General features: G+C 51.8%; 49 protein-coding genes, 1 tRNA gene and 2 pseudogenes (1 of these 52 running past the window's edge). 24 read left to right on the top strand and 28 right to left on the bottom strand.

Annotated elements, in window-relative coordinates:
- The 8 genes and pseudogenes from IPH59_00385 to IPH59_00350 form a co-directional block, all read left to right on the top strand.
- A protein-coding gene (locus IPH59_00385) for a family 1 glycosylhydrolase (protein MBK7090175.1) crosses the window boundary here: on the top strand, window positions 1–285 show its final stretch. Its footprint begins 1005 nt before the window's first position; 285 of the gene's 1290 nt are visible here — the last part of the coding sequence; the start codon falls outside the window, past its left edge; it ends in the stop codon at window positions 283–285.
- A 95-nt stretch (window positions 286–380) separates the two neighbouring features.
- Window positions 381–695, top strand: coding sequence for a hypothetical protein (locus IPH59_00380; GenBank protein ID MBK7090174.1), 315 nt, complete (start codon window positions 381–383; stop codon window positions 693–695).
- 88 nt (window positions 696–783) lie between these two features.
- Window positions 784–1542 (top strand): hypothetical protein, encoded by a 759-nt coding sequence (locus tag IPH59_00375; protein ID MBK7090173.1) that lies wholly within the window; start codon window positions 784–786, stop codon window positions 1540–1542.
- A gap of 195 nt (window positions 1543–1737) precedes the next feature.
- Window positions 1738–2853 carry a branched-chain amino acid ABC transporter substrate-binding protein gene (locus IPH59_00370; GenBank protein ID MBK7090172.1) on the top strand — a complete coding sequence of 372 codons (1116 nt, stop codon included), beginning with the start codon at window positions 1738–1740 and terminating at the stop codon, window positions 2851–2853.
- 25 nt (window positions 2854–2878) lie between these two features.
- The gene (locus IPH59_00365) at window positions 2879–3781 is read left to right on the top strand and encodes a branched-chain amino acid ABC transporter permease (GenBank protein MBK7090171.1); all 903 of its coding nucleotides are present in this window, start codon (window positions 2879–2881) and stop codon (window positions 3779–3781) included.
- A complete protein-coding gene (locus IPH59_00360; protein MBK7090170.1) occupies window positions 3778–4761 on the top strand; it encodes an ABC transporter ATP-binding protein in 984 nt (327 codons plus the stop codon). Before IPH59_00365 ends, IPH59_00360 begins: the two co-directional genes overlap by 4 nt.
- A gap of 1 nt (window position 4762) precedes the next feature.
- Window positions 4763–5515: pseudogene (locus tag IPH59_00355) on the top strand (ABC transporter ATP-binding protein).
- Window positions 5516–5524: 9 nt separating this feature from the next.
- Complete coding sequence (locus tag IPH59_00350) at window positions 5525–6229, top strand: ABC transporter ATP-binding protein (GenBank protein MBK7090169.1); 705 nt, start codon at window positions 5525–5527, stop codon at window positions 6227–6229.
- A gap of 15 nt (window positions 6230–6244) precedes the next feature.
- On the opposite strand, the gene IPH59_00345 is transcribed toward IPH59_00350, so the two are convergent.
- The 9 genes from IPH59_00345 to tadA all read right to left on the bottom strand — a co-directional run bounded on the left by IPH59_00345 (window position 6245) and on the right by tadA (window position 15230).
- Complete coding sequence (locus tag IPH59_00345; protein MBK7090168.1) at window positions 6245–7516, bottom strand: type II and III secretion system protein; 1272 nt, start codon at window positions 7514–7516, stop codon at window positions 6245–6247.
- Between the two features lie 14 nt (window positions 7517–7530).
- A complete protein-coding gene (locus IPH59_00340) occupies window positions 7531–7968 on the bottom strand; it encodes a hypothetical protein (protein MBK7090167.1) in 438 nt (145 codons plus the stop codon).
- Window positions 7958–8536, bottom strand: coding sequence for a hypothetical protein (locus IPH59_00335; protein ID MBK7090166.1), 579 nt, complete (start codon window positions 8534–8536; stop codon window positions 7958–7960). The genes IPH59_00340 and IPH59_00335 overlap by 11 nt, the downstream gene beginning before the upstream one ends.
- Window positions 8533–10161 carry a hypothetical protein gene (locus IPH59_00330; GenBank protein MBK7090165.1) on the bottom strand — a complete coding sequence of 543 codons (1629 nt, stop codon included), beginning with the start codon at window positions 10159–10161 and terminating at the stop codon, window positions 8533–8535. Before IPH59_00330 ends, IPH59_00335 begins: the two co-directional genes overlap by 4 nt.
- A gap of 13 nt (window positions 10162–10174) precedes the next feature.
- Complete coding sequence (locus tag IPH59_00325; protein ID MBK7090164.1) at window positions 10175–11323, bottom strand: prepilin-type N-terminal cleavage/methylation domain-containing protein; 1149 nt, start codon at window positions 11321–11323, stop codon at window positions 10175–10177.
- A 4-nt stretch (window positions 11324–11327) separates the two neighbouring features.
- On the bottom strand, window positions 11328–11777 hold the full coding sequence (locus IPH59_00320; GenBank protein MBK7090163.1) for a prepilin-type N-terminal cleavage/methylation domain-containing protein: 450 nt from the start codon (window positions 11775–11777) through the stop codon (window positions 11328–11330).
- Window positions 11778–11782: 5 nt separating this feature from the next.
- Complete coding sequence (locus tag IPH59_00315) at window positions 11783–12199, bottom strand: prepilin-type N-terminal cleavage/methylation domain-containing protein (GenBank protein MBK7090162.1); 417 nt, start codon at window positions 12197–12199, stop codon at window positions 11783–11785.
- Window positions 12200–12298: 99 nt separating this feature from the next.
- Window positions 12299–13519, bottom strand: a complete 1221-nt coding sequence (locus IPH59_00310; protein MBK7090161.1) for a type II secretion system F family protein — start codon at window positions 13517–13519, stop codon at window positions 12299–12301.
- Entirely contained in the window at window positions 13509–15230 is a 1722-nt protein-coding gene (tadA, locus tag IPH59_00305) for a Flp pilus assembly complex ATPase component TadA (GenBank protein MBK7090160.1), read from the bottom strand. The genes IPH59_00310 and tadA overlap by 11 nt, the downstream gene beginning before the upstream one ends.
- A 222-nt stretch (window positions 15231–15452) precedes the next feature.
- Between tadA and IPH59_00300 the strand changes: the two genes are divergently transcribed.
- Complete coding sequence (locus tag IPH59_00300; protein ID MBK7090159.1) at window positions 15453–15884, top strand: hemerythrin family protein; 432 nt, start codon at window positions 15453–15455, stop codon at window positions 15882–15884.
- 114 nt (window positions 15885–15998) lie between these two features.
- Here the strand turns inward: IPH59_00300 and IPH59_00295 are convergent, their stop codons facing one another.
- From IPH59_00295 to IPH59_00250, 10 genes are all read right to left on the bottom strand, one after another.
- A complete protein-coding gene (locus tag IPH59_00295; protein MBK7090158.1) occupies window positions 15999–16280 on the bottom strand; it encodes a sulfite exporter TauE/SafE family protein in 282 nt (93 codons plus the stop codon).
- Entirely contained in the window at window positions 16259–16726 is a 468-nt protein-coding gene (locus IPH59_00290) for a sulfite exporter TauE/SafE family protein (GenBank protein ID MBK7090157.1), read from the bottom strand. Before IPH59_00290 ends, IPH59_00295 begins: the two co-directional genes overlap by 22 nt.
- Before the next feature lie 12 nt (window positions 16727–16738).
- Window positions 16739–17197 carry a FixH family protein gene (locus IPH59_00285; protein MBK7090156.1) on the bottom strand — a complete coding sequence of 153 codons (459 nt, stop codon included), beginning with the start codon at window positions 17195–17197 and terminating at the stop codon, window positions 16739–16741.
- Window positions 17190–18560 (bottom strand): cytochrome c oxidase accessory protein CcoG, encoded by a 1371-nt coding sequence (gene ccoG / locus IPH59_00280; protein MBK7090155.1) that lies wholly within the window; start codon window positions 18558–18560, stop codon window positions 17190–17192. Before ccoG ends, IPH59_00285 begins: the two co-directional genes overlap by 8 nt.
- Window positions 18561–18856: 296 nt before the next feature.
- Window positions 18857–19438 carry a c-type cytochrome gene (locus IPH59_00275; protein ID MBK7090154.1) on the bottom strand — a complete coding sequence of 194 codons (582 nt, stop codon included), beginning with the start codon at window positions 19436–19438 and terminating at the stop codon, window positions 18857–18859.
- Between the two features lie 79 nt (window positions 19439–19517).
- A complete protein-coding gene (locus IPH59_00270) occupies window positions 19518–19715 on the bottom strand; it encodes a cbb3-type cytochrome c oxidase subunit 3 (protein ID MBK7090153.1) in 198 nt (65 codons plus the stop codon).
- Window positions 19712–21847, bottom strand: a complete 2136-nt coding sequence (gene ccoN / locus IPH59_00265; protein MBK7090152.1) for a cytochrome-c oxidase, cbb3-type subunit I — start codon at window positions 21845–21847, stop codon at window positions 19712–19714. Before ccoN ends, IPH59_00270 begins: the two co-directional genes overlap by 4 nt.
- A 14-nt stretch (window positions 21848–21861) precedes the next feature.
- Complete coding sequence (ccoS, locus tag IPH59_00260; GenBank protein MBK7090151.1) at window positions 21862–22044, bottom strand: cbb3-type cytochrome oxidase assembly protein CcoS; 183 nt, start codon at window positions 22042–22044, stop codon at window positions 21862–21864.
- Window positions 22044–24446: a heavy metal translocating P-type ATPase metal-binding domain-containing protein gene (locus tag IPH59_00255; protein ID MBK7090150.1), complete on the bottom strand. Its 2403-nt coding sequence runs from the start codon at window positions 24444–24446 to the stop codon at window positions 22044–22046. The genes ccoS and IPH59_00255 overlap by 1 nt, the downstream gene beginning before the upstream one ends.
- A 404-nt stretch (window positions 24447–24850) precedes the next feature.
- Window positions 24851–25285: an ATP-binding protein gene (locus IPH59_00250; GenBank protein MBK7090149.1), complete on the bottom strand. Its 435-nt coding sequence runs from the start codon at window positions 25283–25285 to the stop codon at window positions 24851–24853.
- A 314-nt stretch (window positions 25286–25599) separates the two neighbouring features.
- On the opposite strand from IPH59_00250, the gene IPH59_00245 reads away from it, so the two are divergent.
- Window positions 25600–27495 (top strand): hypothetical protein, encoded by a 1896-nt coding sequence (locus IPH59_00245; GenBank protein ID MBK7090148.1) that lies wholly within the window; start codon window positions 25600–25602, stop codon window positions 27493–27495.
- A gap of 16 nt (window positions 27496–27511) precedes the next feature.
- Here the strand turns inward: IPH59_00245 and IPH59_00240 are convergent, their stop codons facing one another.
- Window positions 27512–27778, bottom strand: coding sequence for a GIY-YIG nuclease family protein (locus IPH59_00240; GenBank protein MBK7090147.1), 267 nt, complete (start codon window positions 27776–27778; stop codon window positions 27512–27514).
- A 400-nt stretch (window positions 27779–28178) separates the two neighbouring features.
- Between IPH59_00240 and IPH59_00235 the strand changes: the two genes are divergently transcribed.
- The 5 genes from IPH59_00235 to IPH59_00215 are packed head-to-tail and all read left to right on the top strand — an operon-like array spanning window position 28179 to window position 32892.
- Window positions 28179–29123 carry a MotA/TolQ/ExbB proton channel family protein gene (locus tag IPH59_00235; GenBank protein MBK7090146.1) on the top strand — a complete coding sequence of 315 codons (945 nt, stop codon included), beginning with the start codon at window positions 28179–28181 and terminating at the stop codon, window positions 29121–29123.
- A complete protein-coding gene (locus IPH59_00230; GenBank protein MBK7090145.1) occupies window positions 29110–29598 on the top strand; it encodes a hypothetical protein in 489 nt (162 codons plus the stop codon). Before IPH59_00235 ends, IPH59_00230 begins: the two co-directional genes overlap by 14 nt.
- 26 nt (window positions 29599–29624) lie before the next feature.
- Window positions 29625–30596: a hypothetical protein gene (locus IPH59_00225; protein ID MBK7090144.1), complete on the top strand. Its 972-nt coding sequence runs from the start codon at window positions 29625–29627 to the stop codon at window positions 30594–30596.
- A gap of 23 nt (window positions 30597–30619) precedes the next feature.
- The gene (locus IPH59_00220; protein MBK7090143.1) at window positions 30620–31774 is read left to right on the top strand and encodes a hypothetical protein; all 1155 of its coding nucleotides are present in this window, start codon (window positions 30620–30622) and stop codon (window positions 31772–31774) included.
- A gap of 14 nt (window positions 31775–31788) precedes the next feature.
- Window positions 31789–32892, top strand: a complete 1104-nt coding sequence (locus IPH59_00215; protein MBK7090142.1) for a hypothetical protein — start codon at window positions 31789–31791, stop codon at window positions 32890–32892.
- A gap of 224 nt (window positions 32893–33116) precedes the next feature.
- Here the strand turns inward: IPH59_00215 and IPH59_00210 are convergent.
- A tRNA-Leu gene (locus IPH59_00210) sits at window positions 33117–33201 on the bottom strand.
- A 393-nt stretch (window positions 33202–33594) separates the two neighbouring features.
- Here IPH59_00210 and IPH59_00205 point away from each other — a divergent pair.
- On the top strand, window positions 33595–34278 hold the full coding sequence (locus tag IPH59_00205) for a response regulator transcription factor (protein MBK7090141.1): 684 nt from the start codon (window positions 33595–33597) through the stop codon (window positions 34276–34278).
- 167 nt (window positions 34279–34445) lie between these two features.
- Complete coding sequence (locus IPH59_00200) at window positions 34446–35162, top strand: response regulator transcription factor (GenBank protein MBK7090140.1); 717 nt, start codon at window positions 34446–34448, stop codon at window positions 35160–35162.
- Between the two features lie 19 nt (window positions 35163–35181).
- Here the strand turns inward: IPH59_00200 and IPH59_00195 are convergent, their stop codons facing one another.
- Window positions 35182–36789, bottom strand: a complete 1608-nt coding sequence (locus IPH59_00195) for a hypothetical protein (protein ID MBK7090139.1) — start codon at window positions 36787–36789, stop codon at window positions 35182–35184.
- Window positions 36790–36830: 41 nt separating this feature from the next.
- Window positions 36831–37355, bottom strand: a complete 525-nt coding sequence (locus IPH59_00190; GenBank protein MBK7090138.1) for an NfeD family protein — start codon at window positions 37353–37355, stop codon at window positions 36831–36833.
- A gap of 182 nt (window positions 37356–37537) precedes the next feature.
- Here IPH59_00190 and IPH59_00185 point away from each other — a divergent pair, with 182 nt between their 5' ends.
- Window positions 37538–38032: a dCMP deaminase family protein gene (locus IPH59_00185; GenBank protein ID MBK7090137.1), complete on the top strand. Its 495-nt coding sequence runs from the start codon at window positions 37538–37540 to the stop codon at window positions 38030–38032.
- 241 nt (window positions 38033–38273) lie between these two features.
- Here IPH59_00185 and IPH59_00180 read toward each other — a convergent pair.
- Both IPH59_00180 and IPH59_00175 read right to left on the bottom strand, forming a co-directional pair.
- Window positions 38274–40068, bottom strand: a pseudogene (locus tag IPH59_00180) (thrombospondin type 3 repeat-containing protein).
- A gap of 112 nt (window positions 40069–40180) precedes the next feature.
- Window positions 40181–42238 carry a dockerin type I repeat-containing protein gene (locus IPH59_00175; protein MBK7090136.1) on the bottom strand — a complete coding sequence of 686 codons (2058 nt, stop codon included), beginning with the start codon at window positions 42236–42238 and terminating at the stop codon, window positions 40181–40183.
- Window positions 42239–42469: 231 nt separating this feature from the next.
- Here IPH59_00175 and IPH59_00170 point away from each other — a divergent pair, with 231 nt between their 5' ends.
- The 4 genes from IPH59_00170 to IPH59_00155 all read left to right on the top strand — a co-directional run bounded on the left by IPH59_00170 (window position 42470) and on the right by IPH59_00155 (window position 48471).
- Entirely contained in the window at window positions 42470–42751 is a 282-nt protein-coding gene (locus IPH59_00170) for a Smr/MutS family protein (GenBank protein ID MBK7090135.1), read from the top strand.
- 137 nt (window positions 42752–42888) lie between these two features.
- Entirely contained in the window at window positions 42889–44865 is a 1977-nt protein-coding gene (locus IPH59_00165; GenBank protein ID MBK7090134.1) for a DUF3857 and transglutaminase domain-containing protein, read from the top strand.
- Between the two features lie 21 nt (window positions 44866–44886).
- Complete coding sequence (locus IPH59_00160; GenBank protein ID MBK7090133.1) at window positions 44887–46851, top strand: DUF3857 and transglutaminase domain-containing protein; 1965 nt, start codon at window positions 44887–44889, stop codon at window positions 46849–46851.
- Window positions 46852–47583: 732 nt separating this feature from the next.
- A complete protein-coding gene (locus IPH59_00155) occupies window positions 47584–48471 on the top strand; it encodes a hypothetical protein (GenBank protein MBK7090132.1) in 888 nt (295 codons plus the stop codon).
- 64 nt (window positions 48472–48535) lie between these two features.
- Here the strand turns inward: IPH59_00155 and IPH59_00150 are convergent, their stop codons facing one another.
- The 3 genes from IPH59_00150 to IPH59_00140 form a co-directional block, all read right to left on the bottom strand.
- The gene (locus tag IPH59_00150) at window positions 48536–49915 is read right to left on the bottom strand and encodes a sigma-54-dependent Fis family transcriptional regulator (protein ID MBK7090131.1); all 1380 of its coding nucleotides are present in this window, start codon (window positions 49913–49915) and stop codon (window positions 48536–48538) included.
- Between the two features lie 116 nt (window positions 49916–50031).
- A complete protein-coding gene (locus IPH59_00145) occupies window positions 50032–50703 on the bottom strand; it encodes a thermonuclease family protein (protein MBK7090130.1) in 672 nt (223 codons plus the stop codon).
- Entirely contained in the window at window positions 50700–52019 is a 1320-nt protein-coding gene (locus IPH59_00140) for a tetratricopeptide repeat protein (GenBank protein ID MBK7090129.1), read from the bottom strand. Before IPH59_00140 ends, IPH59_00145 begins: the two co-directional genes overlap by 4 nt.
- A 1729-nt stretch (window positions 52020–53748) precedes the next feature.
- On the opposite strand from IPH59_00140, the gene IPH59_00135 reads away from it, so the two are divergent.
- Window positions 53749–54114, top strand: a complete 366-nt coding sequence (locus IPH59_00135; GenBank protein ID MBK7090128.1) for a hypothetical protein — start codon at window positions 53749–53751, stop codon at window positions 54112–54114.
- A 170-nt stretch (window positions 54115–54284) separates the two neighbouring features.
- The coding region (locus IPH59_00130) for a PQQ-like beta-propeller repeat protein (GenBank protein MBK7090127.1) at window positions 54285–57671 on the top strand (3387 nt) is incomplete at its 3' end.

Below are 57671 nucleotides of genomic sequence, written 5' to 3'. Positions count from 1 at the left end.
TATGTCACCGAAAACGGAATTGCCACTCAGGATGATACCCGGCGGTTGGAATACATGACACAACACCTGTCGATCCTGGAAGATTCGATCCGCCGCAATCCGCAGGTACGCGGCTACTACTATTGGTCTCTCATCGACAATTACGAATGGCTTGTTGGCTACAAGGCGCGATTCGGCCTTTACGAAGTCGATTACGAAAATGGACTCAAGCGAACACTCCGGCCCAGCGGCAGATTCTTCGGCGACTACATTCGCAACCTAAACACCGGCCACTCAGAGACTTAAATAGTCGATATTATTCACACAAATCGAACACAATCATAAGCCGGGCTGAACGGTTCAAGTCGTTAATCATACTGGATGATTAGAGGAACTGAAGTATGATCAACTCGATTATCGAAATCACACTGCTGTCGGCAGTTATATTCAGCGGCGCCTATGCCGTCGTTTCGACCCTTATTCTCGCCTATGAGCTTTATTTCAACTCGCGCCGCAAACGCCAGCCGAGACTCCTTCCTGCAATCTCAATTCTCAAACCACTGAAAGGACTCGACGACCAACTCGAGGAAAATCTTCGCAGCTTCTTTAAACTCGACTATCCCAATTACGAGATCATCTTCGGCGTTGCCGATTCCGACGATCCGGCCGTTTCCGTCGTGCGTCGCCTGCAGGCTGAGTTTCCCCCGAATCAATAGCACGCTGATCATTGATGGCCGCTGCCGCTCGCTCAATCCCAAAATCAATAATTTGCGTAACATGGTTCCGTCTGCTCGATATGATTACTTGCTTATATCCGACAGCAACATCCGCGTTGGCGGAGACTACCTCATCGACCTAATGCGTCACATGGAGCGCACTAATGTCGGTCTGGTTACCTCGACCATTCGCGGCATCTCTGCGGCAACGACTGCCGGCGTGATGGAGAACCTACACCTCAATACCTTTGTCGCATCCAGCGTCTTCGCTGTTCGTCGTTTGTTCAAAGTCCCGGTCGTTATTGGCAAGTCGATGCTCTTCACCCGCACGACTCTCAACCGTCTCGGCGGCTTCGAATCGTTCGGTGACTTCCTTGCTGAAGACCAACTGATTGGCTTAGCCGTTCGTGAAATGGGATACAACATTCGCACCTCAACCTATTTCGTCGACAATGTTAATGAGAGTTGGAACTGGGAAAAGTTCCTCAATCGCCATGTCCGTTGGGCGAAGATGCGTCGCAATCTCGATCTGCCCAATTATCTCTCCGAGATTCTCGGTCATCCGCTTGCGCTGACACTCGCGTATGCGGCATACCGAAATGACTCCAGTGGAGTGTTTGTCTTGTCAGTAGTACTCGCCGCTAAATATCTTTCGGATATAGTCGCACTTTATCTGATGCGCTCCGACTTGAGAATTTGGCATTGCCTGCTTCTTCCTATAAAGGACGCCATTATCTTCGGAGTCTGGTTTGTTCCATTCTTCTCTCGCAGTATTTCTTGGCGAGGAAACCTCTATCGCATCGAGAAAAACACCCAGCTATCTCGTCAACCTGCTATCGCTGATTGACTGGGCTAATCGACCTTCCATTCTCCAATTAAATCATTGACACCGCCACCTCAATTGGACATTTTGCACCGATAGCTGATTCGCATTGCTAATTGCCGTTGTCGTCTGCCCTTTGCATTCGATGGCGTAAATCTGTCGGTTGTCCGCAACGTCGCGGAACAGCCCACAAATATGACATAACGAGGAGATTTCGGGATGATTCGTAAACTGCTGCTGCTTCTGACTCTCATGACATTTGCCATTGCAGGCTGCGGACAATCCGGGCCGCAGGTCGTCAAAGTTGCCCTCGTCGCACCCCTTACCGGTGACATTTCTGCTCACGGTCAAGGTATGAAACGCGCGGCGCAAATGGCAGTTGATGAAGCCAACGCCGCCGGTCTCTTCCCGCAGTATCAGCTCCAATTCGCCGCTTTCGATGACCGCGGCGACCCCAAGGAAGCAGTCACAGTTGCAAATCAGATCATCTCTGACCCGACCATCATTGGTATCGTTGGACATCTCAATAGCGGTTGCTCCATTCCGGCCAGTCAAGTTTATGCCAAAAAGAAAGTCTTGATGATTACTCCCGCATCTACGAATCCCAAACTCACCCAGCAGGGTCTTAAAAACGTTTTCCGTCTCTGCACTACTGACGACGTTCAAGGACCTTTCGCTGCGGATTTCGTTGTTGATTCGCTTGGATTCAAAAAGGTCGCAGTGATTCACGACAAGACCGCCTACGGTCTTGGGCTCGCCGAGCAGTTTCGCACCAAGTTTGAAGCGCGTGTTGAACCCGTGCTGAGTTTCGATGGAATTGACGTCGGTGAAAAGGACTACAAAGCTCTTATCACCAAGATCAAATCCACTGGACCAGAGATCATTTACTTCGGCGGCATGCACCCCGAATGCGGCTTGATTACTAAGCAGGCCAAAGAACTTGGCCTCGCAATTCCGGTGTTTTCCGGCGACGGCGTTCTGACTCCCGAGTACATCACCATCGGCGGTCCTGCCACCGAAGGCGACCTTTCTTCAATGACCGGACTTCCGCCGGAGAAACTTCCCGCAGCGCAAAAGTTCATCGATGACTACGCGCGACTTTATCCCAACGACGATATGCAGCCGTACGATCCCTACACTTATGAAGCGGTCAAGATTATTCTCTCGGCTCTTGCAAAAGTCGGAACTGATCGCGACCTGTTGATCAAGACGGTTGCCGAAATCAATTTCACCGGCATCCTGGGCGAGTCGAGCTTTGATGAGATCGGTGATACTCGCAACAAGACGATCACCATCTATCGAGTGACCAACGGCAAATTCGTCTATGTTGATTAAGCGCGGTAGCTGAGCGGTCGGGTAGATGTTCTTTCAACAGCTAATCAACGGTATCACGCTCGGCAGTATCTACGCGCTCTTTGCGCTTGGGTACACCATGGTCTACGGCATCCTGCTCATGATCAACTTCGCCCACAGCGAAATCTTCATGGTCGGCGCCTACATCGGCTTTTTTGCTCTTACCTTCCTGCCGCTTGCGATTCAGGACATCGTGCCGCTGCACCTCTCGCTTGTATTCGTCTCGTCAATCGTCGGCGCAGGAATTCTGGCAGTCTGCGTTGAACGCATAGCATATCGCAAGCTCTATGGCGCATCGCGGCTGACTCCGCTGATTTCCGCAATTGGTGTGTCGATTTTTCTGCAAAATATCATGCAGGTCGGCGTAAGCGCACAGTCACAACCATACCCCTACCCCCAGTCGTCTGACATTGCACACTTCGATTTCTTTGGAGTTCAGATCAACTCCTTGCAGATTTCCATCTTCCTTCTGGCGATCATTGCCATGGTCGCCCTACAGTTGTTTGTCAATCGCACCAAACTCGGCAAGGCGATGCGCGCAACTGCGCAGAACCACACCGTCTCGCAGTTGATGGGCATCAACGTCAATTTGATTATCACGATGACCTTCCTGATTGGCGGCGCACTCGGCGGACTTGCAGGCGTCCTTAACGGGATGTATTACGGCAGTATCAAATTCAATATGGGCTTCTTCCCCGGCCTCAAGGCATTCACTGCCGCTGTGGTCGGTGGAATCGGAAACATCAAAGGCGCAATGATCGGCGGCTTCCTTCTCGGGATCATCGAAGCAATGTCGGTCGGTTACATTTCATCCGCATACAAAGATGTAATCCTTTTCGCAGTGTTGATCCTCGTGTTGATCTTTAGGCCAACTGGTATTATGGGCGAAGCGGTAACTGAGAAGATATGAAGATCACCCGCAAATCAGTCATCTACGCGCTCGGCATTGTTGGCCTTTTGGTCCTGCCGATTATAATGAACCAGGCGGGCAACTTCTACGCCGTCCGAGTCGCGGGACTCGTCGGCATTTACTGCATACTCGGCGTTGGCCTGAACATCACAATCGGCTATACCGGACTACTTGATCTTGGCTACATCGCCTTCTATGCCATCGGCGCATACACAGCTGCCCTCGTTAGCATTGCCGGAATCCCATTTTGGTTCGGACTGCCTATTGTGGTATTGGTCGGCGGTCTGATTCGACTGGGACTTGGCGCACCACTCCTCCGATTGCGGGGTGACTATCTTGCCATTGTCACCCTCGGATTCGGCGAAATCGTGCGGCTGGTCTTGGTCAATCTCGAACCGATCACCAACGGCCCCAAAGGTCTCCCGCGCGTCGAAGAAAAACTGCTCGACATCAATCTCTTTGGATTCAAGTTTACAGAGAACATTCACTACTACTACCTGATTCTCGCATTCCTGGCTGTTGCCATCATCATCAGCTATCGCCTCGAGCACTCGCGCATTGGTCGCGCTCTCGTCGCTATCCGCGAAGATGAACTCGCTGCTACTCTAACTGGCGTCAATGTGGCACGCGTCAAAGCCGTCGCCTTTACAATCTCCGGAATCATCGGCGCCGTTGCCGGTGCAATCTACACCCATTGGAATGGTTTCGTTTCGCCAGAGCAGTTCACATTCTGGGAGTCGATACTTATCGTCGCAATGCTCGTCATCGGCGGCATGGGAAATATCTCCGGCGTCATACTCGGCGTGGTACTACTTGTCGCCGTACCTGAAATTCTTCGCGCTTCGCTCGGAACAGCATTTGTCGATTACCGTATGTTGCTGTTTGGTGTCATAATGGTAGTCGCCATTATCTACCGCCCCGAGGGTCTCCTGCCTTCGAAACGTCGCGCGCTCGAACTCAAACCTGTCGAGGCTGAGTAGCATGTTGCTCGAAGTCCGCAACGTTTCAAAGAGCTTCGGCGGTCTCAAGGCGCTATGTGACCTTAGCGTCACTGTCGAAGAGAACCAGGTCATCGGCTTGATCGGTCCCAACGGCGCCGGCAAATCGACGTTCTTCAATGTCGTCACCGGTGTCTACCAGCCCGATCACGGACAGATATTCTTCAAACAGCGGCCCATCGCCGGACTCATGTCGCACCAAATCGTCAAACTCGGCATCGCCCGGACTTTTCAGAACATTCGTTTGTTTTCCGACATGACATCACTCGAAAATGTCATGGTCGGTCGCCATTGCCGCACAGGTTCGGAACTCGTTGCCGCACTTCTGCGGACGCCGACCTTCAAGCGTGAAGAAAAAGAAATCGAGGACTCAGCCTGTAAGTGGCTCGAATTCGTAGGACTTCTCAAACACTGCAACGACATCGTCCGCAACCTTCTGTATGGCGCACAGCGTTGACTGGAAATTGCGCGCGCACTTGCCACCGATCCGTTGCTGATTCTCCTCGACGAATCAATCGCCGGAATGAATCCCAGCGAATGCAACGATCTCGTCGAATTAGTTCGAAAGATCAGAGCAAGCGGTATCGCTGTCGTCATAATTGAACATCGCATGAATGTCGTGATGTCCCTATCCGACAATGTCGTCGTTCTCGACTACGGCGTGAAACTCGCCGAAGGTCTCCCCTCTGAAGTCACCGCTAACCCCAAAGTCATTGAAGCCTATCTCGGATCGTGATGTAGCATGCTGCTTGAAATTGACAACATACAGGTGTTTTACGGCCAGATAGCGGCGCTCAAAGGCATCTCGCTATACTTGGACAAAGGCGAGATTCTTGCGATAATCGGCGCGAACGGCGCCGGCAAGACTACTCTCATCAATACGATCTCCGGTGTACTGCATCCGCGCGAGGGTCAAATCCGATTTGCCGGCGAGCGCATTGACAAGCTTCCGGCATGGAAAATTGCGCGTAAGAAAATCCTGCAAATACCCGAAGGCCGCAAAGTATTCGCCAAGCAGTCCGTTCTTGAAAATCTCGAATTGGGAGCCTACGCCGAGAGCGACAATAATCTGATCAAAGACCGCGTTGCCGAAATGTATCGCCTCTTCCCGATTCTCGGCGAACGACGCACGCAATTGGCCGGAACGTTATCCGGCGGTGAACAGCAAATGCTTGCCATTGCACGCGGGTTAATGGCTGGTCCCGAGTTACTGCTCTTCGATGAACCGTCAATGGGGCTCGCACCGGTTGTCGTCGAAAAAGTCTTTCAGACGATCACTGAAATCAACCGTCGCGGAATTACTGTCTTGTTGGTGGAACAGAATGCCCGCAAGTCGCTGCAAATAGCTAAACGCGCGTATGTGTTGGAAACAGGCAAGATTGTGATGAGCGACACAGCGGCAAGCCTGCTCGAAAACGAACAGGTCAAACGCGCCTATCTCGGCGGATAGCCGCCAATCCCTTTTTTATTTCTCGACAATAATCGTCGGCGTAATCAGAATACTCAAATCCGTCTTCTCATCCGTCGTTGTCTGGTGTTGAAAAATCCTGCCGATTATCGGTATCGAACCCAACAACGGAAACTTCTTGGTAGTCTCGAATTTCGAATTCTTGATCAATCCACCAATTACCAGCGTTTCGCCATCCTTGACGCGGACGTTAGTATTCACCGAGCGGTTCGATGTAATCGGCCGTAAGTTGTCAGTCGGTCCGGTATAACCGGTAATTTCTTCGATCACCGGATTTACGTCCAACGAAATGTATCCGTCTTCGGTGACGTGACCTATTACTCTGAGAGTGATACCAACATCCAAATCCTGAAACGAGACGATATCTTGAATCACAGCACCCTCGGTGAATCGATTGAGAGTCTGAATTGGAATTGTCGTGGTAATCGCGATTTCTGCAGGACGATTTGATTCAGTCGTAAGATTCGGGTCCGACAGCAACTTCGATTGTCCCGACGTCAACATCAGATCAAGCGCCGCTGTCACACTGGAAGCCGCAAATGTCCCCCATGTCCATCGTCCGCCGTCGAGCGGATGCGACGCCAATGGCGCTGCGCCTTCGCCTTCTGCATCGGGAAGTCCACCAAACACCATCGGATATGAGTCAGGCCAGTTGAGTCCGACCTTGTCGTCTTTCGACAAGTTGGTCTCTACTAACTTCACCGATATATTCAGCATCGGCTGCGGCTTATCAAGATCGGCTACTACTGCCTGTATCTGGCCGACAATATCGCCGCGGTCGGAAACGCTCAGCACCGACGCTCTCGCTCGGCGTGCCGACATCTCTGCGCCCTCAGTCAATATCTCGATTTTGCCGCCGCTTGACAACAGGTGTCCAGCCGCGAGCTTCGCCTCTTCGCAAGTCACGTGCTTAAGCCTAATCAAGATTGTCACACGCTCATCGGTCGCAAGAAATCCCGAAGGCTTAACCACCATCAGGTTCTCTTTCATATACCACGAAAGATTGTTGGATAGGAGAATCGCATCCAGAGCTTCATGCAGCGGGACGTCGTTAAGAATCATAGACGCTTCTCCGCTCACCTCGCCGGCTATCGCGACATTGAATCCATTTTGTTTGGCCAGCATGCGTACCACAGCTTCGACATCTGTTCTTTCGAGCGTCAACGATACTCGGTTGTTCAAGAATGCATGCGTCACGTTTTGCGCAGTCGCTTGTACACTGAATGCAACAAGTGCGACAATCAGTACAGCGATTGAAATCCTTTTCATATTCAGTCCTTCCCTCAATTACCCATTTCCAGCAGGACTTCCTTGCCGTCCAGCTCCAGGGCTGCGGTGGTCCTGGTCAAGCGAACAACAGTCCAGCCTTCGATTTTATCACCGCGACTGACCGGCTTTCCATTGATGATTGCCATCAACTGTCCGTTAGCCTCCGATATCGCCGCCATTTGAAATCGCGACGCGCGTACTTCAGTTTGAGTTCCTTCCATACTTACAACACCATATGCAAACGGATCTCGCGTCCACTCGTAACGTTTTGACGCGATTGAATCTATTCCTGCGATTTCGCCCACGCCGGCCGTGGCCACCGGCTCGATTGTTGGAGCTGCCAAATCTACGCTGCTATTTCCTTTGCGTCCGACGAAACTTACCGCTCCGTAGATCACCGCTCCGATGAATATCAAATAGACAATCTTTTTGCGTGTGTCCTCAGATACCACTTGCACCTCCCGTGCGGAAATGCGCTTCCAATACGAAATTCCACATTACTTCCGGCGTAATGCCGTCATCGTGTTCGACCGTCAAACTCGGAATCGCCACGTAGTAGCGCTGGTTCTCGAGTTGCTCGATCGCAATGCCGCCGTCGATGAACTCCCCGGTGGCTGCGATTTCGAATTTCAGCCGCGCCAGCTTGACGCCGTCCAGCTCAACCATGGTTGGAGCTAACAGATCGTCAATTAGCGGCACTACATAGACATTCGACATGCCCATCATTTGAAGATCGGCGGTAAGAGCATCAATGAACGTTTCAATTGAGTCAATTGCATATAGGTCATGCAATGTCGCAGATCGTACTTCGCCAAGCTCAGCAGCAAAATGATTTGCCGTTTCGGCTGAACGCAGAAATCCCGTCAGCCCGTCAATCTCCTGCTGAAGCGATGCATTCTCAGTCTGCCTCAGCAAGAGTTGTGTCTTGCTCGGAACATAGAAGAAATATAGAATGCCGGCAGCTATTGCGAGCGCCAGCGCCAATGCTACTCCCACACGATGTCGTCGAAGTTCGATCATTGAGCAACCGCCTCCAGCACGATCGTGAATCGCAGACGACGATCATTATTCACAAATTCGTAGCTCTCATTCTGTAATTGCACCCGCTTTGCAAGTGGCTGCTCTTGAAGCGTCCGAACATATCGGCTCAAGGCAACTTCCGGATACTCTTCTGCGCCGCTCATGAAACCATTGAGTGATGCCGCAGCGACTTGCTGCCCTTGTTCATTTTGTACCAATTGAATCTGCATACTCGACAGGAACGCATTCTCCGGTGTCAAATTGCTCACCGCGCGAAGAAGCTCTGAATTGGCGAAGCTAGCCCCCTGAAGCTGCGCCAATTGCGTTTGCCAGGTTGCGCTCTGTGCCTGCATCAGCACAACACCTTGATAAGCATCAGAATTGCGAAGTGTTGTGAGCGTCTGCTCCAGACTTGATTTCGATGCGCTAGCATCCTGCAAGTGCAGTGCCTGCAAGAGAACCAGAATAAAAGCAATCGCAACCGCTGCTGCTCCTGCTAATAGAGCACCGCGGAATAGCAGTTTCTCTCTAACTTTGCTCCGATATTGCTTGGGCAACAGATCGAGAACTTTGGACTGTGACCTCGAACATAGCACTGAAGGCGCCAACAAATGCGCGCTCGGACCCGGCAGTTCACAGCGAGTGATACTCTCAATTAGTAGTGACTCGACGGGAATGTTAAGAGTAGCGCTCAGGGCCGCGCTTGCCGGTTCCACAAGTTCGCTCGGAAGCGACAACAGAATCATGTCCACCGAGCGCTGCGAGAATCTTCCATAGTAGTAGTCAAGCTCTTCGGCCACAAGCCGCGCCATAGCCTCGCAATCAAATCCCCGATACGTATTGAAATCCCGGTTGTGAACCGCGCCGTCTTGAAGGTGGCTCAGGCTATTCTCAAATTCATCTCCAGTTACCGCGCTGTCCAAGTCATTCTCGCGAATAAACTCCAGTGCCATCTTGTGATAGCAGAGTACGTTCAAGCGGCTGCCGAAAAGGCGAATAACTGCAACGCTCTTGTCGCCGATAGCGGGCAGTCGTTTCTTCAGTTTTGCAAGTTGCGGTTCCCACGCCAGCGACGTCAGCGTCAGCGTCTTCAATTCGAAATGCTTAGTTAAGTAATCTGTCACCGGCTGAATTCGCGCTGGTGGTATTGCTGCAGCCTGAATCTGGTGTTTCTTGGCGCCGCCCCACTCAAGTGTATCTACTACGCGCCACTCAAAGAATTCCCCGTCTGGTTGAAATGGAAACACCTTGCCGGCTTCCCACATCACGACTTGTTGGAGTTCATTCTTCGGAACGGCCGGAACGAAGAAGCTTCTCAGAATAGCATCAGACAGTGAGAGGTACAGATTGATTTTGCAGCCATGATCGCGGTTCTTGGCGGTGAGTTCCTGGAGATAACCCAGTGCGGTCGCCGGATCATACATTCTTGGGCTGACGAGGATGCCACAGCGCGGTTGCTTCCCTGCCTGGGCATCGCAGTAGCTCCAGATCAGGTAATCATTTGCCAACTCGATCGTAATCGCTGCTGTGCGCGGAATCGCAAGAATCTGTTCTTCAGTTGCCGGCGTTTCCGCCGCTGTCGCGGTAACGGCGTTTGCTGATTGAGTTGTGATCGATTCCGTCAACTGCTTGTCCTTGCTATGGTATCGCTACGGTTAAGGTTGTGCCATCGGAGAATCGGATATCAAACGTTCGCCCTGTCATGTTAACTCTAGCGCCGCCGCCAGGTGCTGCACGAAAATACTCGAATTTTAGAGTCACCTGCTCAGTAGGCATCATTGTCATATTGGTGGAGAAGCTCACTGACTGATTGTTCCCGGGCCAGGGGTTACTTGAGTTCACGACCAATGTGGTGTTCCAGTACACTCGACGAAAGTACGCCGTAAATGAGTAAGTCAGTCTGATGGAAGTGACCATTATCGCAGCAGTACCGGTGTTTTCTATGTTGAAGCTCACGAATGAATTCTGCGCACCGTAGGTTGTTGCGCTTCCGGTTACGTACGAAATCGCGGCACTGCCACCTCCGCCCGCGCCGCCACCAGAGGCTGCCCAGACTGCGCCGGGAAAGCGCAGGCTTGTCTGCATCGAAGATTTTGGAAAGACGCTCACAAACGTCTGCACGGTGTCGGCAGTTGTTTGGTAAATAGCCCGCAGGCGGTGATTGCCGATAGGCAGACAGTTGGAGTAAGTAAACACGCCGCCAGAGTTCGGTACGATCGTCGAGTCGCGGTAGCTGCCGCTGCCGTTTGGATAAGTAATCACAACGCGAACCCTTGATGCCGAATCCCCGGGTGGATTTCCCGCCGCGTCCGTGATTGTCCCTGCCAGCGAGTTGCCAGTCAAGTCGGACGTCAGTTGCGCGAAGTTCCGTACCAGCGTATCGCTGCCGCCGGTCGAAGTGATACTGATGTTTCCAGTGTACGCGTATAGCGTTCCCCAAGCGTCCTTCTTGAAATCGTCTGCGTAGCCTGAGAAATCTGTGCGCACATACGGGCCGCGCCAGGTGCCATACCCCGGATTGTTCACAAGAGCATCAAGACTAGGTGGAAGACTGCCGACATCGCCGACATATCCGTAATTTGTTCGCATGCCATTGGAGTAGAGACTGGGGTTTCCGGCAATCGCTTCGGCGAGTTGATTCAGTTCGTTTCGAGTTTCCTCAATTCGAGCTGTTTCCAACCCTTTGTCCATAGAGCGCATCGCCACAGCGGCAATAATGGCCATGATGATAATTACCATCACGACTTCAACAAGTGTGAATCCGCCTTGTGACTTAACTTTGTTCATAGCCTCAGAAGCTGATGACAATATTGGTGCCTGAACCGGTCGAGGTGATCGACCGAGTCGCCGCGCTGTAAACGTAGTTCACTCCCCAGGCGTCCTTGAGGTAATCGCCGCCGCTGGAGTCGATATACGGTCCATGCCATCCTAACCGGGCAATGGCATTGTATTCGGCAACCGTGTCCGGTTTGCGAACAAGGTCCACCAATGCCGCCGGTGGGTGGCCAACATCGCCCTCAAAACCAACATCGCTGTACCTGCCGCCTGCTACTGCCGAAGGATTTCCGACAATAGCTTTTTTCAACTCCGCCATTTCCGTCTTGGCTGATTGCACTTTGGATTCATTAAGGAAATCCGAGTACTTCGCCACGGCCACGGTAGAGATGATGCCGAGTACAACAATGATGATGATGAGTTCGATAAGCGTAAAACCGCGGCTTCCGCTTACCTTACTATTCATCTGATTTACCAGCTGGCTTCGCCGGCTACGTTTGTGTTTGGCCAGATCTCGCCGGTGGAAGGCTTGTATGCCCAACCGCCGCGTGTTCCGACAACGACACCCTTGGTCACACCGGTGACAATTGAGTCTGGTGCATTCGCTGTTGCTTGGAATGGATTTGCCGGCATCGATTGTGACATCACAACATTGACCGTACGCATACTGTCAATTGGCGGCCACGTCGCAGTACCGGTCTTCACTGCAGCATTCGCATAATAAATGGAAATGCCTGATCTCATGCTTCCAAGTGCACCCTTCGCCGCCGACGCTTTCGCTTCCGCAGTGATGTCCTGGTATTTCGGAATCGCCACTGCGGCAAGAATGCCGAGCACAACGATGATGATCACAAGCTCGATAAGTGTGAAGCCCTGCTGACTTTGCATTTTGCGAATCATTCTCAAGTTACCTCCAATACGCGATTAATGGAATCTTCAACCCACATTCTCACTCTGTTATTTTCGGCGGTGTTTCACGAAGCTTTATTAATGCGGACGGAATACTTCGACTAAATTCCACATCGGTAGGAAGATAGCCAGCGCCATTACCAAAACGACACACCCCAAAAACAGTATTAGTAGGGGCTCTATCAGAGTCATCAGACGCTTGGTCGTGTAGTCCACTTCCCGGTCATAGAAACTTGCCACCTGTTGCAACATGAAATCAAGCGAACCCGATTCCAGTCCAATTTGAATCAATGACAGCGCCAAACTGGGAAAATGTGGCAACTGATTGCGTATCGAGCCAAGACTATTGCCCTGTTGTACCTGTTGACGAATTTTATCGATCTCGGCTTCGATGACTCGATTACCTATCGCCGATCGAATCGTGTCCAATCCCTTTAGCAAAGGGGCACCGGATGTAAACGTCACTTCGAGTAGATGGGAGAATCGTGCGATGTATATCTTGTTGAAGAGCGGACCAAAAATCGGCAGTTTGAGAATCAACCCGTCAAACTTCTCTCGCACCTGTTTCAGTCTGAACAATCGTATCCCTACCGGGATTCCAATGACAATTAATGCTACCAATAGCGGCCAGTAGTGTCTGATCATAACATTCAGATCAATGAGTATCTGGGTCGGCAGAGGAAGCTGGGCGTTGTTCTTGGTATAGAATTCGGCGAATTTCGGCACTACAAAGGTCACTAATGCAAAGAACGCAGCGATCACGAGGATAACCACGATGACCGGATATCGGACTGCCGTCTTGATTTGTTCGCGCGTCTCAAGATCCCGTTCAAGCGTCGTAGCGAGTTTTTCCATCACGACATCGAGACGACCCGTCTCTTCGGCCACGCGAATCGCATGGATGTAGGTATCCGGAAATACATCGAGATGCTGTGCGATCGCTTCCGAGAATGAGTACCCTTGCTCCAGATCGTTGCGCAATCTTCCTGCAACTGCGGAGAAATATTTGTTAGCGTCCTGTTCGGCAATAACTCCAAGGCTGTTGGTGATTGGAACGCCTGCTTTATAAAGGGCATTGAGCTTGCGCGTGAAGAGAATCAGATCTTCGCGTGTCGAACGACTGCGAAGGTTGCCGATAATTTTATCCCATGTAGTCTTTGTCTTTGGCTTGATGCTGATGGGGATAAGATTCCGCTCGGCCAGCAAGTCCCTGACTGCCTCAGAAGTCTCCATTCGCGCCGAGCCGAGTACTGCCGCGCCGGTGAGGTCGTAGGCCTTATACTCAAATTCAGTTGGCATTGAGCACCGCTATCGGTGATTCGTCTTGTTGCGTCACGCGGATGATCTCGCGATACGTCGTCACTCCCTGCAGTCCCTTGTCGATCACTTGCTCGCGCATCGTTCGCATTCCCAGCGATTGCGCCGCTTGCTTGATAGCCGCACTCGATGTATTGCTCAGAATCATTTCGCGCAAACGCCCGGTCAACTTCAGCAGTTCGTAAATTCCGATTCGACCCTGATATCCCGTTCCGCCACATTCTTCACAACCAGTACCGCTCTTGAAAGAATCCTCGCGACCGCGCAGTTCGGCTCCGAACACTTCGATCACGCTTGCCGGAAGGCTGTCCTTCGCCTTACACCGTGGACAGATCGTGCGCACCAATCTCTGGGCAAGAACTCCCAATAGACAGCTGGCAACCAGATAGTCCTCCACTCCCATATCCAGAAGTCGCGCCACTGCGCCGGCGGCATCGTTGGTATGAATCGTGCTCAACACAAGATGCCCTGTCAAAGCGGCCCGGACCGCCATCTGTGCAGTTTCCGCATCGCGAATTTCACCGACCATGATGATATCCGGATTCTGGCGTAAAATCGAGCGCAGTGCCGATGCGAAGCTCAATCCCGCCTTCTCATTGATCTGTACTTGATTCACCAGCGGAATACTGTATTCGACCGGATCCTCAATCGTGATAATGTTCTTTTCCAGGCTCTTAATCTCATTCAATGCCGCATACAGCGTCGTCGTCTTACCTGAGCCAGTCGGACCGGTAATCAGAATCAATCCTTCCGGCTTCCGGATCATCGACTCAAATTCGCGCTTTGTATGCTCGTCAAACCCGAGGTTAGGTAACCCGACAACCAGATTTCTCCGATCAAGAACGCGCAAAACGACTTTCTCGCCATGAATGGTCGGCAGGGTCGACGCGCGTACGTCAACGTCCATATTGCCCACCTTAACGACAAATCTGCCATCTTGCGGAGTTCGCTTTTCGGATACGTCCATCTGTGCCATGACCTTGATGCGCGACACAATACTGGCGTGCAGATTTCGCGGCGGCGAATTCTGTTCCTTGAGTATCCCGTTCACCCGATATCGCACACGCAGTTTGTTCTCTTCCGGCTCGATGTGAATATCTGACGAGCGTTCCTTAATCGCCTGTACGATCAACAAATTCACCAGCTTGATCAGCGGTGCTTCCGATGATGACCCTTCAGCTTCGCTGATTGTCGCAGCCAGTTCGGAATTCGAAGCAAGGTCTTCCTCGCCAATGTCCTTGATCACTTCAGCCATCGTGTCGCGGAGCGAATAATACTGCTCGATGGCGCGATTGATCGCTTCGCCGGTCGCGACAACGCGATTGACTTTGAGATTGGTGATGTATTTCAGTTCATCAAGTGCAATGATGTCGAGCGGGTCCGACATTGCGACAGTCAGCGTCGTGCCGATGCGGAATACCGGAATTAGATTGTGCTTCTTGGCAATTGCCAGAGGTACAAGTTCTACGATCTTAGGATCGATAACGATGTTTTCCAGGGATATTTTGGGAATGCCGAGACGGTTATGGATAACGTCAACGAGATCGTCCTCGGAGATCCAGTTCTTCGCCAGAAGAATCTGTCCGAGCCGTTGTCCAGTCTTGGTCTGCTCCTCCAGCACCGCCTGGAGCTGTGCTGCATTAAGCAGACCTTTCTCTACAAGAAGATCGCCAATTCGTTTATTAGTACTCATAATATTGCTATAGATAGTTGTCGGGCATAGCAATCACTCGCTTGAGGACTCGGCTGCGAATTAGATTCGTTTCCTCCCTGTTTCTGCGCGGCTGTTTCATTCTGGTATCAGTTCGATGAACTTAAGTGTTCAGAATATGGGCTGTGATTATCGAGCATTTGCTCCGATATGTTCTCTAAGAATCGAAACCAAGGCACAATTGCTACTTTAACAGGAGTATCTATGAGTTTTGTTGATTGGACAGACAAGCTGAGCATTCGCGTACCCGAGATGGACAAACAGCATCAACAGCTGGTAGCGATGCTCAACGAATATCACGACGCCATGAAAGCCGGCAAGGGCCGCGACACTCTTGGCGGGATCATGAACCGGCTCGTCAGCTACACAAAGACGCACCTCAGCAATGAAGAGCGTTTCCTTGAAAGCATCGACTATGCTTTCATCAACTCGCACAAAACCGAGCATCGCAAGTTCACCGAACAGGTAATGCAGCTCAAGACACAGTATGACGGCGGTGACAACACTGTCGGTATCAAGCTGCTCACTCTCTTACGCGACTGGTTGATTAACCACATTCTCAAAGTCGACCGTATGTATGCCGACTACTATCTCAAGCAGGTGGCGGCGAACGGCAAAACAAAAGCTACCGTTTAGTCAACTTGACGATTGTAGAACAAGAAGCGGGCTGTCACGGTTTTCGTGACAGCCCGCTTATCATTCACAATGTGATGTCCTAGAGCGGGGAGCTCCAGTGGCTGGGAGTGATGTCTATGGCGTTGCCTTGTGGTCGCAGCATGAAGACTTCACTTCTCCGGTCGCAACATCCTGCGTCATCTTGGGACTGAGTATGGGAATCCCCAGCGACAAACCGCGCAGGATAAACACCAGAGCCAATGCTACCGCCAATACCGGTACGGCGCGGCTGAAGGCATGACGAAACTTGTGTCCGATGGCATTGCCGATGAACGAGAAGGCCAATAATATCGGAATCGTTCCTATCCCAAATAGCGCCATGTATGCTGATCCCTTTAGAGCTCCTCCGGTAGCCACTGCTCCAGCCAAGGCGACATAGACAAATCCGCATGGCAAAAACCCGTTAAGGATTCCGATTGCAAACAGCGACGACCGGCTTTTCGAACTGAATAGTCGCCCCAAAGCTTGCTAATTCGCGCATACACTTTGCCCAAGCCGAGCATTGTAATTGCGCCTTGCGAGTAGCGCGACGGCGTGATAACGGCTACTATTATGACTACACCGACGGCAATCGACAATCCCTGCTGATAGCCCGCCATGAAGATTGTCTTCCCGATGAGCCCGAATATCAGGCCGATAATTGCGTATGTGACAACGCGCCCAAGGTTGTAGAGAAGTCTTCCGGCAAGAAACGCCATCTTGCCGCCCTCGCCCTGCGGTAATGCAGCCACAATCGGTCCACACATCCCGACACAATGCAACGACCCGAGCAACCCAACGACGAAACCAGTCCAGACTTCCATCGAACTTATTCCCTAATTGACATACAATTCTTGTTCGTGATAATATTGCAGAGAGTCGACCTGCCAGTCAACTTTTATTTTCCAAAGTCCGCGCGCCAGTTTTCCGGCGTCAAACTGCTGTGATGCTATCGCCGAGATCTCAAAATTGCGATCAAGCGCCGCACTGGAGGGCCGGAACAGCTTCAGATGTCCGGTAACTACCTTGGTAGAAAAGCCAGCTGGAAACGTCACCGTCAGCTTTCCATCACCAATATTGTGATCGATGGTCAACGCCATGCCTTCTTGTTGACTCCTCTGCATCCGGTCAATCTGCTTCTGATAAGTAATCTCTTTGTCGTAGTAATCGCGCGAGACAAGGTCCACCGGCTGGAATCGCGACGCCACGACGATTCCGATCATTATCACCATAAAAGCCCCGTAGACCACGGCAATCCCGACACCCCAGAGACTCTTCTTCTTATTCTCAGTCATGATCGTCTTCTTTCTTTTGATCGTGGTCTGACTCATGCGATTCGATGCGCGGCCCAAGAAACTTCGTCTCGACCTCTTCCATCAGAGTCGTACCGGTAAAGACCTGAATCGTCAATTCTTCATGCGCCGACTTCAGCGCGCTTCTCGGAATATCTACAAAGAACGCTTGTTCTGCCAACCCTTGCTCCGGCAGCTGGATATCTCCGCCGACCATCGCAATTGTCCCGGGGTGTTCTTTCAGTACCAACGAAATCGGCATCGGCGCGAAGGTCTTGTTGATGATTTTCAGCGAGTATAGATTGCGAATCTGGTCGCCTTCGATTTCCTGGTACATCACTCCCGGTGTCCGCAGAATGCTTGTCTCGATATCAGCCCGCCCTGCCATCAAAGTAACCAGCGCTACCAGCAGCACCACTAATACCGTAGAATAGCCGATAATTCGCGGCGTGATAGTCAGTTTCGAACCATCGCTGATCCCCTTATGCGACGCATAACGAATAAGCCCCTTCGGAAATCCCACCTTCTCCATCACACCATTGCAAGCATCGATACAAGCTGTGCAGTTGACACACTCCAATTGCGTGCCATTGCGAATGTCTATCCCCGTCGGACACACTTCCACACACTGATTACACATGATGCAGTCGCCACCTTCGCGCTCTTTACCCTTGAGCGCCATTGGCGCCCGCGGTTCGCCGCGTTTGAAATCGTATGCCACTGCAATAGAACGCGCATCGAGCAGTACCGACTGCAACCGCCCGTATGGGCAAACAATCAAGCAAACTTGCTCGCGGAATCGCGCGAATACTCCATAGGTCACCAAACTAAATGCCACCACAGCAATGAACGATGCTAGATGCGGTCCCGGACCATCGGCAATAAGTTGATACAGCTTGTCGACTCCGACCAGGTACGCTACCACGATATTGCCTACTGCAAACGAGATTGCGAGAAAGATGGCGTGCTTCGACAGTTTCTTGAAAGTCTTCTTCCCGTTCCAAGGTCCGCGATCAAGTGCCCTCTGCTTGCCTGAATTGCCTTCAATCCAGTACTCGATCTTGCGGAACACCATTTCCATGAAGATAGTCTGCGGACAAGCCCATCCGCACCACAGTCTCCCGAATACCACAGTGAACAACACGATGAAGACGACGAATGTTATTGTGGCCAGCACGAAAAGATGAAAATCCTGGGGCCAGAACGCGAGACCGAAGATTACGAATTTGCGTTCGAAGAGATTGAACAACAACAGCGGTTGACCGCCCACCTTGATGAACGGTGCCAAGAACATGAATGCCAGAAGCACCCAACTGACCACCAGTCGCGCTCGATGCAACTGTCCTTTCGGCTTCGACGGATACATGATGACGCGCTTGCCCTGCGCATCCACCGTCGCAATATGATCCCGAAACGACTCGTCCTTCTTCTTAATCACTGCCAACTCGCGCCTCTGTCAAATCACATTTCATTGTTTCATCTTCATTCTGCTCATCATCTACGAATACACTCAGCCATTCATCTCAGGATTCCGCACTTCCTCCCCTCTCCCCTTGGGAGAGGGGAGATCCCGGTTTATCGGGAGGGTGAGGGCATCTTTCCCAAGGCCTCTTTGGGGAGGGCATCTCCTCGGACAAGCGGCGGGTGAGGTTAACGCCGCCCCTACCTCGCTACCTTGTCCCCTTGCGGCGCCTTCGGATTCGCCGGATTCGTTCCCTCAAGTGTCAGCACATAGCTCGCCACTTTCAATATCTCATCCTGCTTCAAGAATCCGCGCCAGGCAATCATGCCTTTCGCCGGCACTCCATACTTAACGGTCTTCAACACATTGTTGATTCCCGCACCGTGCAGCCAATACTCGTCGGTAAGGTTCGGTCCAATTCCGCCTTCTCCGGCTGCTCCGTGACATTGTACACATCGTTGCTTGAAAATCGCCGCTCCGGATGAAATCTCCGCCGGTTCGGTCAACGCCAGATACTCTGGCTCGTCTTCCGGACGTTCCTCAACAAACGACACCCTCGGACCAGCCATTGCGATCGAGTACGGCGTTTCATCTCCGCCCGGCTTATACCATACCGACCTGTACGGCGTCAGAACCGACGATGGCTTGTAGTTAGGATTCATCTCTTTCGTGTACTTCGGATTGAGCTCCTTCTGATATTCGTCAGTGCTCGTGTACCCGAATTCAAGCACATGATACCAGGCGAAATACAGAATTGCCCAAGCGATCGTGATATAGAACATATACAGCCACCATGGCGGTAGATCGTTGTCTAACTCTTTGATACCGTCATAGTCGTGATCAAGCAGTTCATCTTTATGTTCAGCCATTGTGTTGCTCTCCTTCATGATCAGAGCCAAAAGTATCATCCAGCGGCAGACGACTTATCCGCGCGACTTCGCTATTCTGCAGCCGCAATGTCCAGACAACCGCGCCGAGAAATGCCGCAAAGAAAATCAGCAGGGTCACTATCGGATAGATAGCGACATCTTTGATTGAACTCAGTACTTCGCTAATCATTGTCCTGCCTGCTCCTTTACCTTAATATCGGTGCCCAATCGCTGCAGATAAGCTATCAGCGCGACGATCTCGCTATCCCATTCAGTGACAATCTTCGCTTCCTCAAGTCTCTTGGCGATTGCATTACCCTGCATTCGCAAGTCATCCACGGCACGTACTTCGTAACCCTCGTCGTATGGCACGCCCAAACTGCGCATCACTGATATCTTCTTCGAAGTGTTGGAAACATCCAGCTTGTCTGTGATCAACCACGGATAAGGCGGCATCACCGAACCCGGCGACATCGTGGTCGGGTCTTCCATATGTTGGTAGTGCCACGCATCCGGATACTTGCCGCCCACGCGATGCAAATCCGGGCCGGTACGTTTCGATCCCCACAAGAATGGATGATCGTATACAAACTCGCCGACCTTGGAATACTCGCCGTACCGCTCAGTCTCTGAACGGAATGGCCGCACCATTTGCGAATGGCAATTGTTGCAGCCCTCGCGGATATAGAGATCGCGCCCTTCCAATTCCAGCGGCGTGTATGGCTTCACGCTGGCAATGGTCGGGATGTTGGATTTCACAAGGAATGTCGGAATAAACTCAACTAATCCGCCAATAGCCACGGCAATCAACGCAAGGACCATAAAGCGCATCGGCTTTGATTCGATCCAGCGATGTCCCCAGCCCTCCTTGATATTGAATTTCTCTGAGAAGCCCGCCGCCAGCGCCGGAGCTTGTGCCTCTTCGTTGTCGACAGCTACACCGGCCTTTGCCGTTTTGAATAGATTGTAGCCCATTACAAAGACACCAATCAGGAACAGCGCCCCGCCAAATGCGCGGATGTGATACATCGGCGTGATTTGTTGGACAATCTCAAGGAAGTTAGGATATTGCAACAGCCCTTCAGCCGTGAATTGCTTCCAAAGCAATCCTTCCGTCCAGCCGGCGAAATAGATCGGCACTGCATAGAAAACGATACCCAGCGTCGAAATCCAGAAATGGAAATTGGCCAGCTTCTTGGAGTAGAGCGGTGTATTGAATAATTTCGGAATCAGCCAATACATCATTCCAAATGTCAACAGGCCGTTCCATCCCAGCGCGCCGACATGCACGTGAGCAATCGTCCAACTGGTATAGTGCGAAAGCGCATTGACACTCTTGATCGACAACATCGGTCCTTCGAACGTCGCCATACCGTATGCCGTTACCGCCACTACCATAAACTTCAGAACGGGTTCTTCACGCACCTTGTCCCAGGCTCCGCGAAGAGTCAACAATCCGTTGATCATCCCGCCCCACGATGGCGCAATCAGCATGATCGAAAACACAGTTCCCAGCGACTGCGCCCAATCCGGCAGTGAAGTGTACAGCAGATGATGCGGTCCAGCCCAGATATAGAGGAAAATCAGCGCCCAGAAGTGAATGATTGACAATCGATACGAAAACACCGGACGTCCCGAAGCTTTCGGAATGAAGTAATACATCAAGCCGAGATATGGCGTCGTTAAGAAGAACGCGACTGCGTTATGCCCATACCACCATTGCACGAGCGCATCCTGAACACCGGCATAGATCGGATAGCTCTTGAAGAGATCAACTGGGATATGAATCGAATTGACAATGTGCAACAACGCAACCGTCACCACCGTTGCGATATAGAACCATATCGCGACATACATATGCCGCTCGCGCCGCTTGATGATGGTCCCGAACATGTTGACCGCAAAAATCACCCATACCGCTGCAATCAGAATATCAATCGGCCATTCTAGCTCGGCGTATTCCTTACTTGTGGTGATTCCCAGCGGCAGAGTGACGGCCGCCAAGACAATAATCAATTGCCAACCCCAGAAATGCAGCCTGCTCAACATATCGCTGAACATGCGCGCCTTGCACAGCCGCTGCAGCGAATAGTAGATACCCATAAAGATGCCGTTGCCGACAAACGCAAAAATCACAGCGTTGGTGTGAAGCGGCCGCAACCGGCCATAGGTCAGCCACGATATGCCGAAATTCATTGCGGGCAGGAATATCTGGAGCGCGATAATAACGCCCACCAGCATACCCACTGCGCCCCAAATGATCGTGGCATACGTGAAGTATCTGACAATCTTATTGTCATAACTAAACGTCTCAAGTTGCATGCGTCAGTTCTCCCTCATTTATCCTTAGAATCATTCAAATTCGAATTCAATTGCGGCTTGATATCATCGTGCAGCACCCGCACACTCGGCGTGTAGGTGTCTTCATACTGCCCGTTGCGCACCGCCCAGATAAACATTGCCAAGAATCCAATTGCCGCCAGCAGGCTTGCACCAATCAATATTATCAGTGCCGACATTACTTCAGTCCTAACTGCCGCGCCGACAAGCGTGTCATCATAACTGCAAATCCAACCACACTCACCGAACTAACCGGCATCAAAACCGCTGCGATTAGCGGCGACAGTTGCCCGGTAACGGCGAAGTAAGCCCCGATTACATTGTATATCAGCGAAATCATAAAACTCACTTGCACGATCCGCAAGGCGCGGCGACTCAAGTTGAGATAGCGCGGCAGCTCACCAAGTCGTTCCGCAGCAAGTATCGCATCGCTCGCTGGCGAAAACGCTGCAATATCCTCAGTAAGCGCTACTCCGACATCCGCTGCCGCCAATGCGCCGGAATCGTTGAGCCCGTCTCCAACCATCAACACCCGCTTGCCCGCCGACTTAAGGCCATCCACATAACCGAGCTTGTCGTGCGGTGATTGTTCAAACCGCAAATTCTCCGTGCCGCCAAATATTGCGGCAAATTCATCAGCCTGCTTCGCATTGTCACCGCTTATGAGCGATACATCAAATCGCTCTCTTAGAGCCGGAATCATCTCACCAGCAGCTTCTCGAAAACCGCCATGAAATTCGAATCTCCCAAGCACTTCGTCGTTGAGCACAACGACCGTGCCCGTCTTGTTCGCTGTCGAATCTTCTTTGACCGCCCATCGACTCGACCCGATTCTCATTTCCCCTGTTTCGAACAGACCGATAATCCCTTGCCCCGGCAACTCTTCAACTCGATTGGGTTTGATCGTCTCTCCCGCGCTCGCCCAAGCAACAATTCGGCGGCTCGAAGGATGCGTCGATGCCATCGCTAACCCCTTCAACATCGCCATCTGGTGCTTCGTGAGTTCTTCACCAATGAATCTGGTTGACGACTCAGTGGTCGAGGTCAAAGTCCCGGTCTTGTCGAATACCACCGTATCGACTGGCGCTATATTCTCGACTATGTTCGGCTCACGCAGGAAAAGCCCGCGTCGCCCAAAAATCTGCATCACCGTTCCGAAAGTGAATGGAATCGACAACGCTAACGCACAAGGACAGGCGACGATCAAGACCGCCGTCGTGTTGGTGATCGCTCCATCAATTCCAAATCTGAGCCAATAGGCAAATGTTGCCAGCGATACCGTTATCACAGCCACCGTGAATCGTGCGCCTACCTTCTGGGAAATTCGTGTCGCTCTGCCTTCGCGTCGATGAGCGAACTTGCTTGAACTCCACAGACTGACCAGATATCCTTGCGATACTTCTTTGATGACTTCCATCTCAGCCGGTGCTCCCACGATACGTCCTCCGGCATACAAAGTATCTCCCGCCACCTTACTAACCGGATTCGATTCACCGGTTACAAAACTGTAGTCGATGTCAACTTCGCGCGTTCGCAGGATAGAATCAGCAACGATCAACTCGCCGTTCCTCACTACAACCACATCACCCAAGTTTAGCTTGGAAAGCACAATCTGTTGCTCGCCGGTCTTGCCTTTGATCGTGACCGATAGCGGGAAGTATGACTTATAATCGCGATCAAACGACAGCGTCTGAAACGTCTTAGATTGAAATACTCGACCAATCAGCAGGAAAAACACCAACCCCGTAAACGAGTCAAAGTATCCGGTGCCGCTTTGCGTCGCGACTTCGTAACTGCTTCGCACAAAAAGCGCCAAAATGCCGATCGATAGCGGCAGATCCAGATGCACCTGCTTTACTCGCAGCCCCTGATACGCTGAGCGGAAGAAATCAACCGCACTGTAGAAAAACACCGGCAGGGCCAACAACAAACTCAGGAACCCGAAATACCGCTGATACTGCGCACCTACACCCGCTTCACCCGCAAGATAATCGGGAAAGCTAAACAGCATGATATTGGCAAATGCGAATCCAGCGATTCCGGTCTGCAGAATCAATCGTTTATTGTCCTGCACGAATGACCGCTTCTCGACTGTCTGAAGAGTGATTTTTGGCGTGTATCCCAATTGCGCCAATAGCTCAGTCACTTTGCGGAGCGACAACTCGGTCTCGCGGAACGTCACCGCCAAAGTACGCTTGGGAAAATTCACCCGCGATTCAATGATCGCAGGGTTGAGTCGATTGAGATTCTCAAGCAGCCAAATACAAGATGAACAATAGACTTGCGGAACATGAAAAGTCACACGGCTTGTCGTACCGTCAGTGAAGTCCAGCAGCTTCTGCCTCACCGATTCGTCATCAAGAAACTCGAAACGTCCAGCATTTTCCTTCCCCTTAAGTGAAATTCCGGTCGCGCCATGAATCTGATAGAAACTGTCGAGGTTGTTATCACGAAGGAGATGGTAGACTGTCAGGCAGCCGCGACAACAGAAAGCCAATTCGCCCTCAGTTACCGAGTCGCGACGGCACACTTCGCCGCAATGGGCGCAGAGTAACTCCTGTTCTACCTTTATAGCGGGCATCAGCTTACCACAAAATCACAAGTTTGTACATTGTGAATCTTAGCACAATGTCATTTACAAAAACAACAGCTAATTTGGTGTTACACAACGATGTTGTCAAGCCAATTCTCCGATAAAATAGGGTTTTTGGACTGCTTTAATCCCCGATAGACATTGCTCAAATCCTACATTTCGGCAATGAATTCGCGGTTAGCGGGCCACTTCTCTGAACTACCACTAAGTGTATCGGCATTTCATCAAGTGAAAATTGGCACAATCAAATATTCAAGCTGCTGCTGTAGGATTGACTTCACTAATTCTGTTGGATAAACGGAACATTTCTGTGGAATCGACTCTGAGTTACTGTGGGTTCGACTTCAGTCGAACATACTCCTCCCACCCCTTTGATTAATCTGAATTCGGTGCTAATTGCAGGACTGACAGCTTCCGCCGAGCATCCTTGTGAGTGTGATCTTACTGACGCGCCCGGTGTAGCTGTACTCAACTTTGTTCATCATCTGCTTAACGATGTGAATCCCCAGCCCGCCCGGCTTACGTTCATGAAGCGGCATTTCCAGTTTGGCCGGCGGCGCTTCCCGTGGGTCAAAATGGTGCGAGTCAAAATCGACGAGCACGACAACCACCCGATCACTTTGACACTCGATCCCTATCTCAACTTGGTCGCTGCCATTGGGATTGTACTTTACGAAGTTGGTGTAGATTTCTTCGATACCGAGGAGAATTGCAAAGATGTCATCATCTGGTACTTGATTCTGCTTGAGAAAATCTTCGGCTTGGTCGTGCAGGATAGCCGTCTCTTCCATGCTTCTACCAAGGACAATCTTATGCGAGTTTGTCATTATCTGCGAACGTCCGTCTTCTGCAATATCTATCGTAGTCTAACCGCGGCCATGCCGTTTTAGCTGCATTTCAATATACGGCCAGACCGCGAAATAGTTATGTCCATGAGCGAATTTGCCGCCCTAAATGACTTCCCTATTTCGACTTTGGCTTATCCCGTTTACCATTTTCACCATTCGATGAATGCACCCCAATTAATAGTTTCCGCCCCTTCTGTCAAGTGATTCCGATGCTGTTTACGCCTGATGAGAATATCATTGGTCATTGAGTCCCGTACATCTATATTCACATTCACACTCGATTGGAGAAGACTATGAAACGCTTGTTCATTGTTGCCCTTTTTGCACTTTTGCCGTCTCTTGTCTCAGCCCAAGACTTTAGCCTCTTTGACTCCGCCATGGCGCAGGTTGGCCTGACCAGTGAAGATATCAGCTTTGATCAGGACGAAATGGCAACATGGGGTGGAGATACCTGGCGCTTGTCATATTTCACCATGTTTCACAAGAATCCCCTAAAGCTTCCCAAGTACGGACTGATGAACCTCGAATCGTTCAAAACCGAATGCGGCAACATCACGGCTCTTGTCGCAAATGCCGGCCGTAAAATCGACTGTCCCGTCCGCCGCAGTCTCATCGGCGATCCGCTTGAGCAATATGCAAGAATTCTCGATTCTCTTCCACAATCGGCTTGGTCCAGCAATCAGAAATCGCTTGCTGAACCGCAATTCGCCAAACTCCGCTCCAAAATCGATCTTCTCTATGCCCTGATTGACGACGATAAGTCTCTGTTTACTTCTGCATTTGATGACGTTGAGCCCAACAAACATCGCCGTCAGATCTTCGACTATTTTCTTGCCGACAGCCAAAGTCACAATGATTTAGTTGAGGACCTGGCAACCACCGTTGACTTCAATCGCATGATCGGCGGCGCCGAAGATATCGCCGAGGCGTTGCGCCGACTCTCTGACTCACTGGAATATTGCGCATTCCCGGATTCTCGCCAAGAATTCCCAACCAAGCATGGTTTAATCGTGATTGGCACTGCGAATAATGACGAATACTCCTTTCAGTCGCCGCCACTGCTAATCCTCGACCCCGGCGGTAATGACACATATCGCATCTCCGGCTTCCCCGTCAGTTATCCACTATCCGCTGTAGTCGATGTTGATGGGAACGACTTATACATATCCGCAGATTCGACCTTCCCCGGTATCGGTGGTGCAGTCCTTGGCATGTCAGTCGTCATCGATAAATCCGGCAATGACTACTACGATGCCAAGAACGTCGCCCAAGGCTGCGGTATCTTCGGTGTCGGCGTTGTCATGGACAACAGCGGCCGCGACACTTATCGCGCCAAAACCTACACTCAGGGTGCGGCGGCATTTGGCGCCGGAGTTTTTAGTGACTCAACTGGCAACGATTCCCTCTATTGTTGGATGAATTCTCAAGGTTTCGGCTACACGATGGGCTGCGGTTTCTGCATCAATTACTCCGGCGACGACGTCTACATTGCTGAAGACAGCATCCTCTTCAGTCCGGGCCAACAGACTCAAGAACACAATTCGTCGCTGTCGCAGGGCGTCGGGTTCGGCAAGCGTGCCGACTATATCGATGGCCACAGTTGGGCTGGCGGCGTAGGAATTTTGTGCGATGTCTCCGGTGCCGACAAGTACTCTGCTGGCCTGTTTGCACAGGGCTGCGGCTATTGGTTTGCTTTGGGAATGCTGCTCGACGGCGCTGGTGACGACGATTACTACAGCGCCTGGTACACGATCGGTTCCGGCGCACATTTCGCCATCGGCTATCTCGACGACTTCGCCGGAAACGACCGTTACAACGCGACAATGAACATGTCGATCGGGTCAGGACACGATTTCAACATCGGCTACTTCAACGAACGTAGCGGCAATGACACCTACCTCGCTCCCGGCCTCTCTCTAGGCGGAGGGAATTTCCAGGGGATCGGCATCTTCCACGATTGGCTCGGTGACGACAACTACACCACCATCGGCGGATTCAATCTTGGCGGCGCGCGCGGACTTGTTCAGGGCGCCCGTGCCTATCTTCGCACTTTCGGAGTCTTCGTTGACGGCGGCGGCAACGACACTTATTCCGAACCGCGCGTGAGTAACAGTTTGAGGTGGATCAGCCCCAAGTCTGACTCTACCAAAGCCGACCCCTTCGAAATTGGTGTTGGAATAGACAAGTAAAGGAATTGGTCGCGACTTAAGCTATTACGACCGCTGAGCTAATCAGCTTCTCTTTCGCAGCTCGTGACAACCGTTTGATCTTGTGCTCGAGTATGAATGCTTCGCGTAAAGTCGCAACCTCGACGCTGTATACCATTTCCACCGGTCCCCTACCGCGAGTGTAGCGCGCTCCGGTTCCACGATTGTGCGCCGCAAGTCTCTTCTCGAGATCCGTTGTCTGCCCGGTATAGAAAGTGCCGTCATTGCAGCGAAGTATGTAAACGCGGTATGTCACGCCTCCCATAGTACACTTGACAAATAATTATTAAAACCACATTCCGAATTTCTGTCATTTTGCCGGTCCCCAATAAGTCGCGCTCAGGCTTCACATTGCGGCTCTCGGCGTTTGCCATAAGGCAATACATTCCTGCGCTGGACACTCTGCCGCCCCTGTATTTTCAGCTAATCCTAAAGATTCGCTTCACGAAAGGCGATAATCAAAAGGTAACGCGCAAAGCGGCCTGACCTATCATTCCTACCGGGTCCCGTGCGCAGGAGTTACAGGGTTTATCATTAGATAACACTTCGATGCACTTCTCAAGTCGGTCCGCTTTTGGCGATCGACCGACATGCCATTTTGATCCTTGCAGAGCCGTTCCCACTTGATTGGGACGTTCACAATATATCGATCAGCGGAGGAACTCATGACCGACCCGAGGCAAGAAGCTCAATATACTGAACCACTGTACAAACGCCGGAACTACATCGTCCCGACCTTGGCAACAATTGTCGTATTGATCATTTCCGCCGTTGTGCTGTGGACAATGCACAACAATGCGACCGACAATATCAACGCTGCACTTCAACAGCAGGAGCGCGACGGTGTCAGCGCCGTCGATCGCGAAGGGTTTGCTGAAACGACCGGCACCGATCCGGTTGGATTTGATCTTTCGAATTACCTGCATGCCAAGTATCCGACAATCGTGCTTGGAATCTACTTTGTACTTGCAGCGCTCGGTATCGCCGTCCTTGTTCGCTTTACGCTGTTTATGTTGTTCTCGACCAAGCGCGATCAATACTATCCCAACGATGCCAGCCTCGACCACTTCCTCAAGCAGAAGTTCGTGTCGTGGGAGGAATTCTGCCAATACGTCCAGGCGCAGGATCACCTCAATTCGCGCTTCTGGCGAATTCTTAAAGATTCCGCGATGGTTACCAGCGCTTCCGGTCGCGTCGATCACTTATATCTGCACTTGCGTAACCGCATCGACCGCATTACCGAAAACATGGATGAGATGAGTCTCTACGACAGTATTGCCACCGCCTCACCGGCAGCAGGATTCTTCGGCACCCTCATTGGCTTCCTGTTCATCTTCAGCCAGGGACAGAGCGCCGCCAACTTGTCACAATCGCTTGAGTTCGCCGTCGGTCTAAAGGTCGCCATCATTACCAGCCTCTGGGGATTGCTCAATCTGGGTCTGGCAATCGCTGCGACCTACTTCTCGCGCCGCGTGATCAACCAGATTCACGACCAAATGGTGGTCCGCGCCGTCGCTGTCTGTGAAATTGTCGAATCGCTGCCGCAGGGACAGCTTGAAAAAGTACAGCAGGTACTTCCCAGCAAGGAGCATCTCCGTGTCCGATCGTAAATCGAAACGGTACATGGCGCCATTCATTGTTAGCGCTTCTGACCTTGCCTTCATCATGCTTTTCTTCTTCATCGTTGTGGGCAACGGCTCAACGCAGGTTGAACGAATCGAGATGCCGTATAAAACGTCAAGCGCAACAGGCGAAATGTCAACCGCTCCGTTTCGCATCGAGATCTACGACCAGAATCTGCAGGTCGACTCAAGTCAATTGGTGTTGATTCACACAACGCCCCAACCTCCGGAAACAGTCTTTGTCTCTGTCGACAATGCGATTCTCGCCAATCCCGATGCGCACTTGTTCCTGCGTGACAGAATCTCGGAATTCATCGCTTCCAAGGACATTGTTATGGATTCTGTCCGTGTCGATATTTTCAGCTCCGCTCACTCCTATTATGGTCTGGTCGCCTCTGCAATGGCGGCGTGCTATAAGCTGGACTATCCGTGCAACCTGGTTTATCGCGCTGAAGCTGAATAACATCTTTGCGAGCATGAGGTAAATGAATGCAAGCATACTTTGATCGCGACGATGCCGACCTGGAACTCAATTCCATGACTGAAAAGACGCCATCACCAGTGGATTCCCCCGGTGGATTCCTGAGCACCACTCGCGACCGTCGCAACATCGTGAGCACCGCAACCTCGCTCGGTGGCCTCGCAGTAGTTATAATGTTGCTCGTGAGCTACTTTGGCTCGTTACCTTTCAAGGCACAAGCTGCCAAGCTCGCGCCGGACGAATTCGATGCGAAGTTCGTAATCGAATTGCCGAAACCGAAGCCTGACAAACCGAAGCCTAAATTCAAACCGGTAGTCAAACCACCTGAGACCAAGCCGGTAGAACGGCTGCGCAGTATCCCCGACAAAACCACGCAGGTACTGCAAAAACAAACCCAGTTGACTGGACGTGCCGTGACCCGCGATGCTCAGCGCGTATCGCAACAAGAGGCCGCAACGGAGCGTTCGCTGCCCGCGACAATCGCCCCGGCAATCGCGCCGACCGACGAGTTTGCTCAGCGTGATTTCGTCCAGGAACAAACTGATCGCAGCACCACTGTCGCTCTCACGACTGACCGTAGCCGCGACTTGGTCGGCGCGCCGTCTTCAAGAACCAATCGAGTGGTCGCAGAAGCCGGCGTATCGCGCGTCAAGCTCGATCCTTACCATTACCAGATGGTCAACATCTGCCTGCGCCAGTGTGTCCGAACGATGTTCACACATGCCGGACTTGATGAGACTGAGAAAGCGGGCTCGAAAGAATGGCTCAAAGTGACCCGCTCAGGCGGCAACTACTTCGATTTCAGATTCTCCGGCAAGTGGCATCGACTTCAGGTCAATGTCAATTTGCTGGGCGACATTTCCAATATCGACTTTGTCGGCGTTCCTGCCATTGGTGACGATGCCGAATCGCTTCTCGAAGACGCCACTCGGAAACTGTGTCGACTGCTTCGCTTCGATGATTGTTTTGCAAAATTGTAGATTCCAACTGTGAGGTTAAGGATATGATGAAAATGAACTTTGCACGGAAAACACTGATCGCATCAGCGCTGGCAATGGCGTTGTTCTCGATCGGATACTCGGCAACACCGGTAGAGCCCAAAGGTTATCTCGACTACCTGGACTCCTACTATCAGTCAGGCAACCCCGCCGATCTCGAACAGGCGCGCAATGCGATCAAAATCGAACTCGACGCATCCGATGCGCTTCGTTTCCAGGGCTATTACTACAATGCCGAAATCCACTTCCTCATGACTGTAGAAGATCTCAAGAAGGACATGCACAACGTCGAGCTGCAAGAGAAGCTCCGCGCGTTGATGCTCCAGCTCTACAATCGCTATCTTGACGCCTATTATAAATTCGAACCGGCTCAACTCAAGACGTCAAGCGTCCCCGGCAACACGGCCTTCCTTGTTAAGGATGTGTTGATGGCAGCAATCTACTGCCCCAACGCCAACTCCTTTGCGCCGCTGGTCAAGAATGTGCTCCGTCGCGCAACTCGCGATAGCCTCTATGACGTCCAGTCCAGCTACGTTGCCAGCGTCAATGAAATGCTTCAAGAAGAATACCCCAACCTCTTTGGCGTCGCCAACTTCGCTAAAGCGGTATGGGTGAACGACCAATTCATCTCAATGAAGCAGGAAGGCGTCGTCAAGGACTCACTTCGCCGTATGGTCAATTACTTTGCGTCTATCGCCGGCGATACTCTGCGTTCAAGCTATGGACTTTCGATTTCCTATTTCCTGCTCGCGGAGACCTTCGCCAATCACGAAAACGACATGGCCTGGAGCTATTTCCGCAAGTGCCTTGAACAGCTGAACGTCGGACCATTTCCGACGCAAGGCTTCTACGCTCGCAACTACAACCGCGAAATCTACATCGCCACCTGCGTGACATTTCTCCCGACCTACGCCGAGCACCTCTACAAGGCCGGACGTTACCCTGAGATTCTCAGCAGCGCCAAACAGTTAATCGCCCTCGGTGTGCTTGATCGCGGGCAAATGGAAAGCGTCTCTCGCGAAGCCGTATTCTGGGGCGAAAAGTCTGTCCGCGCACTTCAGGATGAAGCCCGCTATTCAAGCGCCGACGAGCTGTTCCAACAGTTGAAGAGCTTCTATGAGATGCTGGACACCAAAACTCAATTGGGTAATTCGGAATAGTAAGGAGTATATCAGTGAAAACATTTATCTCAAAGTCCAAGGCGGTTATCTTGGCCGTGAGCCTGCTATCGCTCTTTGCGATCCCGGTATTCGCCAATACACAGGAAATTACCGACCTCAATGAGGATATGCAGGAGTTCCTCGAGGTCTCAAAGGTATTAACCTCAGACATCGACCGCCTGTTCGTGTCCGATATGGCCGTTCAGAATATGCACCGCCAATGGGCGATCTGGTTCTATTCCGGCAACAAGGGCGAGCTTTACGATCAAATGCTGGGTTCATCCTATGCCCGCTTTGTGATTCTGCACTACAATCTCAACAGCCCTTCATGGGCGTGGTGGGGATTGACCGAACTCGAAACCCTGCTACCTTCCTATCGTGCCTACATCGACAGTTCCACCGACCTGTCGTATCGCGACCAGTTGAACTTCGTCCAGAAAGAGTGGATGTACAAGTTCGCGACTTGTAATGCCTTCAATGAGCTTATTCCAGAAAAGAAGCTCCTCGACAATCCGGTTCAACTGAAACTCAGGCAGGGCATGTTGAATGACGAAGAGAAGTACGTCATCCGTACCGCCGAGCGCTATCTCAATCGCCGCCTCAAGGAAAAACGCGAGTTCTTCTACTTCTATGTCCCGCCCGGTGAGTACCAGATCTATGACGACAAGAACTACATCTTTTCAAAGGAATTCACCGCCGGACTCGATTCATCGCAGTACCTCTACCTAACGACCAATTACGCGTTCAATTTTGTGCCGGTCGCTGCGGTCTATTCTGAATCGGGAATTACTTATGACACGCTGTCGCCATCAGATTTTGAGTTGGTGCGTCTCGATGAAGGCCGAATCTTCGACTTCAAAAATGTCGAATTTGGCCGCTACAACTTCAGCGTCAAACCGCCTTACAAAATTGTCGATCGCTACGCCAACAAGCTGATTATCCCCAAGGAAGAATTCGGCAGTAACTACCTCGAACGCGACAGCGAGCTATTCAACAAGACGGCTTACGATCAAATCATCCTGGAAAGCCAAAAGGATTTCGTCTACAACCTCATCGAGCGACGCGAGCTACCGCCGGTTGTCGATGACAAGGACAAAAAGAAGAAGAAGGACAAATAACCGAATTCAGTAAGAAGATAACAGACACGTATCTCGATTACCGTCCCTGGAAGACTCTACTTCGTTGAATCTCTAAAGTAGAATCTTCTACTTGCTCGAAAATGGTGAGGATGCACATAGCGCCTCACCATTTCTCTTGCATATCAATTTCTGTGAACAATCTCATGAATTTAAATCCGCCCTTTTTGCCTGATCAAACACTCCAATCGAAATCTCTGATCAAATGCCGGAGGGGGGAATCGAACCCCCACGGGTTTATGGCCCGCCGGATTTTGAGTCCGGTGCGTCTACCAATTTCACCACTCCGGCAAACGGTGATTGTATAATCTTTTCCGTCTGCGCTGTCAAGTGATTCCGAATCCTAGCTTTTTGAGGCAGTGACTGATTCCAGCGCATTCCTCAGAATTGAATAGCGGACCGGAGACTGCCGAAACCGCCCGCCAAAGACTGTTCCTGACAACGAATTGTGAACCATCGACTCAAACTGGCAAGTTAAACCGGTACCCCGGCACCTGCAGTTAATGGCCCCTAACTTAACCTCTAACAAATCAGACCCTCTCAGCGTAGCTCTTGTTACGTGAGCATTATCTAATGTAGAATATCAGGGCAACGTATTTCAACCTTCTTCCTGGGAAGCACGGCGTAGGCCTTCCTCATTCCTGTACCTGATTCACCAATTGTATTACGGCGGAGAAGGTTCTCGTGCCCAAAATCAGGGTTCTCGTAATTGAGGACAATCGACTGCTTCGTGAAGGCATTGTCAAGATGATCAGCGCGGAGTCAGACATGGAAGTACAGGCATCGGCGGGTGACACCGATGCGCTCGAAATCGCGGCACAGTTGGCGCCGCACGTCGTACTTCTCGATCTCGGCCTAAAATATCAGGACAGCCTGAACATCGTGGAAGAATTCCGCAGGGACATTCCCAATTCCCAGATCGTCATAATGGATCTTGTTCCATCTCATGCTGATGTTGTGGAACTGGTCAAGGCTGGCGTTTCCGGTTTCATCCTGAAGGACGCTACGCTCTACGACTTCCTCGATACTATCCGAACAGTAGCACGGGGAATGAAAGTCCTCCCTGCTCTCATGACAGATTCGCTCTTCTCCCAAATCATAGAGCATGCTCTCAAGAGCGGAAAAGTCAAGAAGATGCCATCATCTGTCAAAATGACTCGACGTGAACAAGACGTGATCGCTCTTATTGCTGACGGCAAGAGCAACAAAGAGATCGCAATTGCACTCAACATTGCCGTTCATACGGTTAAGAGTCATGTCCACAACATACTCGAGAAATTGTCTTTGCATACTCGACTTGAATTAGCCTCGTATGCCAATCTTCCCTACAATGTTAAGCGACCTGATCCAGATAAACCCTCCTCCTAAACCTATCTTTCCGAAGACCTAGACCCCTTTTCAATCCCAAGAGCGATAGTTTTTTCGACTTGATTAGTCGTAATCAATAAGTGTAAACCATCGTGTGTGCTTTCCAGCCGCAGCCCACACACACATACCTTTAGACTACTTCGCCGAGACTTTGAATTAGAGGACGAGTGGACAAACTGAGGATTCTCCTGATCGAAACCAGCCGGCTCTTGAGAAACGGAATAATCTCACTTCTCAACGAACAGGTTGACATCACTGCAGTGGCATCAACTGGAACTCGCAGTGCGCTGGAACAAGCCAAAGCGTTCTCGCCGCAAATCGTATTGATTGCCCCCGGGACTAGAACACAGAAGACGCAGAGGATGTTGGTCTTGCTCAACAAGCAGCTACCTCAAGCCAAAATCGTTGTAATTGATTTTGTCCTCGCGCGAGAAGGCGCCGTTGTTTATGAAGGAGCAGGAATCGCTGGTTACTTGCGGCGAGACGCTTCACTCGAGGTATTCTTGCACACAATCAGGTCAGTTGCCAACGGCGCAAAGCTGCTGCCTTCGCCATTGCAAAACTCAATACTGAAACTAATCGTCGAAGATGCATTTCGGGAGGACCGCATTCAGTCGATCTACAAGGCGATTAGACTGACCAATCTTGAATATCAAGTCGCAGCAATTTTGGCCTCGGGAAAGTCAATAGAATCCGCCGCAACACTGCTCCACCTCACCGCTCCTGCTATTAAAGCACATCTTCGTAATACTATCGATAAACTGACGCTGTATCTGCAGCTCGAATCGGCCTTCCCGACAAGGCGCTTGAAATCACCAAATGATAGATGTCGCAATCAAAAAAGGCTGAGTGACAAATCACTCAGCCTTACTTCTACTAACTGATCGCAATTCTGAACTTCGACTATTCCTTCTTCTGAGAAGTCGTCACTTTGTTGTCTGCGTCAGCGACCTTAACCTTTGCGAGATTAAGCAACCCTTCGATATCGAAACCCATCGCCTGCGCACTGTCAAGAAGCTGTCCTAACATCTTCGGACCCATCATTGCCAGCCGCGTCATCGAACTCCCCTGCCCTTCGCTGTTGCCGCCGCCGTCATACATGATGACCTTATCAACATTACCCAGCGGTGCCGCAATAGCACCAAATACTGACGCAAATGCCGTGATCACTGGCGGCAATTCACGTGCCACCTCAAGCAAGATTGCAGCCTGACTGAATTGCTTGTACGCTTCCGCTTTCTTCGCCAGACCTTCTGCCTCGGCAAGAAGTTTCTGCCGGATGACTTCTGCCTCGGCGATACCGGTCTCTCTTGTAACCTTTGCTCGTGCAAGACCCTCGGCCTCGATCGCGACTCCCAAGCCTAGCCCCTCAACCTTGCGCTTATGTGATTCTGCATCAGCGCGCAAAATGATCGCCTTGTTGTCACCGGCTGCCCGCGCTTCTTGTGCAAGTTGATAACCGGCGGCCTCTTTGACCTGTGCATCAGCCTTGGCTTTGGCTGGAACTACAACATCAGCTTCCTGCTTTTTCTCCTCGCGCTTGATGTTCTGTTCTTCCACCGCGATTAATGCGCGCGCCTGCTCTTCTTCGATCTTCACCTCGGCCACCACAACGTTCTGCTTGGCACGCGCAGTCGCAAGCGGTCCGGCCTGGCTGGCAGTAGCCGTCTCCATTGCGACTTCAGCATAGTACTGCTGCCTCGCAACATCCGTTCGCTTGGTCGCTTCCGCTTTGATTTTTTCGTTTTCCTGGTTTACGACTTCAGCCTGCTGTGCAGCTGTCGTCGAACGCTTCTTGGCTTCCGCTTGTGCTTCCGCTTCGCCAATCGAAGCATCGCGCTGAACCTCGGCTGTGCGCTTCTTACCAAGCGCCTCGATGTATCCCTGCGTATCGGTAATCGACTGCGGGTTAAACACATCGATCTGTATTCCCAGTCGTGCGAGATCCTCTCCCGCTTCCTTGAGTACTTCAGTGCGGAACTTTTCGCGGTCATTGATCAACTCTTCCACCGTCAGTCGTCCGATTACACCGCGCAAATTCGATTCCAACGTCTCCTGTGCAGTCTGGCGTATATCCTGCGCCGTCTTGCCCAAAAATCGTCCGCCAGCAATCAACAGCGAATCAGCATCATCCTTAAAACGAATATTGGCGAGCGCTTCTACCGTTATCAACACGCCGTCCTTGTTTGCCATATTCTTGGTTTGGACTTGAAGCGTGATTTCCGAAAGGTCCAAGAACTCTACTGCTTCAATGATCGGCTTCCTCAATCGTCCGCCGCCAGTCACTACGACCGTTCCCGCCGGAAGCAATCGCACCGCAGAAACTCCCGCGCCCGTCACAAGTGTCTCGGCACCCTTCTTCGCGCCAGATTTCGCACCATAGAAGAACGCTGCTTTGTGCGGCGGCACCTTGACGTAGAAACTCGTCATGATGCGGACCAAAATGATAATGGCCATCAGTGTTATAAATGCCAGAATCGGCCACATGAAGTTGGTGAATAGGTCTATCACTGTATTCTCCTTATTGAATTGAAACCTCTGTCGCTGTCAAATTATCCCTCTTCGACAATGACGTGCTGCCCCACTTTGTCTACAATCTTAACAGTGTGGCCCAGCGGTATAGCATGTCCATCCTTAGTCCGCGCCATAAATGTATCTTCTCGCCCTCTGACACTGCACGCAATCTGTCCGACGCCGTTCGCAGGAATTGCATCGATCAATCTCCCGACCGCTCCGATGATATCCGAACGCGTGATTGTCGAGGACGCTTGCTGCTTCCAGATCGTCTTGATGATTGTGAACCCAATCAACCCCATCACTAATGCGCCGCCGATTCCGAAGAGCGAAGCAATCAGCATCGTGTAGTCGGTGCCGGCGATGACACCAAATCCGGTGACACCAAACCCGACCATCGCAATGGCCAGAATTTTGACCGAGAATATTGATGGACCACCGTCGCCATCACTGAGTACGTCACTGTCAGGATTCGAAAAATCATGATCGTGATCGTGGCTGAACAGCAGGCTAATCAGGAGAATCGCAAAACCGAGTATTCCTATCGTTGCGAATAACAACATTTCAACACCTCCTTGCAGTGTATCGCATGTGCTTGCCTGTACCATAATTAAATGGTTTTGCCTTCCCCCATGTAGGAAATCTTCAAAAATTCGCAAAAAAGTGAACTATTCAGGCGAGTTTCCACCCTTCCAAGTTTGCAAATTCGATTGTTTCGAAGCTTGAAATCTCGTAATATGCCCCGATGAAGAAACGGACGGATTACTTAAGCTGGGATGATTACTTTATGGGTGTCGCTCTTCTATCAGCCCAGCGCAGCAAAGACCCCAGCACGCAGGTCGGCGCCTGCATCGTCAGCGACAAAAATAAAATCGTCGGCATCGGCTATAATGGATTTCCCATCGGACTTAGTGATGATGAATTGCCTTGGAGCCGCGAAGCCGAGAGCCGCCTCGACACCAAGTACCCCTATGTCTGCCACGCCGAGATGAACGCTATCGTCAATAGCACGCAAGCCACTCTCGCCGGAGCTCGTCTCTATGTCAGCCTGTTCCCTTGTAATGAATGCGCCAAGCTGATTATCCAGGTCGGAATCAAAAAAGTGATCTACCTGAGCGACAAGTATGCGCACGATGAGTTGTTCATCGCCGCCCGCAAGATGTTCACGATGGCTCGTATTGAGTGCATCCAACTTGTCCCGAAAACAACATCGATCACTCTCGACTTCTCCAAATTCTAGTTCATGTGGGCCACTCAATCATCATCAGTTGTCATCCCCGCCCAAAGCGGGCAGATAAAGTGTTCCATGATGTTGGTGCCCAGTAGGGCAGGTTTCCTTGCCGACGCGACCTCAACATTTCCTCTACCCTTCACCGGAAACCTGCCAATCTTTTCACCCACGGCTTTTCTCCTCCAAACAAAAAACGTCCCGCACCGATCAAATCGGCACGGGACGTTTTCTGTGATATCAATACAACTTACTAATCACATGCCGAACATGGAGCCGGTCCACCACCGAAGATGTAACTGATCAGATACACCGCATCGGAAATCGTCACCCCGCCGCTGCAATCGGCATCGCCGGCCTGAATCGGATCAGGCGCCGGACCGCCGCCAAAAATATAGTTGATCAGGAACACAACGTCGGACACCGTAATTGCCAGACTTCCGTCCGAGTCGCCGCAAATGTATTGCGGGTCAACAACGTCGATGCTGACATTTACCGTGTCGGAATTGAACGGATCCTGCGAGTCGCGAAGTTCAACCGTGAAGAAGTATGTCGCATTGAATGTCGGCGTACCGGTCACAGTGCCCGCAGCGCCATTGAACACACAACCAAACGGCAAATCGCCGCCAAGCATCGTCCAGTTCAACGGCGGGATTCCTCCAGCTCCGTCAAACTGGAAGAAGTACGGCTGACCATTATATGCATCGGGAAGCGTCGTCGTGTAAATGTGTACCTGGCCGTCGCACAGATCCCCGACTCCATCGTTGTCTTCATCGAGCTGGTTAGGATTCGATACCGCCGGGCAGTTGTCGCACGGGATCGCCGACACCATCGCTGTCAAAATCTTCCTGTCCCAGATTGACAACCAAATCGCAGTTATCGTTCTCGTTTAACAATCCATCATTATCGGCATCCGGATCGCAGACATCCCCGATGCTGTCGCCGTCGACATCACTCTGATCGGGATTAAATGTCGTTCCGCAATTGTCCAACTCGCAATTATTCAGCGTGTCGTCCGGGTCGCCCCATCCATCGAGGTCGGTATCATGGCAGATGTATTGGTATGTGCATGGTTCAACCACGACAATCGGTGGGTCACACGGCGCCAACTTGCTCCGGGAGAATAACTCGTATTCATCATACGTCAAGCACTCGGCGATTTCTTCTGTCTGACCGATCGCCGCACTCTTGAACAAGGTTACATCGAGCAGATTATCCCAATCGTCGTAATCGGTGAGAGTCTGCAGCGTAGTGTTTGAACCGCACCAGTCAAAATCGCGCAGGTCCTTTGACACCGGCGCAACATCGATGATACCGTTGCAATTCCAGTCAACCGGACCGTAGCCAATGCCGGTAGATTCGATCAAAGCAGCCTCATTAAGCGGCGGACGTGTACCGTCAGAATAGTCGAGATTCTTCAGATCAATCAACGTATCCTCTGCAAGTTCCGAACAAAGCATCTCGCGACGTACAGCATCTACTTGATAGCGATATGCCATCACGCTCGCATAATTTGGTTTGTACTGCCCAATCGCGCCCTCATCCTGATTGCCGGCATGACGCAGATTAAGATTGTGTCCAAGTTCATGCACCAAAGTGGAGGCGCGCTGGAACGGCGTCCCAATCTGGCCCGACCACGATCCAAGCGAGACAATGAAATCATCACCCGCTAATTCTCCCAACCCGGAACTGGAGCCGCCATTGTAGTTGTGTGCCATAATGCAATAATGCCAACCCGGATCGCCGAGATGATCCATGTAATTCTGCTTGTACCAGCCAAATCCTCCCGACGCCATATTGCCGAAAAACGGACTGCCCGTCATGTTGTCCGTATGCGGAACTGAGTCCGAAACTTCGATTATCATCACAATTCCCTGACAAGCAAATGTCTGGACTATCATCGCCACTTCCGCCGGTTGCAGTTTGTGCGAATGCCCGACGCCAACCATGTAGTCGACTTCGACTTTAATGGTGTCGGGACGCACGGCCAGAGCTGTCGAAGCAGACAGCAGGATCAAGAGCAGGATGCCGGTAACAATCTTGGTCATGAGTTCACCTTTATAAATGACATAGATAACTTTCTCGATTTGTTATACATATTATAGTTAGACCAACGTAATCCACAATGAGACACTGCCTGTAGCTTTGGTGTACTCAGGCCTAATTGTCCAATGGTGAACTACATGGATCGCACGGGGCGCTGCCGCCACCGAAAATGTAGTTAATTAACAATACGACATCCGTGACCGTAAGGTTCGAATCGCAATTCGTGTCACCCGCCATTTGTGGCACCGGTTCCGGTCCGCCTGTGAAGATATACCCGATCAAATAGACAGCATCGCTGATCGTGACTGATCCACCGCCGTCGGCGTCACCCGGCGTAAACGAGCAGGCAACAAATGAGCGAACAAATGACATCGGGTTATTCGCACAGACAGAAATGCCAGAAACGCGCCAATAGTACCTCGACTGATCAATGAAGCCTGACACCGTAACCCCATTGGAGTCAACAACTATACTATGATCAATTGAAGTGAAATTCGAATCGTTATCAATCTCGATTCTATACGAATCCGCCGGGCTGAAGCTGTCCCAGGCGAAGGCAATTGGGCTCCGGAGAACGTCATTGTCGGCTGGTAGTTCAAGGCTCGGCTGACTAATCGCCGAGGGCACCTGCCCTATCCAGGTCATCCAATTGCTCGACGACGGCCCGCTATATTCCGTCGAAATCCATACCTTGTTCGGATCTACCGGGTCAGGCCCAATTCCTGCATAGTCACCCCATCTTACCGGTTCCGAACCCGAGCGGGCACTCTGGCCGGCCTTGAGCAAACGACTGCTGTTCGTAGCCATGAGATCTTCTGTATACCAGATACTGATGAACTCCTCGGTTGAAGAACGATTAAAGCCAAGGAAGATTCGGTCAGAAGGATCGACGTAGATTCCCGGGAAGTAGTAGTGCTTCTTGTCTGCGCCGAAAACCTTGTCGACAGTCGCCATGGATGTCGTTGTATCAATTCCCAGTATGCGTACAGCCGCAACCGTTGCCGATCCCCAATTGAATCCTTGGTCGAAGGCCGTATAGACTTTCCCGTTACGGAACAGAACATCCTGCGTCATCGATCCAAGCGTCCCAACGTTCGCTCCGCCCTTCTGCTCAACAGTCGGTGGCGACGGATACGCCGGGATATTCACCCTTGGTCTCACCGTTACAACTGGACTAAGGACAGGATTGGTGATCTTCCAGTAGGTTGTATAGTTTGAACCAAACCATAGATTCGAAAGCAAGAACTCGCCGTCAGCGTCATCGTAAGTCACTGCCGGCTTAACGGTAAACGCCGTCGAGTTGTCGTTATACTTTAAATACCAAAGATCGTTGTAAGTGACGGGAGCACCAGAATAGATCTGAAATTTCGGCAGAATTCTCACCTTGGCATATTGGTATCCACCGCCAAACTCCCATTGGTTTGAGGTCAGATAAACTGCCTCATCATAGTCGAATCCGAGTCCGGGATAATCCGGCCAGCAATTCGAAGGCACCGTCCCGTTTACCGCCGCATTGAGATTATAACTCCACCAATTCCCCATCGCATCTGAGGTCTGTGATACAGAGACGAGATAAGACGACTCATCCACATCGTCCGAGCATAAATAGAAAATGATGAAATGACCACCATTCGGATCATATACAACCTTCGGGTCGAAAATGAATCCGCTTGCCGGGGGAGGCGTCGTATTCTGGAACCAAAATTCTGCCGTCGACTGCAGCAACTTGACACCAGTCTCCTTGTTAAAGATGGCAATCGAGCTGTTAACTACTTCAACCACGTGAGTCGGTCCTGCCGCTACATGCGGATCCGGCGGATCCCAACCGGTGTTGCTGATCCCTGCAAAACTCTTGCACGGAACATATCCGGCATCTTCCCGATCAGCGAGTTCCGTTGCACGGTCGAGAATGAAGCGCGGATTCGAGGGGTCGTAGGTCTCTACCTGGAACCGTGCTTCCGGCCGGGTCATCGGGTCCTTATGATACTTGCGCTGGGGTTTGCTTGTCGAGATCGGATGCGTGACGGCATTTATCTGTTCCGGAGAAGTGATAACTGGCGCAACTGCGACATTCGACTTGGCGCTTTGATAAGTGACTTTGTCCTCCGCAATTGCTGCGGCGACAAAAATCAGGGTCAGAGAGACAACAAGAGAAAGCTGGCGTATACGCATGAAACTACCTTCATCGAGCGAGAGTGTGTAACAAATTGTCTAATCCATCAATAAGAATTCGCCGAAGCGGCACGTGAGTAAGAAGTTGCCCGGCGCATGAAATTGAGTGCATGTATACCATATCTAATATATCTCATCGACCAATTTCAGCAAGGGAATACTTCCCCGCCAATTTGCCCGCACTGCTACTTTCCTCCTTGTCGCCAGCCTGCAATTACATAGATTTCAACCATGTCCGATTCAACTGACGACCCGATTGAGTATCCAATCGACGGTATTTTGGACCTGCATCATTTCGACCCGAAAGATGTCAAAGAGCTAGTGCCGGAGTATATACTCGCCTGCAAAGAGTGCGGAATCCTCGAGATTCGTATCATCCATGGCAAGGGAATTGGCCATCTGCGCAGGACGGTCCATTCACTGCTCGAACGCAATGAAAATGTCGAGTCGTTTCGGCTTGATTCTCAGTCGTCATCCTCATGGGGCGCAACGCTGGTGACACTGCGGAAATAGAGTGCGTCAACGATGATTGGCGCAACTTAACATTGCCAATTTCGTTATATTACGACATGGTATGGATATCGGATTCGTCGAACGGCTCCGGGATTCCCCTGCTTGAGAACAATTGAATTTAACATAAGGAGATGAGCATGCACAATTTCAAGAAGGCGATTGCGATGTTGATCGCGACATTGCTGCTAATCGCATCAACGGCCTTTGCCGCCACCTTGGACAAGGAAACGGCAGAATTGATTAAGAAGGCCGGTGATACAAAACAGTATCCCGATGCCAACGCCCTGCTGATTAAGCAGAACACAACTTACGAATACAATGCCGATGGCACCGGCAAGACAACCGACTATATGTTGGCGAAAGTCCTCACCGAAGCCGGTTTCAAGGACTACGGCGAAATCAAGATTCCGTTCTACAAGACGTATGACAGCATCGTCGTCAAGTCGGCTCGCGTCATCAAGCAGGACGGCTCGATTATCGAAGTACCCGCCGAGATGATGAAAGACATTTCCGACGCCTCTACCGAAGCAATGAACATCTACGAGAGCGATGCCCTCAACCGCGTCATAACTTTCAAGAATCTCGAAGTCGGCGACTGTGTTGAACTGCTTGTCGAAGACCACCTTTATCACGCACCGATGGAAGGCCAGTTCGACGGTATGGAAGTATTCCAAGTGTTCGAACCAATGATCTCCAAAGAAGTCGTGGTCATCGGCCCGAAATCACTTCCCCTGCGCCACATCACTATGAACGGCAAGGTCAAGTTCTCGGAAAAGCAAATGGGCGACAAAGTGAGATATACTTGGAGCGCCGAAAACGTCGACCGGATTATTCAAGAACCGGCGATGCCCTCTCTGACAGAAATTGCACCGACCGTGATTTTCTCAACCATCGAATCCTGGGAAACGGTCAGCAAGTGGTGGAACGAAATGGCCGGAAAGCAAATGGAACTCAATGACGCCATGCGCGCCGAGGTTTCATCCTTGACCGCCGGCAAAACTACACGCGACGAAAAAGTCGATGCCATCTACCACTTCGTCGCGCAGAAAGTCCGTTACATGGGCCTCGGCACCGGCAAGAAGAAAGGCCTCGAACCGAAACCTGTGACTGAAACCTACGAAACCAAATACGGTGTCTGCCGCGACGTTGCCGCGATGATGGTCGCGATGCTTCGCGAAGCTGATGTTCCCGCCGAAGTCGTCTTGACTAACATGGGTTCCAAAGTCGCTTACGATATCCCCTACATCGGCTTCAATCACGCTATCGTCGCGATCAAGAATGATGACGGCACTTTCACCTACGCCGATCCCACCGTCGAGAACTCCGTCGACTGGCTCCCTGCAGTGGAAGCCAAACAACAAGTTCTTGTCTGCACTCCCGAAGGCAAGCCGCTGGCTGATACGCCGCTGACTCCGGCCAAGGACAACATGGGCAAAATCAAAGCCGTTTCGAATCTGACCGGGGAAGGTGTCTTCACCTCCGAAGTGACCATCGCTACCGACGGCATTTATGACCTGGCACTCAGATCATTCGCCCGCTCAATGCCGAGCGCACAGATGTCGATGATCTGGAACTACGTGATTCAGGATGTCTATCCCGGCGCGCGCCTAACCGGCTTCTCATACACCGACCCTGAAAATCTCGAGCTTCCCTTTGAGATCAAGTTCTCCTATCAGGTCGACAAGTACCCGACCGAAGCCGGCGAGTTCGTTTTGATGAAGAGCCCGGTGTCTCGCGGTTCGTTCGAATTGATCTCCAAGTTCTTGCTGTCGTCGGCTTCCCTGCCGGAACGCAAGTACGCCTATAACCTCGGCTTCACTTTCGGCGCTTCCGAAGAAGAAACCATCACCCTTCCGGCTGGTATGAAAGTCAAGTCGATGCCCGACGCCGTTTCCGAATCCAAAGGACCGGTTGATTATCGCATGACCTACCAAAGCCAAAACTCTTCCGAGCTGGCTACGGGCGGAACTCTGGTCACTTATCAAAAAGAGATCATGATCAACGCCAAGGAAATGTCACCGGCAGAGTATGCCCAGTTCAAGGAAGTCATGAAGACTGCTTCCAAGTCGGCGCGCGGCGAACTTATCATGCAGCGTGAAGGCTCGCAAAACTAATCAGGGATTGTGGAGTTGAATGTGAACAAACGTATTTTAATCATAACAGCGTTGACGCTCTGTGTCGCAATGTTCGGTGTCGCCGGCGCTGTCACAAAGACCTTTTCCGACGCCGACATTCTGGCGTTGATCGCGCAGGCGCCGTCGCCTCAGCAATATCCGCAAGCTGGCGGCTATGTGCTGGTTAATCAACGCGCATCAACCGTCCAGTTGGATGGCAGCAGCGTGACCGATTGGCACATGGTTGTCAAGATCATGCAGGAACGCGGCAAGGAGATGTATGGCGATGTCAAGCATCTCTACAACAAGGAAGCTGATAGTGTCGTCGTCGTCAAGGCCGTGACCTATCTCGTCGATGGGACTACCAAGGAAGTCGAAAGCAAGGCGATCCACGACCTGACACCGGCTTTCCTGTCGAACGCCGCGATCTATTCCAACATCATGCAGAAGGTTATCAATTTCCCAGCACTTGCGCCAGGAGTCACGATCGAACTGAAACTGCGCACCTTCCACAAAGCCGCTGAAGAAGGCGAAGAGCATTACACTTGGGGCACCGACCTGTTTCAAGGCAACGATCCGATCGGCTTCAAGGAGATTGCCCTGACCGTTCACCCGAGTGTCAATCTCCGCTACACTTTCCAGAACGAAGGCGTCGATTACAGCAAATCCGAAGCGGATGGTATGGTCACCCACAATTGGACCACAACCAACTCACCGCAGGTGATCAGCGAACCGAGCATGCCTTCAATGACGCGTATCGCGCCTCGCTTGATCTACACCGATGCCACATCGTGGGATCAAGTCGGCAAGTGGCTCGCTGGACAATTCTATCCGCATGTGAAGACCGACGGCGATGTGCTGAAGAAAGCAACTGAGCTCACCAAAGGTGCGAAGTCACTCGACGAGAAGATCGAAAAGATCGGCCTCTATGTCATTACCGACATTCGCGGCGTCGCCGAAAACAGCCTCCCGCTCGGACTCGCCGGATACGAACCCAATGATGCCGACGTCGTCCTCGCCAACAAGTACGGCGACTGGCGCGACAAATCCGTTCTCCTGATCTCGCTATTGCGAGCGGCCGGCATCGAAGCCTATCCGCATTTTGTCAATCGCAACGGCGCGATTCTGGCGAACGAACATCCTGCGATGAAGCAGTTCGATGCTATCCTCGCTTACGTACCCTCATACAAGGGCGCACCGCTGTGGATCAATCCTTTCGGCGACATGGCGTCATTCGGCTATCTCCCCGATGCGCAAGGCACCACGGGATTCCTTGTCAAAGAAAACGCCAGCGAAATGCTCGCCGTCGTTGACCCTGCGCCCGAAACCAACGTCGCCGACTGCCGCTTCGAGATGATCGTCAAATCGAACGGCGATGTCGATGGCACCGCCGGCTGCCAGTTGTCGGGCATCTTCGACAATATGGCGCGCGCCACGCTAAAGGACGCAACACCCAAGGAACGCGAGCAGTACTTCCTCGCCACCGCCAACAGCATGGGCGAAGGCAGCCACAACAAGGAATTCAAAGTTTCGAACTTGAGCGATCTGACGTCCACGGTTCAGGTAGCACAAGACTACTCCACACCGGAGATGGGCATCGTGCAAGGCGACATGATGATCTTCCGCTTGCAGGACGTGCCGTTCGGTTTCGCGCAGATTCCTGCAAATCCGGGACAGACTGTGCGCAACTACAGCATGATGCTTGACTCAAAGATGATGCTCAAGAAAGAAGGCGTGATTCATTTGCCGCCGGGCTACCGCGCAGTTTTCGTTTCCGAGCCGTTCGCAATCGAAAACAGCTTCGGCAAGTGGAGTTCAAACTTCTCGCTCAACTCCGACTCCACCGAGGTCATTTACAGTGCTTCAGTGACATTGGTCGACAAGGAAATTGACACCGAAGAATATCCGATGTTCAAGAAAGCCTACGACGATTTCTCATCACCGAACAACACCCTGATCCTTTTGGAGAAACGTCTCCCGAACTAAGTATCCATTCCCCACTAATCCGAATAGCTCACGGCGCCGCGAACCATTTCCCGGCGCCGTTCTACTTTCACTCTACAAACTCAAACCCGTCATTCCCTGAAAGTGCCAAGTCCCCCGCCCCCCGGGGGCCGAACCCCAAACACCCAGGGACCCCCCCCCTCGATTAGAACCCGTCATTCCCGCGAAAGCGGGAATCCAGGTTCATTGCCTAAAACGTTCGGTGGGCGGCACCTTTCCTCGTCTGCCCCATCTCTGATTCCGTAAGCGCCAGCCACCCTTGCCCGCAGCCATCATTGTCTGATTTGATATGGGATGAGATGATTAGAGGGAAAAGTCGAATCAACCGTAGGGGCGCGGTTCCCTCGCCTGCTTTAATCCATCCGACACCGTCTGCAAGGTTGCGTCAGGTCTTGTCCCGGACGCCGAAAAGTCTGGAAGAAATCGACAGGTGATCGTCCGGGATGTGACCTGACGCTGTCCCGGTACAGAAGAAATTCGACCACTGGGACAGCCTCTCCTTGTCTATCTCGTTTCTGATTTCGTTTGTTCTCATTCCGTTCGCTGGAATTATGGCGTCAATTGCAATGGCATAAAGATGATTGCAACAGCACATCCTATAAACTATCATTTAATGTCCAGTTTCGGAATTATCAGCGAGCAAATGCCGCAACGGCTTTGAGAAGTGAAAACCAGCTAACGTCACAAGAGACTACAATGTGGCAGGAGTCAAAATTGGCAAGGTTGTTATTCGCACTAAGTTGGGTGATTGTGAGTGGCTTCTTTGTCGCATTGTTTTGCGCTGTGGTTTCCGATTCACTGGACTTCAAGATTTCGATGCAGAAAACAGACTACTTCGACGTGCAACCGATATTTGTCAAATGCGTCCTTAAGAACATATCTGGGCGGCTGGTGACAGTCAGAAAAATCAGCGAAATCTCACACGGCTTGGAGTTTCGTCTTGAAAGAGCCGGTTTTGGTATCATTAAACCGTTTATCACTGTCACTGATTGCGGCCAGCCTATCGTTGTCAGTCTTGCGCCAAATGACTCACTAGTGGAGTGGATCCGATTCACGGGAATATACGGTGCTCCGCTGAGAGACGGAAGTCATCTCTGGGGCTTCCAGGATGGAGAATACTCTCTGGTGGTAACTTATGAATCTGCGCACAAATCGAATGAACTAAAGTTCTCTATCATTCAGCCTTCTGGAAGTGATGCGGAAATCGCGTACTTACTTCGAACGATTGACAACATCTGGGGAATTGCATCAAATGAATCCATTTCATTCATAATTGATGACGCGCTCCGCGAGAGCACCGATGATGACTACGGAGTGTTATTACTGGAGTTGCGGGCGCAGTTGTACCGACCTAAGTTCGCAGAATTCGACGAGCGCGACCTGATCGAAGAAAAGAAATCACTCCAGATGTTACTCGATTTGTACCCGGATTCTCCGGCATGCGAAAGGACACTCTCTAGGATTATTGCATACAAAGAAAGCAATCACAGGCTTCCCATGCTTGAGCGGTTGGCTAAAGACCATGTTGGTCGGAATCTGGGGTACTTTGCAAAGCGGATGATTGTTGAGAAGCAGTATCTTAGGTACCCCGTTTTGAACTAAAAGGAAAAAACTGAAAACGCCAAATCACCTGTACCGGCGCGGTCTGCGCGCCCATATCCCTCGCCTACCCGAACACATCCTTGTTCGTATCGATGTCGTACTTCTTGATCTTCTCGAATAGTGTCGTGTAGTCGATCTTAAGAATCTCCGCCGTCTTGCGTTTGTTGCCGCGTGTCTGATTGAGGATCCGGATAATCATCCCGCGCTCCGCCTGTGTCTGCGCCATCTGGCCGACTTCCTTTAACCCCGCGCCTTCGCGAAGACGCACCTCATCAGTCGTAGCAAGACGAATCGCCAGATGCTCCGGCTTGATCTTCTTCCCTTCAGCGAGAATGATCGCGCGCTCAACCGTGTTTTCAAGTTCGCGCACATTACCGGGCCAGTGGTAGCGCTCCAAAATCGCCATCGCTTCACGCGCCAGCGACTTCTCACCCTTTTTCATCTGCCGCCAATACTTGTCCACGAAATAATTCGCCAGCGGCGCAATATCGTCGCGGCGTTCACGCAGCGGCGGAATATGTATCGGAAACACCGAGAGTCGATAGAACAAATCCTCGCGGAATTTCTTCTTGGCGATCGCTTCCTGCAAATTCACATTCGATGCCGTAATTATGCGCACATCCACCTTGAGCGGTTTGGTTCCGCCAAGGCGTTCGAAAGTCTGCTCCTGCAATACACGCAACAGTTTCGCCTGAAGCGAAAACTCCAGATCGCCGATTTCGTCGAGGAAAATCGTCCCGCCATTCGCGATTTCGAACTTGCCCATCTTGCGTGCGTGCGACGATGTAAACGCGCCCTTCTCCGAACCGAACAATTCGTTTTCGAGCAGTTCTCCCGGAATCGCCGCGCAGTTGATCGTGATGTACGGCTTCGCGTGCCGCGCCGACAGCGAATGTATCGCGCGCGCAAACAGCTCCTTACCAGTACCAGATTCGCCCGTGAGTAGCACAGTCGTATCCGATGGCGCCACCTTCTGCACCATCCGCATCACTTCGATCATGATCTCCGATGAGCCGATGATATCCGAGAATCCCAGCGATTCCGCCAGTTCTTCGCGCAGAAGATGATTCTCCGCCACCAGCCGCTGATTTTCCAGCGCCCGCTCGATAACCATGTGCAGATGACTTGTGTCAAACGGCTTTTGCAGGAAATCGAATGCGCCCCGCTTCATCGCTTCAACAGCGGTCTCGATCGTGCCATAGGCAGTCATCACGATAATCGCGCTATCGGGATCGTGCGCCTTCACGCGCGAAAGCACATCCATGCCCGAGATGTCAGGCATCTTCAGATCGGTCAGCACGACGTCGTAATGTTTCTCTTTGGTACGCGCTATGCCGGCGTCGCCGCAGTCTTCGGTTTCGACATCATAGCCTTCTGCCGAAAGCGCCGCTTTCAGCATTTCGCGCATACTGTCTTTGTCGTCTATAACAAGAATATTTGACACGAGTCTTCCCTATCTGTTAGAGCCGGGCACAGGTATTCCTCTTCAGAAAGTATCGACAGATTTAACAATGGCTTAATGCGTTGGCGGGGGAATTTGGACCGCAGAATACAGGCGTTCTACGGCTTGCAGTTACGGCACGGCGAATAGCACTCGCCCAGAAAATAGTCGCGGCTCGGGTTCGCTACCAATCGGCTTGACTCGCCCGAGGTCACCGCATTGCAGTTCGGTCGATGAAAACGCCGCGAACGCGGATTCCCATAATAAACCGATTCCGGCTGATCATGCGTCAACGACCATATCCCCACCTTTGCACGAATCGCGGCTTGCTGGGCTCGGCACAGCTCGTCAAAAACCACGGCAGACAACTGATCCTCGAAAAAGTACGCCGATGCCAGCCCATCCTCAATCAGCCGCTCATTCACGAAAATCGAGTCAGTGTACACAAACGCCAGCAACCGGCCATACTTGTCGTTCCGCTCTTTGCCGAACTCATACCGCAATTGTCCGGCATGAGACAGCAATCTCCTAAGACTTTCGGTCGCGTCAATGGCAAATGCCTGCCCTTTTTCCGGTGTGTCTATTCCCAATAGCCTGATCGTCTGCCCGTCGCCATCGACGAACGTGTCCCCGTCAAGTACATTTACCTTCGTCTTCGCCGGGCTCTCTGGCAAAGGCGAAACCGGCGCGGACTTGAAGTGTTCCTTTAGTATTATTGATACTATCAGCCCCGCGATGACAAGAAGAAGAACAAGAAGTCGGGAGATTCGGAATTTTCCGCTACGGCTCAATACTGCTCGCCTTTGAGACGATCACGAAGCATACGCATCTCTTCGGTGTCGCGGCCATATTCCTCGGCCTCCGTGAGATGGTATTGCGCCTTGGCGCGATCGGCCAGCTCGAAGAACACCTCGGCGGCTACAATATGCGCGGCCTGATGACTGGGAATCAACTTGATCGCCGCCTCAATCGCTTCCCGCGCCTTGTCCGGCTGATCGAGAATCAGATAATACTCCGCCATCACGATATCCGGCTCCGGATACCCCGGATCAAGCTCCTTCGCCTTGGCGATCAGCTGAATCAGCTTCTGATCGTTCGCATCATTCGTTTTCTGGCGTTCGAGATATGCATAACACAGCCCGATCAAATACCCCGGATCATACGGATTCTTGCGCACAGCCTTGAGGAACTCGGTCTCAGCATCGTCCACCCGGTCCTGCATCAGATAAATCCACGCCAGCGCGAAATTCACCTGCGACGAACCCGGATTATACCGGAACGCCCTGCGGATATGGTCCTCAGCGAGATCGTACTGCTGAAGCTCCTTATATGCGTAGGCTATCCCCAAATGCATCTCGAAATGTTGCGGATTCTGGTCCAACGCTTCCTCAAATGCCGGAATCGCCAGAACGTTGCTGCCCTTGGCAAGGAAGAACTCGGCGCGCTGCCGTGGATCGTTTTCGACCTCCATCGTCAGATGCAGAAGCGACAGCACTTCCCGGTCGCCCGGCATGATCTCCAGTGCCTGGTGAAAACTCTTGCGCGCAAGATCAAATTCGCCTGTCTCGATACAGCACAGACCAACTCCCGTCAGCGATCTATAAGCGTATTTCTCGTCTTCGGTGAAGTCATACTTTATGGCTTGCTCGAAGTGTTCAATCGCTTCCTTGAAGTAACTCATCGACATCAGCACCGTCCCCATCTCGGTCTGGTACTTCGCCGATTCAGGGAAATCCCTCAGCGAGTTCTCCAGCTCCGTCCGCGAGGACTTCAGCCGGCCCGAACGCTGATATACTAATGAGCGGTGATAATGCGCTTCCGGCGCCAGCGGGTATTCCCACCCGACATAAGCCTCAGCCGGATGGCGGCGGATGTAATTGTTGTATTCTTCGGAAGAGTTAAACATCCGCGTCTTGGCAACGCGGCGGCGCAGGATATTAGACACAGAGCGGCTGCTGGAGATAATGCGATCGGTCTCCTTTAAGACCGTATCGTAATCGCCGGCTTCAAGAGCATCGTTTATGGTATTAAACGGCGCCTCGGGTCCTGTTACTCGCCGAATCTTGCCGATCAGCGAGTCAAGCATCTGCCTGATCTGTTCGATCATACGGAGAGCAATGTAGTCGGCAATGCCGAAACGTCAAGGCTAAAACTGGATTGTTATTATTAATACTAATCGCTTTCCCCACCAATCTCCAGCCCCATCACTCTTTCTTCCCCGCGCTTAAGGCTTTAATCCCTTGATAATCAACACCGATCAACCTTTCCTGCAGTTTCCCGCAATTTCCCGCACCATTCCACACCCACCAATCCACACCCAAGATTCTTCGCCATCCCCATCGATTAGTATTATTAATAATATCCTTCCTCTCTCCATCCTCCCCGTCTTCTCTTGCCATGATTCCACAATCAACCTGCCGTCAATTACATCAGCATGCCGCTATCCGGCCCCGCTAAATCTCCCGATCCTGCAACGCCGCCACCGCAAAAACACTGCATTTCCCATGGTTCCCCGGCTCCAATCCTCCCGCATTCTTGTTCACCCCTTTCCGCTCCACACCACTTCAATCCCGATCCTTCCACTCCTCTCATCCCCATTCAACCCCATTACTATATTCTATCCGCGCCCATCCCTTCACTTCACCCAACAAACCCCCCTCCCGGCCTGTGGGGCGTGGTCCCCACGCCCGCCTTCTCCCTCTCCATGGGTCCCTGGGTAGGGGCACGGCGGTCCCGCTCGTGGTCCCCCGCCGCCTTCTCCCTCTCCCCGTGGGAGAGGGTCGGGGTGAGGGCATTGCACTGGGCAGCGGTGAAGGCTTGCGCGAGGGCCACAATAAATGCCCTTGACCGCGATCTGCCAGTGGCATTCGTTAATTCCCCTCTAAAAAGAGGGGTGGCTTGTCCCGACTTGTCGGGACAAGCCGGGGTGTGTTTCGCCCAAAACCCGCCCTTCAACAGCCATGTTATAACTTTGCCCCACAACATATTACCTCACCTTCGTTAATCCCTCACACCAACGCCCACACTGGATCATGGCCCCGCTGATCCCGCCCTTCCCCGTAGGGGGGTGGTTCCCACGCCCGCCTTCTCCCTCTCCCCCATGGAGAGAGGGGTGAGGGCTTGGGAGAGCGCGGTGGTGAGGGCTTTTGTTGCTGCTGCGGTTAGTCCAAACATTTAACCCCTTGTTCCACAAAAAATTCTTGACTTTTCAACCACATCACGTACATTGTCCCCGGTTGGTTGAACGTTGTAATGTACCCACCGTACATTATTCTTAGCATCTCAAGCACTTTTCAGGTTAACATTACGTTAACGCACAAGCCTCAATTTTCCTGACGTATGTCACTTTGCTAACGGTTTTTCCTGTTTACTTCAAAACTGTAAGCCTAATGGCGCGTCTGCTCCAAAACTCCTTTATCACCAAATCTCATCTCGTTACTTGTCGTTAATTACTAACTGTCTTCGTTACGAGACACATGTTTGAGGAGGTGAAATCGCCTAGGGCGGTTCACAGTAGATAAAGAGAAATTGACTATTTTCGTGTACGACCCGTTTTCGGGGATAACTAAAGTAGTTGGACATTACGTCGAACTAAACTAAGTGGTTAACCCCAGACTCCAAAATTAGGAATCATTGGATCAATGTAGTTGGCCGTAGCCCGAGGCCCTAGACAAGCAAGGGCTAACGTCGACTCAAGAATCTACCGATGATTGCACCAGACTACATGATCTGTTGCAGCTCGGGGGAAAACATCTGTTGGCGCTTCGGTAAGTTCGCTTCCCGAGGGCAACTACATAACACAAACGTATTTTCCTAACTTTGTAAGGAGGAAGTACATGTTCAAAAAACTTTTGGTAGTCGTACTTGCTTTGACTTTCCTAGTTAGTCTCTGCAGTGTGGCTCTGGCTACCAAAGATCCGAACGAATTTAAGCGTGGCACGCATGTCGTCGGTACACCGGGTGCGGGTAGAACACTCTACAATCCGCAGCCGATTCATCCGCCGACAGCCGTTTATACCGGCACGCAGCCGCAATACATTCCGGATCCGCAGCCGCTTGTGCGCTCCAGGCTGCTACTTGCACCGTTCAGTCGCAGTACGGCACGATCAACTTTTATTTATGGGTCAGCTGGCTTTGGCCAGGCGGTTCGTTGGGATAATGGGTACGGAGAGTTTGCACGCTTAAGACCGTCAGCCTGGTAATTTATCTGGCCTCGAGCACCCCTTTGGTGCCTCGGCTGGCGTTACTGGTTATGTATGGGCTGATGACGGTTCGGGTCTTCCTGGTGCTGTAATTTCTTCGGTTAACATTCCGCATGCGTCGGTAGTGTGTTATCCGAGCACGACCGATTTCAATCCTAACGTCGTCATTGATGGCGGAGCTTTACCATACCGGTTTCATTCCGAACAGCGCGACCGATACTTATGCCGGTTTGATGGATAACGGCCCGGGCGGAGCTAACGCTTCGACCAGCTTGTATTCGGGCGTGCTTGGTGGTTTGGTAACGGTGGTGTTTTCTCTGGCGGTGACCTCAACTTGGGTAAGAGATATCGAAACTTGCTGCTACTCTCTTGGCGGCGGTGGCGATTGCGGCACCCAAGCTTGGTATTGCACCCCGACCTATCGTTGGCCTGGATTCACTCCGGCTCAGCGTTTCACTTCAGAAGGCCAGTGCACGCTTAAAACCGTCGTATTTGCCATCTCGTCCTTTGGCGCTGCCGGCTATACCGGTGGTGTGAACCTTCGCGTCTATTCTGACGCGGCTGGTCTCCCTGGCGCAGTTCTTGGCTCGCTCTTTGTACCGCATGCCAGCATTGTGCTCAGCGGCTATACCGTTGTTGACGTTTCCTCATTGGGCTTGGTTTTCTCGGCCAATGAAGACTATCATGTTGGTTACGTCCGCGTCGTCCCGGCTGAAGATTATCAGCCTCTGGGTGACGAAGGCGAAGTTCCGGCTCTCTGTCCGGAAGGTGGAGTTCTTCGTGGATCAGCGTCGCTTGACGGTGGTCTTACCTGGGACTACATGGCCAATCTCGATCCGGGTTACGACGATAACTGGGTAATGGAAGTTGATGTTTGCTGCGCTATCATTGATAACGCTTGCGACAACCTCAACTACGCCGGTACCCCGACCTATTACTGGCCGGAGCCGGATGCTTACGGTGACACGTATCGTAACCAGAGATTCACGAACGTTGAATACTGCTCACTGAAGACCGTTAATCTTGGCTTCGACGGTACCGGTTCGATCGGTGCTCCGGGCGCCCAGGTTAACATTTGGAATTCAGACGGCACGTACCCGACGTCCGTAATCACCTCGTACCTTATTAATCCGGTTGTGGACTTCTTCCCGGTCTTCACGTCAATCGATGTGACTCCGGCGAACTTGATCCTTGCCGGTGACTATCATGTTGGCTATACCACGATTCTGAATAACCCGGGCGACGTGCTTGCCATCCTTTCGGATGACGGCAACTCAGGCTCAGGCAGATCAGTGGAATTCTATCTTGGCCAGTGGTGGCTGATGGCTAACAGCTGGGGTGTTGATGTTGACTTCTTGATCAACGTCGACCGCTGCTGCTTGCCTCCGGGCTATTGCCCCGTCACCTGTTCGGCTACCGATGAATGGCCGACCTTTGCGCATGACTACGGTCGTACCGGTCAGTCAGAGCTCACGCTCGGCGACCTTTGCGGTATCGTAAATGCGTGGACCTTTGTTGGTAATTCAGCAAGCAACTTCTCAAGCCCGGTCATCGCGAATGACCTTGTACTCTGTGCGCACGACGACCGCATTCAAGCTGTCAACCTGCTCACTGGTGTGCTGGTTTGGGATACCAAGGTGCTTCCTGGTTATGCTACTGCAATCAATACCGGTCTGCGTTCGCAGATCACCATTGACGGCGGTGCTTTCTATATCGGTACTGGTGGCCTTAGAGGATTCCTCAAGGGCGACCTTGCTACCGGTGCTTTGATTTGGGTCCGTGGTCTTGGCGTTGGAAACCCGCTTCCGGGCGTTCCGGGCCTTGTCACCTACGGTGGTAATATCATCCGCGGCAACGAAGTTTACTTCGGCGACGCGAACGGCCAAATCTACTCGTTGAACGCTACAACGGGTGCCAACAACTACTCGGCTCAGCTGTTGACTTCCAACGCCCTGAAGGGTGCCATTGTCGGCGCTCCGTCAACGGATGGAAATCAATTGTTCGTCCCGATCGCTGCGAACCTTGCCAATGCCACAACCGGTATTGGTGGAATTCATTCGGTAACCCCGGGTGTTTCCTTCACACCTAACTGGTACTTTGAGAGCCCGAATGTCCCGACGTTGCACGAAGGCTTCGCTTCAGCGCCTGCCGTCCGTTGCGACAATCTGTTCATTCAGGCTTCTTTTGCCTTTGGAAACAGCGGCGACTTCACTGGCTATCGCCAGAACCTGAATCCCGCCACTGGCGTTCCGAACTGGGCGCATTACTTCCTGACCGGTGCGAACCTGTTCGGTGGTAATACCTCAGTTACCGGCAACACGGCGTACTTCTCCAGCGTCACCAACGGCTTCAACACCGCGACCACAAGCGTTCGCGGCGTCCGCGCTGTCAGCTTTGCTAACAGCACCGTATGGCTCAATGGTGGTACTGCCTCCCTTGCCGACAACAACGTATTCCAGTCAACCGCCGTTACCTGCGATCCTTACGTAGTGTATGGCGCTTATAGCCTCAATGATGGTATTGGTCACTGGATTATTGCCGACGGCAATACCGGCGCCAAGCTCATTGACTATTCGTTTGACGCCGGTATCCCGAATGGTACTGCCATCGCGACCGGTTCAGACGGTTTTGACTACTTGGTAGTTTCCACCCGTTGGGAACTTCTGACGACCAATGGTGGTCTGTTTGCTTTCAAGAACGGCGGTCCTCGTCCGCGTCTCTCAGTTCCTGAAGCTGTTGTTGCATTCACCGGTACAAACACCGCGGAATCCTCACCGGTACAGAGAACCGATCTTGACGCCGTCGTGAACGTCGGTTGCGCCACTCTCAATGTGACCGCAACGCTTGAAGCCGGCGATCCGCCAGCTGCTCGTATCAGCTCAGTTAATCCGGCTCTTGCCAAGCAAGCCAACTTCCTGGCGAACAATCTTGTCGACTACACTGTCGAGGAGATGATGGGTCGTCAGCCAGCTACGGCTAACTTCAAGGGCGCGGCTCTTAATGTCGAAATGGATGCTGAAGGCGAAGTCCTCGCTGTCACCAGAAATGCCGACATCAAGGTTGCCAAAGCCAATTCTGCTGCTTTGGCTCAGCCGACCTGGGTTGATTGGGTAAGTCCGTTCTCCGTTGGCGCCACTGTTAACTTTGGCGTCGCCGCCGGACTTGGTCAGTCGTTTACATTCCAGTTCGATCGCTCGGGAATGAACTTCCTGGCTCCGAACAATTTCTTTGTGGAAATCGACTCGGATGATCCTGATTTCAATCTTCAGGATCCGCTTGCATCACCGCAAACCGTTATCGAATACCAGATCCCGTACGAATACTGTGCGAAAGACACAGGCCGTATGGCATTTGGAACGGCCGGTGGCGAGTGGTACACCAACTACGGTCGCTTGGCTGACGGCGCTGTTGCCTTCGAGTTCACTCTCGATGGTACCAGTGACGGCTCTATGCCTTACAGCGGCGGTATGTGGTTCATGACCTCCATGGACGATGCAGCTTGGAACCCGGATGCCAGCAGCGTTCCTGCCGGCTTTGGCTTCCTGTTCCCGTTCTAT

Source organism: bacterium (assembly GCA_016708315.1).
Lineage (GTDB): Bacteria > Zixibacteria > MSB-5A5 > CAIYYT01 > CAIYYT01 > JADJGC01.
This window is presented reverse-complemented; position numbering and strand designations above follow the sequence as displayed.

Bases quoted from the DNA above. Each gene is read 5' to 3' on its own strand.
- IPH59_00190 (MBK7090138.1), bottom strand. From the start codon at position 37,355: ATGTTGTTATTCGCAACGATAGGAATACTCGGTTTTGCGATTCTCCTG.
- IPH59_00360 (MBK7090170.1), top strand. From the start codon at position 3,778: ATGAAGATCACCCGCAAATCAGTCATCTACGCGCTCGGCATTGTTGGC.
- IPH59_00185 (MBK7090137.1), top strand. From the start codon at position 37,538: ATGAAGAAACGGACGGATTACTTAAGCTGGGATGATTACTTTATGGGT.
- IPH59_00310 (MBK7090161.1), bottom strand. From the start codon at position 13,519: ATGCCAACTGAATTTGAGTATAAGGCCTACGACCTCACCGGCGCGGCA.
- tadA (MBK7090160.1), bottom strand. From the start codon at position 15,230: ATGAGTACTAATAAACGAATTGGCGATCTTCTTGTAGAGAAAGGTCTG.
- IPH59_00255 (MBK7090150.1), bottom strand. From the start codon at position 24,446: ATGCCCGCTATAAAGGTAGAACAGGAGTTACTCTGCGCCCATTGCGGC.
- IPH59_00140 (MBK7090129.1), bottom strand. From the start codon at position 52,019: ATGATCGAACAGATCAGGCAGATGCTTGACTCGCTGATCGGCAAGATT.
- IPH59_00225 (MBK7090144.1), top strand. From the start codon at position 29,625: ATGCAAGCATACTTTGATCGCGACGATGCCGACCTGGAACTCAATTCC.
- ccoN (MBK7090152.1), bottom strand. From the start codon at position 21,847: ATGCAACTTGAGACGTTTAGTTATGACAATAAGATTGTCAGATACTTC.
- IPH59_00175 (MBK7090136.1), bottom strand. From the start codon at position 42,238: ATGCGTATACGCCAGCTTTCTCTTGTTGTCTCTCTGACCCTGATTTTT.
- IPH59_00320 (MBK7090163.1), bottom strand. From the start codon at position 11,777: ATGAATAGTAAGGTAAGCGGAAGCCGCGGTTTTACGCTTATCGAACTC.
- IPH59_00245 (MBK7090148.1), top strand. From the start codon at position 25,600: ATGAAACGCTTGTTCATTGTTGCCCTTTTTGCACTTTTGCCGTCTCTT.
- IPH59_00345 (MBK7090168.1), bottom strand. From the start codon at position 7,516: ATGAAAAGGATTTCAATCGCTGTACTGATTGTCGCACTTGTTGCATTC.
- IPH59_00315 (MBK7090162.1), bottom strand. From the start codon at position 12,199: ATGCAAAGTCAGCAGGGCTTCACACTTATCGAGCTTGTGATCATCATC.
- ccoG (MBK7090155.1), bottom strand. From the start codon at position 18,560: ATGTATCCGTCGAAGCCGAAAGGACAGTTGCATCGAGCGCGACTGGTG.
- IPH59_00325 (MBK7090164.1), bottom strand. From the start codon at position 11,323: ATGAACAAAGTTAAGTCACAAGGCGGATTCACACTTGTTGAAGTCGTG.
- IPH59_00240 (MBK7090147.1), bottom strand. From the start codon at position 27,778: ATGGGAGGCGTGACATACCGCGTTTACATACTTCGCTGCAATGACGGC.
- IPH59_00135 (MBK7090128.1), top strand. From the start codon at position 53,749: ATGTTCAAAAAACTTTTGGTAGTCGTACTTGCTTTGACTTTCCTAGTT.
- IPH59_00335 (MBK7090166.1), bottom strand. From the start codon at position 8,536: ATGATCGAACTTCGACGACATCGTGTGGGAGTAGCATTGGCGCTGGCG.
- ccoS (MBK7090151.1), bottom strand. From the start codon at position 22,044: ATGTCGGCACTGATAATATTGATTGGTGCAAGCCTGCTGGCGGCAATT.
- IPH59_00365 (MBK7090171.1), top strand. From the start codon at position 2,879: ATGTTCTTTCAACAGCTAATCAACGGTATCACGCTCGGCAGTATCTAC.
- IPH59_00380 (MBK7090174.1), top strand. From the start codon at position 381: ATGATCAACTCGATTATCGAAATCACACTGCTGTCGGCAGTTATATTC.
- IPH59_00165 (MBK7090134.1), top strand. From the start codon at position 42,889: ATGCACAATTTCAAGAAGGCGATTGCGATGTTGATCGCGACATTGCTG.
- IPH59_00275 (MBK7090154.1), bottom strand. From the start codon at position 19,438: ATGTTCTATATCACGATCGCTTGGGCAATTCTGTATTTCGCCTGGTAT.
- IPH59_00170 (MBK7090135.1), top strand. From the start codon at position 42,470: ATGTCCGATTCAACTGACGACCCGATTGAGTATCCAATCGACGGTATT.
- IPH59_00290 (MBK7090157.1), bottom strand. From the start codon at position 16,726: ATGGAAGTCTGGACTGGTTTCGTCGTTGGGTTGCTCGGGTCGTTGCAT.
- IPH59_00220 (MBK7090143.1), top strand. From the start codon at position 30,620: ATGATGAAAATGAACTTTGCACGGAAAACACTGATCGCATCAGCGCTG.
- IPH59_00300 (MBK7090159.1), top strand. From the start codon at position 15,453: ATGAGTTTTGTTGATTGGACAGACAAGCTGAGCATTCGCGTACCCGAG.
- IPH59_00250 (MBK7090149.1), bottom strand. From the start codon at position 25,285: ATGACAAACTCGCATAAGATTGTCCTTGGTAGAAGCATGGAAGAGACG.
- IPH59_00235 (MBK7090146.1), top strand. From the start codon at position 28,179: ATGACCGACCCGAGGCAAGAAGCTCAATATACTGAACCACTGTACAAA.
- IPH59_00370 (MBK7090172.1), top strand. From the start codon at position 1,738: ATGATTCGTAAACTGCTGCTGCTTCTGACTCTCATGACATTTGCCATT.
- IPH59_00285 (MBK7090156.1), bottom strand. From the start codon at position 17,197: ATGACTGAGAATAAGAAGAAGAGTCTCTGGGGTGTCGGGATTGCCGTG.
- IPH59_00270 (MBK7090153.1), bottom strand. From the start codon at position 19,715: ATGATTAGCGAAGTACTGAGTTCAATCAAAGATGTCGCTATCTATCCG.